Source organism: Kitasatospora sp. NBC_00070 (assembly GCF_045041205.1).
GTDB lineage: Bacteria > Actinomycetota > Actinomycetes > Streptomycetales > Streptomycetaceae > Kitasatospora.
Genome location: NZ_CP108247.1, coordinates 3,867,458 through 3,924,375 on the forward strand (window position 1 = coordinate 3,867,458; position 56,918 = coordinate 3,924,375).

The 56,918-nt window shown below is 72.1% G+C and carries 51 protein-coding genes and 3 tRNA genes (2 of these 54 running past the window's edge); 18 read left to right on the top strand and 36 right to left on the bottom strand.

Annotated elements, in window-relative coordinates; genetic code table 11:
• Together OHV05_RS17930 and pdhA are read right to left on the bottom strand one after the other, a co-directional pair.
• A protein-coding gene (locus tag OHV05_RS17930) for an alpha-ketoacid dehydrogenase subunit beta (RefSeq protein ID WP_405018587.1) crosses the window boundary here: on the bottom strand, positions 1-166 show its start. The gene continues 824 nt to the left of window position 1, outside the view; only the first 166 of its 990 coding nucleotides appear in the window; the start codon lies at positions 164-166; the stop codon falls past the left edge of the window.
• On the bottom strand, positions 163-1,302 hold the full coding sequence (gene pdhA, locus OHV05_RS17935) for a pyruvate dehydrogenase (acetyl-transferring) E1 component subunit alpha (RefSeq protein ID WP_405018588.1): 1,140 nt from the start codon (positions 1,300-1,302) through the stop codon (positions 163-165). The genes OHV05_RS17930 and pdhA overlap by 4 nt, the downstream gene beginning before the upstream one ends.
• Before the next feature lie 188 nt (positions 1,303-1,490).
• On the opposite strand from pdhA, the gene OHV05_RS17940 reads away from it, so the two are divergent.
• The gene (locus tag OHV05_RS17940) at positions 1,491-1,979 is read left to right on the top strand and encodes an Lrp/AsnC family transcriptional regulator (protein ID WP_405018589.1); all 489 of its coding nucleotides are present in this window, start codon (positions 1,491-1,493) and stop codon (positions 1,977-1,979) included.
• A 159-nt stretch (positions 1,980-2,138) separates the two neighbouring features.
• On the opposite strand, the gene OHV05_RS17945 is transcribed toward OHV05_RS17940, so the two are convergent.
• On the bottom strand, positions 2,139-2,681 hold the full coding sequence (locus OHV05_RS17945; RefSeq protein ID WP_405018590.1) for a DinB family protein: 543 nt from the start codon (positions 2,679-2,681) through the stop codon (positions 2,139-2,141).
• 25 nt (positions 2,682-2,706) lie between these two features.
• Positions 2,707-3,288: a TetR/AcrR family transcriptional regulator gene (locus OHV05_RS17950; RefSeq protein WP_405018591.1), complete on the bottom strand. Its 582-nt coding sequence runs from the start codon at positions 3,286-3,288 to the stop codon at positions 2,707-2,709.
• Positions 3,289-3,410: 122 nt separating this feature from the next.
• Between OHV05_RS17950 and paaN the strand changes: the two genes are divergently transcribed.
• Positions 3,411-5,111, top strand: coding sequence for a phenylacetic acid degradation protein PaaN (paaN, locus tag OHV05_RS17955; RefSeq protein WP_405018592.1), 1,701 nt, complete (start codon positions 3,411-3,413; stop codon positions 5,109-5,111).
• A 276-nt stretch (positions 5,112-5,387) separates the two neighbouring features.
• Here paaN and OHV05_RS17960 read toward each other — a convergent pair whose 3' ends face one another.
• Positions 5,388-6,605 carry a glycosyltransferase gene (locus tag OHV05_RS17960; RefSeq protein WP_405018593.1) on the bottom strand — a complete coding sequence of 406 codons (1,218 nt, stop codon included), beginning with the start codon at positions 6,603-6,605 and terminating at the stop codon, positions 5,388-5,390.
• 109 nt (positions 6,606-6,714) lie between these two features.
• On the opposite strand from OHV05_RS17960, the gene OHV05_RS17965 reads away from it, so the two are divergent.
• Entirely contained in the window at positions 6,715-8,187 is a 1,473-nt protein-coding gene (locus OHV05_RS17965) for an FAD-dependent monooxygenase (protein WP_405018594.1), read from the top strand.
• Here the strand turns inward: OHV05_RS17965 and OHV05_RS17970 are convergent.
• Positions 8,163-8,897 (bottom strand): TetR/AcrR family transcriptional regulator C-terminal domain-containing protein, encoded by a 735-nt coding sequence (locus OHV05_RS17970; protein ID WP_405018595.1) that lies wholly within the window; start codon positions 8,895-8,897, stop codon positions 8,163-8,165. The two genes, OHV05_RS17965 and OHV05_RS17970, sit on opposite strands and share 25 nt — an antisense overlap.
• 124 nt (positions 8,898-9,021) lie before the next feature.
• On the opposite strand from OHV05_RS17970, the gene OHV05_RS17975 reads away from it, so the two are divergent.
• Positions 9,022-10,515, top strand: coding sequence for an MFS transporter (locus tag OHV05_RS17975; protein ID WP_405018596.1), 1,494 nt, complete (start codon positions 9,022-9,024; stop codon positions 10,513-10,515).
• 51 nt (positions 10,516-10,566) lie between these two features.
• On the opposite strand, the gene OHV05_RS17980 is transcribed toward OHV05_RS17975, so the two are convergent.
• A complete protein-coding gene (locus OHV05_RS17980) occupies positions 10,567-11,112 on the bottom strand; it encodes a CGNR zinc finger domain-containing protein (protein ID WP_405018597.1) in 546 nt (181 codons plus the stop codon).
• 110 nt (positions 11,113-11,222) lie between these two features.
• On the opposite strand from OHV05_RS17980, the gene OHV05_RS17985 reads away from it, so the two are divergent.
• Genes OHV05_RS17985 through OHV05_RS17995 form a run of 3 tightly spaced genes read left to right on the top strand, consistent with a single transcriptional unit; the run spans position 11,223 to position 13,913 of the window.
• A complete protein-coding gene (locus tag OHV05_RS17985) occupies positions 11,223-11,660 on the top strand; it encodes a VOC family protein (RefSeq protein ID WP_405018598.1) in 438 nt (145 codons plus the stop codon).
• 26 nt (positions 11,661-11,686) lie between these two features.
• A complete protein-coding gene (locus OHV05_RS17990; RefSeq protein WP_405018599.1) occupies positions 11,687-12,562 on the top strand; it encodes a pyridoxamine 5'-phosphate oxidase family protein in 876 nt (291 codons plus the stop codon).
• Between the two features lie 43 nt (positions 12,563-12,605).
• Positions 12,606-13,913 carry a peptidoglycan-binding protein gene (locus tag OHV05_RS17995; protein WP_405018600.1) on the top strand — a complete coding sequence of 436 codons (1,308 nt, stop codon included), beginning with the start codon at positions 12,606-12,608 and terminating at the stop codon, positions 13,911-13,913.
• Positions 13,914-14,056: 143 nt separating this feature from the next.
• Here the strand turns inward: OHV05_RS17995 and OHV05_RS18000 are convergent, their stop codons facing one another.
• From OHV05_RS18000 to OHV05_RS18020, 5 genes are all read right to left on the bottom strand, one after another.
• Positions 14,057-14,734, bottom strand: a complete 678-nt coding sequence (locus tag OHV05_RS18000; RefSeq protein WP_405018601.1) for a TrmH family RNA methyltransferase — start codon at positions 14,732-14,734, stop codon at positions 14,057-14,059.
• Entirely contained in the window at positions 14,731-16,863 is a 2,133-nt protein-coding gene (locus OHV05_RS18005; protein WP_405018602.1) for an FUSC family protein, read from the bottom strand. Before OHV05_RS18005 ends, OHV05_RS18000 begins: the two co-directional genes overlap by 4 nt.
• Positions 16,864-16,873: 10 nt before the next feature.
• The gene (locus OHV05_RS18010) at positions 16,874-18,073 is read right to left on the bottom strand and encodes an HTTM domain-containing protein (protein ID WP_405018603.1); all 1,200 of its coding nucleotides are present in this window, start codon (positions 18,071-18,073) and stop codon (positions 16,874-16,876) included.
• A complete protein-coding gene (locus OHV05_RS18015) occupies positions 18,070-18,693 on the bottom strand; it encodes a DUF5819 family protein (RefSeq protein WP_405018604.1) in 624 nt (207 codons plus the stop codon). The genes OHV05_RS18010 and OHV05_RS18015 overlap by 4 nt, the downstream gene beginning before the upstream one ends.
• A gap of 62 nt (positions 18,694-18,755) precedes the next feature.
• Positions 18,756-19,916: a rhodanese-like domain-containing protein gene (locus OHV05_RS18020; protein WP_405018605.1), complete on the bottom strand. Its 1,161-nt coding sequence runs from the start codon at positions 19,914-19,916 to the stop codon at positions 18,756-18,758.
• Positions 19,917-20,134: 218 nt separating this feature from the next.
• On the opposite strand from OHV05_RS18020, the gene OHV05_RS18025 reads away from it, so the two are divergent.
• Entirely contained in the window at positions 20,135-22,801 is a 2,667-nt protein-coding gene (locus OHV05_RS18025) for a SpoIIE family protein phosphatase (protein ID WP_405018606.1), read from the top strand.
• Positions 22,802-22,817: 16 nt separating this feature from the next.
• On the opposite strand, the gene OHV05_RS18030 is transcribed toward OHV05_RS18025, so the two are convergent.
• Entirely contained in the window at positions 22,818-23,591 is a 774-nt protein-coding gene (locus OHV05_RS18030; RefSeq protein ID WP_405018607.1) for a hypothetical protein, read from the bottom strand.
• A gap of 197 nt (positions 23,592-23,788) precedes the next feature.
• Positions 23,789-25,606 carry a phosphatidylglycerol lysyltransferase domain-containing protein gene (locus OHV05_RS18035; RefSeq protein ID WP_405021487.1) on the bottom strand — a complete coding sequence of 606 codons (1,818 nt, stop codon included), beginning with the start codon at positions 25,604-25,606 and terminating at the stop codon, positions 23,789-23,791.
• A gap of 269 nt (positions 25,607-25,875) precedes the next feature.
• Between OHV05_RS18035 and OHV05_RS18040 the strand changes: the two genes are divergently transcribed.
• Together OHV05_RS18040 and OHV05_RS18045 are read left to right on the top strand one after the other, a co-directional pair.
• Positions 25,876-26,547 carry a response regulator gene (locus tag OHV05_RS18040; RefSeq protein WP_403040121.1) on the top strand — a complete coding sequence of 224 codons (672 nt, stop codon included), beginning with the start codon at positions 25,876-25,878 and terminating at the stop codon, positions 26,545-26,547.
• Positions 26,544-27,674, top strand: a complete 1,131-nt coding sequence (locus OHV05_RS18045) for a sensor histidine kinase (protein WP_405018608.1) — start codon at positions 26,544-26,546, stop codon at positions 27,672-27,674. Before OHV05_RS18040 ends, OHV05_RS18045 begins: the two co-directional genes overlap by 4 nt.
• A gap of 10 nt (positions 27,675-27,684) precedes the next feature.
• Here the strand turns inward: OHV05_RS18045 and OHV05_RS18050 are convergent, their stop codons facing one another.
• Together OHV05_RS18050 and OHV05_RS18055 are read right to left on the bottom strand one after the other, a co-directional pair.
• Entirely contained in the window at positions 27,685-29,436 is a 1,752-nt protein-coding gene (locus tag OHV05_RS18050; RefSeq protein WP_405018609.1) for a stealth family protein, read from the bottom strand.
• Between the two features lie 147 nt (positions 29,437-29,583).
• Positions 29,584-29,670 (bottom strand) — tRNA-Leu (locus OHV05_RS18055).
• A 373-nt stretch (positions 29,671-30,043) separates the two neighbouring features.
• Between OHV05_RS18055 and OHV05_RS18060 the strand changes: the two genes are divergently transcribed.
• The 6 genes from OHV05_RS18060 to pknB all read left to right on the top strand — a co-directional run bounded on the left by OHV05_RS18060 (position 30,044) and on the right by pknB (position 38,211).
• The gene (locus OHV05_RS18060) at positions 30,044-30,925 is read left to right on the top strand and encodes an FhaA domain-containing protein (protein WP_405018610.1); all 882 of its coding nucleotides are present in this window, start codon (positions 30,044-30,046) and stop codon (positions 30,923-30,925) included.
• 11 nt (positions 30,926-30,936) lie between these two features.
• A complete protein-coding gene (locus tag OHV05_RS18065) occupies positions 30,937-31,461 on the top strand; it encodes an FHA domain-containing protein (RefSeq protein WP_405018611.1) in 525 nt (174 codons plus the stop codon).
• A 50-nt stretch (positions 31,462-31,511) separates the two neighbouring features.
• Entirely contained in the window at positions 31,512-32,888 is a 1,377-nt protein-coding gene (locus tag OHV05_RS18070) for a PP2C family protein-serine/threonine phosphatase (protein WP_405018612.1), read from the top strand.
• A gap of 63 nt (positions 32,889-32,951) precedes the next feature.
• Positions 32,952-34,406 (top strand): FtsW/RodA/SpoVE family cell cycle protein, encoded by a 1,455-nt coding sequence (locus OHV05_RS18075; RefSeq protein WP_405021488.1) that lies wholly within the window; start codon positions 32,952-32,954, stop codon positions 34,404-34,406.
• Positions 34,403-35,866, top strand: a complete 1,464-nt coding sequence (locus OHV05_RS18080) for a peptidoglycan D,D-transpeptidase FtsI family protein (protein ID WP_405018613.1) — start codon at positions 34,403-34,405, stop codon at positions 35,864-35,866. Before OHV05_RS18075 ends, OHV05_RS18080 begins: the two co-directional genes overlap by 4 nt.
• Positions 35,867-36,153: 287 nt before the next feature.
• Positions 36,154-38,211 carry a Stk1 family PASTA domain-containing Ser/Thr kinase gene (gene pknB / locus OHV05_RS18085; RefSeq protein ID WP_405018614.1) on the top strand — a complete coding sequence of 686 codons (2,058 nt, stop codon included), beginning with the start codon at positions 36,154-36,156 and terminating at the stop codon, positions 38,209-38,211.
• Between the two features lie 64 nt (positions 38,212-38,275).
• Here the strand turns inward: pknB and OHV05_RS18090 are convergent, their stop codons facing one another.
• From OHV05_RS18090 to OHV05_RS18110, 5 genes are all read right to left on the bottom strand, one after another.
• Positions 38,276-39,013, bottom strand: a complete 738-nt coding sequence (locus OHV05_RS18090) for a class E sortase (RefSeq protein ID WP_405018615.1) — start codon at positions 39,011-39,013, stop codon at positions 38,276-38,278.
• 22 nt (positions 39,014-39,035) lie between these two features.
• Positions 39,036-39,983 (bottom strand): class E sortase, encoded by a 948-nt coding sequence (locus OHV05_RS18095; RefSeq protein ID WP_405018616.1) that lies wholly within the window; start codon positions 39,981-39,983, stop codon positions 39,036-39,038.
• 3 nt (positions 39,984-39,986) lie between these two features.
• Positions 39,987-40,649: an aminodeoxychorismate/anthranilate synthase component II gene (locus OHV05_RS18100; RefSeq protein ID WP_403040150.1), complete on the bottom strand. Its 663-nt coding sequence runs from the start codon at positions 40,647-40,649 to the stop codon at positions 39,987-39,989.
• Between the two features lie 55 nt (positions 40,650-40,704).
• On the bottom strand, positions 40,705-40,878 hold the full coding sequence (locus tag OHV05_RS18105; RefSeq protein ID WP_405018617.1) for a hypothetical protein: 174 nt from the start codon (positions 40,876-40,878) through the stop codon (positions 40,705-40,707).
• Positions 40,879-40,948: 70 nt separating this feature from the next.
• Positions 40,949-41,719, bottom strand: a complete 771-nt coding sequence (locus OHV05_RS18110; protein ID WP_405018618.1) for a DUF881 domain-containing protein — start codon at positions 41,717-41,719, stop codon at positions 40,949-40,951.
• Positions 41,720-41,919: 200 nt separating this feature from the next.
• Here OHV05_RS18110 and crgA point away from each other — a divergent pair, with 200 nt between their 5' ends.
• Entirely contained in the window at positions 41,920-42,174 is a 255-nt protein-coding gene (crgA, locus tag OHV05_RS18115; RefSeq protein ID WP_405018619.1) for a cell division protein CrgA, read from the top strand.
• 299 nt (positions 42,175-42,473) lie between these two features.
• Here crgA and OHV05_RS18120 read toward each other — a convergent pair whose 3' ends face one another.
• The gene (locus OHV05_RS18120) at positions 42,474-43,364 is read right to left on the bottom strand and encodes a rhomboid family intramembrane serine protease (RefSeq protein ID WP_405018620.1); all 891 of its coding nucleotides are present in this window, start codon (positions 43,362-43,364) and stop codon (positions 42,474-42,476) included.
• Between the two features lie 91 nt (positions 43,365-43,455).
• Positions 43,456-43,980 (bottom strand): peptidylprolyl isomerase, encoded by a 525-nt coding sequence (locus tag OHV05_RS18125; protein WP_405018621.1) that lies wholly within the window; start codon positions 43,978-43,980, stop codon positions 43,456-43,458.
• A 191-nt stretch (positions 43,981-44,171) separates the two neighbouring features.
• Between OHV05_RS18125 and OHV05_RS18130 the strand changes: the two genes are divergently transcribed.
• On the top strand, positions 44,172-44,972 hold the full coding sequence (locus OHV05_RS18130) for a DUF5324 family protein (RefSeq protein WP_405018622.1): 801 nt from the start codon (positions 44,172-44,174) through the stop codon (positions 44,970-44,972).
• Between the two features lie 68 nt (positions 44,973-45,040).
• Here the strand turns inward: OHV05_RS18130 and OHV05_RS18135 are convergent.
• From OHV05_RS18135 to dnaN, 13 genes are all read right to left on the bottom strand, one after another.
• Positions 45,041-45,113, bottom strand: a tRNA-Ala gene (locus OHV05_RS18135).
• Between the two features lie 129 nt (positions 45,114-45,242).
• A complete protein-coding gene (locus tag OHV05_RS18140) occupies positions 45,243-45,371 on the bottom strand; it encodes a DLW-39 family protein (protein WP_014137031.1) in 129 nt (42 codons plus the stop codon).
• A gap of 200 nt (positions 45,372-45,571) precedes the next feature.
• A complete protein-coding gene (locus OHV05_RS18145) occupies positions 45,572-45,865 on the bottom strand; it encodes a DUF6191 domain-containing protein (RefSeq protein WP_405021489.1) in 294 nt (97 codons plus the stop codon).
• Between the two features lie 94 nt (positions 45,866-45,959).
• Positions 45,960-46,406: a hypothetical protein gene (locus OHV05_RS18150; protein WP_405018623.1), complete on the bottom strand. Its 447-nt coding sequence runs from the start codon at positions 46,404-46,406 to the stop codon at positions 45,960-45,962.
• A gap of 91 nt (positions 46,407-46,497) precedes the next feature.
• Positions 46,498-46,571, bottom strand: a tRNA-Ile gene (locus OHV05_RS18155).
• 16 nt (positions 46,572-46,587) lie between these two features.
• On the bottom strand, positions 46,588-47,949 hold the full coding sequence (locus tag OHV05_RS18160; protein ID WP_405018624.1) for a class I SAM-dependent methyltransferase: 1,362 nt from the start codon (positions 47,947-47,949) through the stop codon (positions 46,588-46,590).
• Between the two features lie 213 nt (positions 47,950-48,162).
• Positions 48,163-48,759 carry a DUF3566 domain-containing protein gene (locus OHV05_RS18165; protein ID WP_405018625.1) on the bottom strand — a complete coding sequence of 199 codons (597 nt, stop codon included), beginning with the start codon at positions 48,757-48,759 and terminating at the stop codon, positions 48,163-48,165.
• Between the two features lie 309 nt (positions 48,760-49,068).
• Positions 49,069-51,669 (bottom strand): DNA gyrase subunit A, encoded by a 2,601-nt coding sequence (gene gyrA, locus OHV05_RS18170; protein WP_405018626.1) that lies wholly within the window; start codon positions 51,667-51,669, stop codon positions 49,069-49,071.
• Positions 51,670-51,717: 48 nt separating this feature from the next.
• A complete protein-coding gene (gyrB, locus tag OHV05_RS18175; protein ID WP_405018627.1) occupies positions 51,718-53,733 on the bottom strand; it encodes a DNA topoisomerase (ATP-hydrolyzing) subunit B in 2,016 nt (671 codons plus the stop codon).
• A gap of 274 nt (positions 53,734-54,007) precedes the next feature.
• A complete protein-coding gene (locus tag OHV05_RS18180; RefSeq protein ID WP_057228603.1) occupies positions 54,008-54,520 on the bottom strand; it encodes a DUF721 domain-containing protein in 513 nt (170 codons plus the stop codon).
• 67 nt (positions 54,521-54,587) lie between these two features.
• Positions 54,588-55,718: a DNA replication/repair protein RecF gene (recF, locus tag OHV05_RS18185; protein WP_405018628.1), complete on the bottom strand. Its 1,131-nt coding sequence runs from the start codon at positions 55,716-55,718 to the stop codon at positions 54,588-54,590.
• A 30-nt stretch (positions 55,719-55,748) separates the two neighbouring features.
• Complete coding sequence (gene gnd / locus OHV05_RS18190; protein ID WP_403040189.1) at positions 55,749-56,624, bottom strand: phosphogluconate dehydrogenase (NAD(+)-dependent, decarboxylating); 876 nt, start codon at positions 56,622-56,624, stop codon at positions 55,749-55,751.
• 135 nt (positions 56,625-56,759) lie between these two features.
• Positions 56,760-56,918, bottom strand: partial view of a DNA polymerase III subunit beta gene (gene dnaN, locus OHV05_RS18195; RefSeq protein WP_403040192.1) — the 3' portion only. Its footprint extends 972 nt past the window's final position; 159 of the gene's 1,131 nt are visible here — the last part of the coding sequence; its start codon lies off the right edge, out of view; it ends in the stop codon at positions 56,760-56,762.

Consider the following 56,918-nt stretch of genomic DNA (forward strand, 5'->3'; position numbering starts at 1 on the left):
GCTGCGGGCCGAACTCGGCGGTCAGGCCGTCGGTGATCCGGAAGACCCCGCCGAGCGCACCGACGTCCTCGCCCAGCACGTGCACCGACTCGTCGGCGCGCATCGCGTCCCGGAGGGCGGAGTTGAGCGCCTGCGCCATGCTGCGGGTCTCGACCGTGGTGCTCATCGGGCCTGCTCCTCCGCATCCAGCTCGGCGGTCAACTGGGCGGCCTGCTCGATCAGTTGCTGGGTGGGCTCGGCGTAGACGTGCGCGAAGAGCGACATCGGGTCCAGTTCGGGGTCGGTGTGGAACTCGGCGCGCATCCGGGCGGCCAGTGCCTCGGCCTCCTCGGTGGCCGAGGCGGCCAGCCGGTCGTCCAGCTGTCCGGCGGCCCTGAGGTGACGCTCCATCAGCAGGATCGGGTCGTGCTCGCGCCAGGCGGCGATCTCCTCGTCCTGCCGGTAGCGGGTCGCGTCGTCGGCGTTGGTGTGCGCCTCGATCCGGTAGGTCAGCGCCTCGACCAGGGTCGGACCGCCGCCGGACCTGGCCCGCTCGACCGCCTCGGTGAGCACCGCGTGCACGGCCACCGCGTCGTTCCCGTCCACCAGCCGGCCCGGCATGCCGTACCCGACCGCCTTGTGGGCGAGCGTCGGAGCGGCGGACTGCCGGGTGAGCGGGACGGAGATCGCGTAGCCGTTGTTCTGGACCAGGAAGACCACCGGGGCGTTCAGCACCGCGGCGAAGTTCAGCGCCTCGTGGAAGTCGCCCTCGCTGGTGCCGCCGTCGCCGAGCAGGGCGAGCGCGACGGTGTCCTCGCCGCGCAGCCGGGCGGCGTACGCCAGGCCGACCGCGTGCGGGGCCTGGGTGGCCAGCGGGGTGCAGAGCGGGGCGGTGCGGGTCGCCTTCGGGTCGTACCCGGTGTGCGCGTTGCCGCGCAGCAGGGTCAGCGCCTCCAGCGGGTCGACGCCCCGGGACACCACGGCCAGGGTGTCCCGGTAGCTCGGGAACAGCCAGTCGTCCTGACGGAGCGCCAGCGCGGCCGCCACCTGGCAGGCCTCCTGACCGGTGGACGCCGGGTAGACCGCGAGCCGGCCCTGCTTGGTCAGCGTGGTGGCCTGCTGGTTGTAGCGGCGTCCGACCACCAGCCGGCGGTAGAGCTCGGCGAGCAGCTCCGGATCCGCCTTCTCGGCGGCCGGGGTGCCGAGCACCCGGTACGGGGACTCGTCGGGGAGCAGCGGGGCGGGATCGGTCCGCGGGCCGGTGGCGTCGGGACGCCAGCCGGGCACGGGGGCGGCCAGGTGTCGATGATCGAGAACGGTCATCTCGGGCACCTCCAGAGGGTGGGGGAGGGTGCGACAGGGGCAGGTGATGCCGGTGGTGCACGAGGGGTGACATGGCTGGTCGCCGGAGCAGCTCCTCCCTACCGATTGTTCGGTTGTCTGTTCAATCTGGCCACAGCTGCGCCGGAGTGGTGGACAATCGGCCCGAGCGGCGGTCTATTGAAGACAGCATGTCCATTTCGGGAGGGTCGGGGGCCGTGTCCACTGAACAGACGTCCAGCCTGGATCGGGTCGACCGGTCGATCCTCCGGCTGCTCCAGCAGGACGGCCGGGCCTCGATCCGCTCGGTCGCCGAGCGCGTGCACGTCTCCCGGGCCAACGCCTACGCCCGGATCGCCCGGATGGTCGAGGACGGGATCATCCGGGGCTTCACCGCTCGGATAGACCACGAACGGGCCGGGCAGGGAGCCTCGGCGTACATCACCCTCAAGATCGTGCAGAACTCCTGGCGGACGGTCCGCGAGCAGCTGCTCGCCCTCCCGGGGGTGGCGCACATCGCGCTGGTCGGCGGGGAGTTCGACGTGCTGCTGCTGGTGCACACGGCCGACAACCACGCGTTGCGGGAGCTGGTGCTCGGCCAGATCCAGGGCATCCCTCAGGTCCTGGCGACCCAGACCCTGCTGGTCTTCGAAGAGACGGACCAGGTCCCTCCGGTCTAGGCAGGCGCTCGAGCATCCACGGTCAGGGGCTCGGGGAACTGCGAGGAGATCCGGCGCCGGGGTCACATGCGAAAGTGCCTGACCACCCACGCACAGATCACCTTGCACGAGGTCGGCGTCGCAGTTCCCCGAGCCCCTGATGGCTGATGCTCGGAGCGATCAGTAGCCCGTCGAACCGTCCAGGCGCTCGCGCAAAATGTCCGCGTGCCCGTTGTGCCGGGCGTACTCCGCGAGCATGTGGATCAGGATACGCCGGAGCGAGACCGGGTTCCCGGTGGCGCGGTGGGTGCCCGTGGCGTCCAGGTCGGCGGTGGCGGCCACGATCCGGCGGGAGTGGTCGCACTCGGTGCGCCAGACGGCGAGAGCTTCGGCCACGCTGCCGTCCAGCCGCTCGAAGTCCTGGTCCGGGTCCTCGTCGGAGTAGTACAGCATCGGGAGTTCCTCCCCCGCGAACTGCAGCCGGAACCACCAGCGCTCCACCCCGGCCAGGTGCCGGAGCAGGCCGTGCAGGCTGAGCGCGGAGGGCGGCACGGGGTGCGAGGAGAGCTCGGCGTCGGACAGCCCGGCACACTTGAGGGCCAGGGTCTCCCGGTGCCAGTCCAGGTAAGCGGTGAGCAGCTCGCGTTCGGTGCCGGTGAGCGGCAGCGGCTCGCGGTAGTCCTCGGCCATCGGCGGGGCGAAATGCGCAGGGATCTCGGTCATAACGGGAGTCTGTCAGCCGGCACTGTCAGGCCCGCAGACCGTCGAAGGCCAGGTGCACCACAGCCTCGGCGACACCGTCGGCGTGCTTGCCACCGGGCCGGTACCACTCCACGATCGAGTTGATCATGCCGAACAGCAGCCGGGTGGCCAGTCGCGGTTCGACGTCCGCCCGCAGCTCCCCCGCCTCGACGGCGGCCCGGAGCAGCTCGGCCACCTGGTGGTCGAAGTCCCGGCGGCGCTCCAGTGCCCACTGCTCGGTGGCGGTGTTGCCACGGACCCGGAGCAGCAGCGTGACGTAGGGCAGTTCGGTCAGCAGCACCTCGGCGGTGCGGCGGACCACGTGCTCCAGCCGGTCCACCGAGCGGCCGGTCAGCGCCTCGGGCTCGGCCAGGATGCCGAACAGCGCGTCCAGCGCCCGGCCGACGGCCAGCCGGAGCAGCTCCTCCTTGCCCCGGACATGGTGGTAGATCGAGGACTTGGAGATCCCGGCCGCCCGCGAGAGGTCCTCCATCGAGGTGCCGTCGTATCCGCGCTCGTTGAAGACCCCGACGGTGACGGCGAGCAGCGAGTCGACGGTGTAGGCGGTACGGGTGGAGTTCTCGGCCATGTGAACGAGTATGGCCGCCGCTTCCGGTCCGGGCGCCACCGGTCCCGGAAACTGCCCCATTGACCCGACCGATCGTTCGGTTACGCTGAGGGGTGACCAGTCCGCCCCAAAAGGAGCGCGTCATGACCGCAGCGGCCACCCACCCCGTCGTCGCCGAGCTGATCGAGCGTCACCAGCCCACTCTCACCCGCGCGGTGGAGGCCACCACGGCACGGGACTACTGGTCGCCGTACCCGGAGTTCCCGAAGGCGTACGGCGAGACCGGCCAGGCCGACGGCCAGGCCGCCTTCGACGCGGTGCTCGGCACCGTGTTCGCGCTGGCCGGGCAGCCCACCGACGGTGAGCTGGTCAGCGGCGAGTCCTCGCCGTACGGCATCGAACTCGGCGTCAGCTACCCGCACGCCGACGTGGACGCGCTGATCGGCGCACTCGAACTCGCCCGCCCCGGCTGGGCGGCGGCCGGCCCGACCGTCCGCGCGGCGGTCTGCCTGGAGATCCTGGCCCGGATCAACGCCCGCTCGCACGAGTTCGCGCACGCGGTGATGCACACCACCGGGCAGGCGTACGGGATGGCCTTCCAGGCCGGTGGCCCGCACGCGCAGGACCGCGGTCTGGAGGCGGTGGCGTACGCCTGGATCGAGCAGACCCGGCTGCCCGAGCAGGCGTCCTGGACCAAGCCCCAGGGCAAGCGGGACCCGCTCACCATGACCAAGGACTTCGTCCCGGTGCCGCGCGGCCTGGCCCTGCTGATCGGCTGCAACACCTTCCCGACCTGGAACGGCTACCCCGGCCTGTTCGCCTCGCTGGCCACCGGCAACCCGGTGCTGGTCAAGCCGCACCCCCGGGCCACCCTGCCGCTGGCGCTCACCGTGCAGGTCGCGCGCGAGGTGCTGACCGAGGCGGGCTTCGACCCCAACCTGGTCTGCCTGGCCGCCGAGCACGAGGGCTCCACCATCGCGCAGACACTGGCCGTGCGGCCCGAGGTGAAGCTGATCGACTACACCGGCTCGACCCAGTTCGGCGACTGGCTGGAGACCAACGCCAAGCAGGCGCAGGTCTACACCGAGAAGGCCGGGGTCAACTCGGTCGTCATCGACTCCACCGACAACTACCGGGGCATGCTGGCCAACCTGGCCTTCTCGCTCTCGCTCTACAGCGGCCAGATGTGCACCACCCCGCAGAACCTGCTGATCCCCCGCACCGGTGTCCGCACCGACGAGGGCGGCAAGTCGTACGACGAGGTGGTGGCCGACCTGGCCGCCGCGATCGAGGGCCTGCTCGCGGACGACGCCCGGGCCTCGGCCATCCTCGGGGCCGTGGTCAACCCCGGGGTGCTCGGCCGCACCGTCCGGGCCGCGGGTGGCGAGTACGGCGAACTCGCGCTGGCCCCGCGGGTGGTGACCTCGCCGGAGTTCCCGGCGGCGACGGTGCGGACGCCCGCGCTGGTCAAGGTGGACGCGGACAAGCCGGACGACCGGGCGGCGTTCCTGGGTGAGTGCTTCGGTCCGGTCTCGTTCGTGGTGGCGGTCGAATCCGCCGCCGCCGCAGTGGAGTTGCTGGGGCGGACGGTCCGCGAGCAGGGGGCGATGACCGCGGCCGGGTACACCGTGGACGAGGTGGTGGAGGCCGCGCTGGTGGCCACCTGCCTGGACGCCGGGGTCTCGCTCTCGCTCAACCTCACCGGCGGGGTGTACGCCAACCAGACGGCGGCCTTCTCCGACCTGCACGGCACCGGGGCGAACCCGGCGGCCAACGCGGCCTACTGCGACGCGGCGTTCGTGGCGAGCCGCTTCCGCACGATCGAGGTCCGCCGGCACAACTGAGCCCTTGGCAGACGGCCTGGCTGCACTGTCCAAGGGCTCGATGGCTGCACATTTTGCAGGCGCTCGGGCAGCTACGGTCAGGGGCTCGGGGAACTGCGAGGAGATCTGGCGTTCGGGTCACTGCGAAAGTGCCTGACCACCCACGCGACGATCACCTTGCCAGGGTCGGCGTCGCCCACGCGGCGGAGCCGCACATCAGCAGAGCCCCGAGCCCCTGACTTCCGAACCGTGTGCCGAAGCCCCTGGGTCCGTAGCGGGCTGAGCACCTGCCGAGAGCTAGCGGCGCCGGGGGTTGAAGACCCAGACCCGGAGGAGCAGGAAGCGGATCAGGGTGGCCAGGCCGTTGGCGGCCACCAGGGTGGTGAGTTCGGCGGCGTGGGAGCTGTCGGCGGGGAGCAGGGCGATGGCTCCGCTGCTCAGGGCCAGGCCGATCAGGAAGGCGATGCCGCCCTCGATCTGGTGCTTGAGGGCGTCCCGGGCGCCGGTCACGCCGAAGGTGAAGCGGCGGTTGGCGGCGGTGTTGGCCACGGCGGTGACGGCCAGGGCGAAGGCGTTCGCCCAGAAGGCGGGCACCAGGTGACGGGTGGTCAGGAAGAGCACCACGAAGGCCAGCGTGCTCAGGGTGCCGACCACGGCGAAGCCGGCGAGCTGCCGGCCGAGGCCGGGTGGGAGCTGGGCCTGCTGCACCCGGGTCGGCAGGTGGTCGACCCGGCCGCCACCGGTGAGGGTGCGGCGGGCCACCCGGGTCATGCCCTTGAGGTCGTCCAGGACGGTGCGGACGATGTCGACCCGGCTGTCCGGGTCGTCCACCCAGTCCACCGGGACTTCGTGGATCCGCAGGCCGGTCCGTTCGGCCAGCAGCAGCAGTTCGGTGTCGAAGAACCAGGCGTTGTCCTCGACCGAGCCGAGGAGTCGCTGCACCACCTCGGTCCTGGCCGCCTTGAACCCGCACTGGGCGTCGGAGAACTTGGCCGCCATGGTGGCCCGCAGCAGCACGTTGTACCCGCGCGAGATGAACTCCCGCTTCGGGCCCCGGACCACCGCCGAACCCCGGTGCAGGCGGCTGCCGATGGCCAGGTCGCTGTGGCCGGAGAGCAGCGGGGCGACCAGCGGCAGGAACGCCTCCAGGCCGGTGGAGAGGTCGACGTCCATGTACGCCACCACGTCGGCGTCGCTGTCGCCCCAGACCTGGCGCAGCGCCCGGCCCCGGCCCTTGAGCTCCAGGTGGACCACCTCGACCTGGGGGATCTCGGCGGCCAGCGCGGTGGCCACCGCCCAGGTGCCGTCGACACTCGCGTTGTCCGCGACGGTGATCCGGTACGGATAGGGGAAGGTCTCCGCCAGGTAGGCGTGCAGCCGGCGGACGCACCGCTCGACCGTGTGCTCCTCGTTGTGGACCGGGACGACCACCTCGACGAGTTTCGTCCTGGTCGGACGTTCGTCGGCAGGGGGCGGGCCGACCACGGTCGTGCCCCGGGGTGCGAGCTCTGTCATGCCAGTGAGATTCACAGCGTCTGATGGGGCAGCGATGATGGAAGGCTGAGAGGGAGCTTAGAAGGCTCAGGTGCTGAGCCGAACGCTGGTCCGATCAACGGGAGATGGCATGTCCGACAATCAGCTGGCCTCCGATGTGGTGATCGTCGGCGCGGGCCCGACCGGGCTCCTGCTGGCCGGTGACCTGGCCGTCGCGGGGCTGCGGGTGACCGTGCTGGAGAAGCGCGGTGCCGAGTCCAACCTGACCCGGGCCTTCGCCGTGCACGCCCGCACGCTCGAACAGCTGGACGCCCGGGGGCTGGCCGACGACCTGATCGCCACCGGGACGCCGCTGGCCGAGCTGCGGCTGTTCGGGAACCTCAAGGTGGAGCTGGGCAAGCTGCCCAGCCGGTTCCCGTTCGTGCTGATCACCCCCCAGTACCACGTCGAACGACTGCTCCAGGAGCGGGCTGTGAAGGCCGGTGCGGTGCTGGTCCGGGGCGCGGAGGTGACCGGGCTGCGGCAGGACGCCCGGGGCGTCGAGCTGGAGACCAGGAGCGGCGAGACCTACCGGGCCGGCTACGCGGTCGGCACCGACGGCGTCCGCAGCGCGGTGCGCGACCTGCTGGGGCTGCCGTACCCCGGGGAGTCGGTGGTGAGTTCGGTGCTGCTGGCCGACGTCCGGCTGGAGCACCCGCCCACCGACACCCTGGCGGTCGCCGCCGGGGAGAACGGCTTCGCCTTCCTGGTGCCGTTCGGCGACGGCTGGTACCGGGTGATCGCCTGGGACCGGACCCGCCAACTCCCGGACGGTGCACCGGTGGAGCTCGCCGAGATCAGCCGGATCGCCCGGGACGCCTTCGGGGTCGACCACGGCCTGCACGACGCCCGCTGGGTGTCCCGGTTCCACAGCGACGAGCGCCAGGTGCCCAACTACCGTTCCGGTCGGGTCTTCCTGGCCGGGGACGCCGCGCACTGCCACTCCCCGGCGGGCGGGCAGGGCATGAACACCGGGCTGCAGGACGCCGCCAACCTGAGCTGGAAGCTGGTCGGCGCGGTCCGGGGCTGGGCCCCCGACGCCCTGTTGGACACCTACCAGACGGAGCGTCACCCGGTCGGCCGGGCGGCCGTCCGCAGCTCCGGCGCCCTGGTCCGGCTGGCGCTGGCCAACTCGGTGCCGACCCGGCTGCTGCGCTCCACCCTGGTCTCGGCGGCCGGCCTGCTGGGCCCGCTGAGCGAGCTGGGCGCCCGGCAGGTCTCCGGGGTGGCCGTCCAGTACCCCGCCCCGAAGGAGGCCCACCACCTGGTCGGCCGCCGGATCCCCGACCTGCGGCTCGCCGTGGACGAGCCCGGTGCACCGACCCGGCTGTACGAGGCGCTCCGGGCCGGAAAGGCGGTGCTGGTCTCCAACGACGACCAGCAGCCGCTGCTGGAGCCGTGGCAGGACCGGGTGGTGGCCGCCGCCCCGGCCTCCCCGCACGGCAAGCTCCGCGACACCGTGCTGCTGGTCCGCCCCGACGGCCACGCGGCCTGGGCCGGGGTCGACCCGAGCCGGGCCGAGATCCGCCGTGCCCTCGGTCAGCTGCTCGGGCCCGAGGTCTGAGGGAGCCTCAGCGCCAGCCCGTCCAGGACCACTTCGAGCCCGTAGGCGAACTTCGTCTCGCGGATCTCGACCGGGTCGGGAGCCGTGGCCGGGTCGTACGTGGCGCCCAGGTGCTCGTGGCCGGCCGCGGCCTCCTGGGCGGCCGGCATCAGCCGGGCGATGAAGGCGGCCTCGGTCTCACCCGAGCGGGCGACCGTGGTGAGCCAGGCCGCCTCGGTGGTGCTCATGCCGATGACGTAGCAGAGCACGGTGTCGATCGCCCGGGGCGGCTCGGGGAAGCCGATCGCGGTGAACAGCGCGGCCAGCCGCTCGGAGAAGGCCATCAGGTTGGGGCCGAGGTAGGCGAGCCCGGCCTCCCCGAGGACCGAGGGCAGCCAGGGGTGGCGCAGCGCCGTCGCGCGGAACGAGCCGGCCGCCGCGGTGACGTCGGCCCGCCAGTCCGTCCCGCCCGCGGGCGGGACGGTGATCTCGGCGACCACCTCGTCCACCGCCAGCTCCATCAGCTCGTCCTTGGTGGCGACGTGCCGGTAGAGCGAGGTCGCGCCCGCGTTCAGCCGGGCGCCCAGCTTGCGCATGCTCAGGGCGTCGATGCCGTCCGCGTCCAGCATCGCGATCGCCTCCCGGACGATCGCCGCCTGGCTGAGCCCGGGCTGTTCGGCCGGGCGCCGCCGGGTCCACACGGACGGGGTGGGGTTCGTCTTGGCTGCCATCTCACTCCTCGGTGCGTACAGCGTTCGCATCCAGCGTACACATCAAGGGGATTGCGCACACTGTACGCAGCTGCGTACAGTGTTCTCACCGAGGGAACAGTGTGCGCAGCCGAAAGGGCCGACCATGGAAACCCGTAACCCCCACCGCTGGTGGATCCTGATCGTGCTGTGCCTCAGCACGCTGGTCCTGGTGATCGACAGCATGGCGCTGACCGTGGCGGTGCCCTCGATGACCGCCGATCTGGGCGCCGACGCCCAGGACATCCAGTGGATCCTGGACTCCTACATCCTGGTCTTCGCCGGGCTGCTGCTCACCTCCGGCAGCCTGGGCGACCGGTTCGGCCGCCGGAAGGTGATGATCGTCGGCCTGCTGCTGTTCGGCCTGGCCTCGCTGGCCGCGGCCTTCTGCGACAGCCCCGGCGAGGTGATCGCGGCCCGGATCACGATGGGTGTCGGCGGTGCGCTGATCATGCCCTCGACGCTGTCGATCCTGATCACCGTCTTCGACGAGGACGAGCGCGGCAAGGCGATGGCGGCCTGGGGTTCGGTCTCGATGCTCGGCCTGGTCGGCAGCCCGGTGCTCGGCGGCGTGCTGATCGACCACTTCTCCTGGCACTCGATCTTCTTCCTGAACGTGCCGGTCGTCGCCCTGGCCGTGCTGGCCGGCCTGCTCCTGATGCCGGAGTCCAAGGGCCCGTGGCAGAAGCCCGACCCGCTGGGCGCCGTGCTCTCCGCCGCCGGCATGACCGCGCTGATCTGGTGGATCATCGAGATCCCGCAGCACGGCGCCTTCGCGGGCCGCTCGCTGGTCACCCTGGTGGTCGCGGTGCTCGCCCTCGGCGGGTTCGTGCTCTGGGAGAACGTCAGCTCGGCGCCGATGGTCCCGCTGGCCCTGTTCAAGCACCGCAACTTCAGCGGCGGCTCGCTCTCGCTGACGCTCGTTCAGATCGGCAACGGCGGCCTGCTGCTGGTGCTCACCCAGTACCTGCAGTTCGTGCTGGGCTACTCCCCGGTCGAGGCCGGCCTGGCGTTCGTCCCGCTGGCCGTCGCCGCGCTGATCGGCAACGGGGCCGGCGCCGGGCTGGCCGCGAAGATCGGCAACCGCCTGCTGATCCTGGTCGGCATGCTGGTGATGGCCGCCTCCTTCGTCCTGCTGGCGACCGTCACCGCGAGCACCGGCTTCGCCGTCCCGGCCGTCGCCCTCGGCCTGCTCGGCCTCGGTGCGGGCCTGGCCATGCCGGCCGCGGTCGGCGCGCTGATGGACACCATCCCGCAGGAGAAGGCGGGCGTCGGCTCGGCGCTGAACGACACCATCCAGCAGGCCGGCACCGCGCTCGGCATCGCGATCCTCGGCTCGCTGCTGACCAGCGGGTACGCCGCCGCGATGCCCGCCGACGCCCCTGCGGTGGCCAAGCAGTCGATCGCCGGCGCCCTGGCCGTCGCCCAGGGCGACACCCGCCTGGTCGACGCGGCCCGGGCGGCCTTCACCAGCTCGATGTCGACCACCTTCACCATCGGCGCGATCGGTGTGCTGGCGGCGGCCCTGCTGGCCACCCTGGTGATGCGCGACCGCAAGCCCGCCGACGCCCCCGCCCCGGAGGCCGAGCTCGCCGCCTGACCCCGACCGCGGAAGGCCCGGACCCCCGCGGGAGTCCGGGCCTTCCGGCGTCTAGCGGGCGGTCTTCTCGTAGTGGCGGGCCGCCTTGGCGCGGTTGCCACAGACGGCCATCGAACACCAGCGACGGCGGCCGTTCTGCGAGGTGTCGAAGAAGTGCAGGATGCAGTTCTCGTGCGCGCAGCGCTTGATGCGGTGGGCGCCCTGCCGGAGCAGGGCCAGGTAGTCGTCGGCGGCGAGCCAGGCGGCCAGCCATCCGGGGGAGTCGACCTCGACCGTCTCGACGGGGCCGGCGGCGGTGAGGGTGCGCCGGAGCCGGCCGTGGGCCAGGACGTCGTTCAGGGCGCCCAGGTCCGGGGTGCGCTGCTCCTCGGCCGCGCGGACCAGGTCGGCCAGCGCGTCGCGGGCGGCCGACGTGGCGGCCAGACCGGCGTCGTCCGCCGGGCAGCGCTCGGCCAGGCCGGCCGAGGAGAGCCAGATCCGGTAGCCGTCCTGCCTGGTCAGCAGGTCCTGGACGGTGCCGCCGTTCCACCGCGTGTTGAGCAGGTCGAGCGAGAGCGGCTCGCCGATCAAGGGGCGCGGGTCACGGGGGTCAGCCATGGCGCCGAGTCTACTTCTAACCGGTTCTCCGAGCAGTAGTGGTTGACGCCTCGAATCTCTAACCTCTACAGTCCTTGATAAGGGTTAGATACTTCACCAGGGGAGCTGTCATGCAGACTGGCCACGTCGGGCTCAACGTCACCGATGTCACCCGTTCCGTCGCCTTCTACCGGGAGGCGTTCGGCCTGGACCTGGCCGGCGAAGGGACCGGGACGGACCGTCGCTTCGCCTTCCTGGCCCTGGACGGCAAACTGCTGCTGACGCTCTGGGAGCAGAGCAGGACGGGCTTCGACACCGGCACCGCCGGCCTGCACCACCTCTCCTTCCAGGTCGATTCGCTGGACGAGGTGCGTGCCGCCGAGGAGCGGCTGCGCGCGCTGGGCGCCGAGTTCGCGTACGACGGCGTAGTCCCGCACGGCGAGGGCGCGGGGTCCGGTGGGATCTTCTTCGCCGACCCCGACGGCATCCGGCTGGAGATCTACGCCCCGGCCGGTCTCGAAGGCACGCCCGCCCCGGTCGCGGCCGCGCCGACCTGCGGATTCTTCTAGGCCGGCGGAGCGGGAGGCGAAGCACGATGACGATCGAGACCTTCCACCAGGGCGAACGGGCGGTGCAGGCCCGGGCCGGGGTGCAGGAGCGCGCGGACCACGTCGGCCGGGGCATCGGCGCGGTCGTCCCGGCCGTGGCCGCACGGTTCCTGAGTGAGCGTCGGACCCTGGTGGTCGGTGCCGCCGACCAGGACGGACGGGTCTGGGCGAGCATGCTCAGCGGGCCCGCCGGCTTCCTGGCGGCGGACGGGAGCACCCTCGCGGTGGCCGCCCGCCCCGTCCCCGGCGACCCGCTGGCGGCCGTGCTGGCGGCACCGGCCGAGGTCGGCACCATCGCACTGGACCCGGCCGGCCGTCGGCGGATGCGGCTGAACGGCCGCTCGGTCCCGGACGGCCGGGGCGGGCTGGTGATCACCGCCGAGCAGGTGTACGCCAACTGCCCGAAGTACATCCAGCGGCGGCACCCGCTGGACGCCCCGGCCACGCCGGAACTGCTCGGCTCGGGCACCCGGCTGAGCACCCGCCAGCAGCTCGCGGCGACCACCAGCGACACCTTCTTCGTCGCCACCGCGGACGCGGACGGCCGGGTGGACGCCTCGCACCGGGGCGGGCACCCGGGCTTCCTCGCCGTGCACGGCCCCGAGCTGCTGAGCTGGCCGGACTACCCGGGCAACAACATGTTCATGACCCTGGGCAACATGGAGCTGAACCCCGCCGCCGGGCTGCTGCTGCCCGACTGGGAGACCGGCGGCGCCCTGCTGGTCTCCGGCCGGGCCGAACCGGACGCCGAGCGCACGGTGTGGTTCACCGTCGAGCGGGTGGTCGAGCTGGCCCACGCCGCCCCGTTGAGCTGGACCGAGCCCGAGTACTCCCCCGCCAATCCGCCGATTTCGTGGAGATAAATCCTATTTGTGACCTTTCCTGCTGATACAGCGGCAGCTCACGGTGGAACAGATCTCCTCCAGCACACCCGAGGAGAGGCAGGGTCAGACCGTGCTGATCGAGTTCACCGAGATAGAACCGGACCGGAGTTGCACCTGCGCGGGCTGCTCGGCCCGGCGGCTGGCCCGGATGCACGGGGCCGGTCCGGCCGACGGCGGCCACCGTTCGGCGCACGGCGCCCGCCGGGCCGCCGTCCTGTTCGCCGCCGTCGGCACCGTGCTGGGCGGCGGCGCGGCCGCCGGGGCCACCGGGGCCACGCCGGCCCCCCAGCCGAGCGGCAGCGCCACCGGCTCCACCCCGCAGGGCGAGGTCAGTCCACTGTTCGGACGGCAGGCCGAGCAGGCGCCCCGGCTGCGTTCGGTCGGCACCACCACCCGCACCGAGATCCTGGCCCGGGCCCAGCGCTGGGTGGACCAGCAGGTCCCGTACAGCATGAGCAGCTACTGGTCCGACGGCTACCGGCAGGACTGCTCCGGCTTCGTCTCGATGGCCTGGGGCCTGGGCAGCAGTCAGACCACCTGGACCCTGCCGGACTTCGCGACCCGGATCGGCCGCAGCGAGCTCCAACCCGGCGACGCCCTGATCTACAACAACCCGGCCAACCCCGGTGCGGGCTCGCACACCGTCATCTTCGGCGGCTGGACCAACGCGGCGCAGACCCAGTACACGGCGTACGAGCAGACCCGGCCGGGCACCCGGAAGCGGGCCACCCCGTACGCGTACTGGAGCAACTCCGCCTCCTACGTCGCCTACCGCTACCGGGGGCTGGACGGTCCCCGGGCGGACGACTTCCCCGGGGCGGACAAGTTCGGGCCCGGCCAGTCCAACCGCTACGTGCAGCAGCTCGGCGAGATGCTGGTCAAGCGCGGGGCCGGCCGGTTCTACGGCGAGGGCCCCGACCCCACCTGGGGCGAGCCGGACCGGCGGGCGACCGAGGCGTTCCAGCTGGCCCAGGGCTGGCGCGGGTCCGAGGCGGACGGCCTGCCGGGCAAGGACACCTGGGACTACCTGGTGAACGGCAAGGGGCGGGACATCCCCGCCGCAGCGCCGCCGCCGCCGCCCGCCGGTGGGGTGCCGCCGTATCCCGGGGCCGACGCGTTCGGGCCGGGGCGGTCGAACGAGTCGATCAGTCTGCTGGGCCGGCAGCTGGTGCAGAAGGGCTTCGGCCGGCACTACACCGAAGGGCCGGGACCGTCCTGGTCCGAGAGCGACCGGCTCAACGTCGCCGACTTCCAGACCGCCCAGGGCTGGACCGGCAGCGAAGCGGACGGCCTACCCGGCCCGCACACCTGGCGTTTGCTGTTCAACTGACCCCTAGTTGCACTGTCCAGGGGCTCGGGGAACTGCGACGCCGACCCTCGCAAGGTGATCGCCGCGTAGCTGGTCAGGCACCTTCGCAGTGACCCCGACGCCAGACCTCCTCGCAGTTCCCCGAGCCCCTGGTGGCTGACGTCTCAGCTCTGCGCAGCGTGCGTCCTGATCCAGCTGTGCATGGCGATGGCGGCGGCCGCCCCCGCGTTGATGGAGCGGGTGGAGCCGTACTGGGCGATGGAGCAGACGGCGGTGGCGTGGGCCCAGGCTTCCTCGGTGAGGCCCGGGCCCTCCTGGCCGAAGAGCAGGATGCAGCGGGCGGGCAGCGGGAAGGTCTCGATCGGGACGGCGCCGGGGAGGTTGTCGATGCCGATGATCGGGAGGTCGTGGGCGGCGGCGAAGGCGGCCAGGGTGGCGACCGAGTCGTGGTGCCGGACGTGCTGGTAGCGGTCGGTGACCATGGCGCCGCGCCGGTTCCAGCGGCGGCGGCCGACGATGTGCACCTCGGCGGTGAGGAAGGCGTTGGCGGTCCGGACGACGGAGCCGATGTTGAAGTCGTGCTGCCAGTTCTCCACCGCGACGTGGAAGCCGTGCCGCCGGGTGTCCAGGTCGGCGACGATCGCCTCCCGGGTCCAGTAGCGGTACCGGTCGGTGACGTTGCGTCGGTCGCCGTGGGCGAGCAGCTCCGGGTCGTACTGCGGGCCGGCCGGCCAGGGTTCGGGGTGCGGGCCGACCCCGATCTCGCGGTCGTCGCCACCGGAGGGGGCGAAGGCGTCGTCGTACTGTTCGCCCGCGTGCGGGGTACCGATGCTGCTGCTCACGCCCCCGAGGGTACGGGGCGCTTGGCACGGGTGGCCTTCTCGAGGTCGGTCAGGGCGGAGAGCAGCAGCCGGGAGCCGGCCCGGGCCACCTCGACCCGGTCGGTGGCGGGCAGACCGGCGAGCTGCTCGTCCCACTTGCGGTGGGCGGCCCGCAGACCGCCGAGGTCGACCGGGTCGCCGACCAGCAGGGCGGCGGCGGCGATCGCGGTGGCGTCCCTGAGCTCCTCGGCGAACTCGGTGGCGCCGGGCACCGGGTCGGCGTCCTCCGGCGGCAGGTGAGCCTCCATCAGGACGGCGCTGCGACCGAGCAGTCCGATCGCGGCACGGGCCCGGTCGATCTGTTTGCGGGACAGCTCGGGCAGGTGCGAGTCGTGCCGGACCGGCTCGGCGTCGGCCCGTTCGATCGCCTGGAGCAGCTCGGAGCGGGCCTCCCTGGAGTCCAGCAGGGCGGTCCGGACGGTCCGGTGCTCGGAGCCCGCGGGGTCGCCGAAGACCGTCAGCACCGAGCCGGCGTACCGGCCGGCGGCGGCCAGCCACTCCGCCAGCCGTTCGGCCAGCCGGGCGGTCTGCCAGGTGGGGAAGAGGGCGTAGGCGAGCAGCGCGATCGAGCCGCCGAGCAGGGTCAGGGTGATCCGTTCGGCGGCGGTCTGCAGCGGGTTGCCCGGTTGCAGGCCGAGCAGGAAGACCACGTAACTGGAGACGCAGGCGGTCATCACCGCGTAGCCCGTACGGAGCGTCAGATAGGCGCCGCCCATGAAGGCCACCGCCAGCGCGGCGGACAGCCACTGGCCGGGGTGGAACAGCTGGACCACGGCGGTGCTGACCGCGACGCCGACCACGGTGCCGGCCAGCCGGGCCACGCCCCGGCTGTAGGTCTGGGCGAAGTCGGGGCGCATCACCATGGCGGCGGTGAGCGGGGCCCAGTAGCCGTGGTGCAGGTGCAGCAGTTTGGCGGCCAGGTAGGCGGCGGTGACCACGCAGGACAGCCGGACGGCGTGCTGGAAGACCGCCGAGCGCGGCTGGAGCTGGCGGCGGACGGCCAGCGCGGCGACCGGGAGCAGCCGGAACAGCGAGGGCCGGTGCAGTCCGGGCCCGATCACCGGGCTGCTGACGGTGTCCTGGTCGTGCTTGTCCAGGGTGTCGACGGCCTTGCGGAGCAGGCTGGTCAGCCGGCGGGCGGAGCGGCGGGCGGCGCCGGTGAGCACGCTGCGGCCGTCCTCGGCGTCCCGGCTCTCCCGGCCGACCATGGTGAGCGCGGGGGTGGACTTGGGCAGCCGGAGCGGATCGCCGGAGCGGATCGCCCGGGCCAGCGCGTCCATCGCCTCGGCGGCGGCGGCCAGCACCTCCCGGGCCCGGTCCCGTGCGGGGCCCTCGGCGGGGGCGCCGACCTTGGGGTCGGCGAGTGCGGCGAGGGTCGGGCGGACGCGTTCGGCGATACCGCGCAGTCCCTTGAGCTCGCCCGGGCGGTGCCTGGCCTGCCAGGGGGTCAGCGCGGCGGCCTGCCTGGCCAGGATGAACGGGGCCGGGTCGACGTGGGCGACCGGGTCCTGCCGCAGCCTGCGGGCGTAGTCGGCGAGTTCGGCGTAGGTGTCGGCGAGGGCGTCCCGCTGGGCCCGCCAGCTCTCGATCGGCCAGAGCGTGACCACCAGCGCCTGGGTGCCGCCGCCGAGCGCGCAGAGCAGACCGTGCCCCAGTGCGGTGGGCACGCTGACGGGCAGTTGGACCACCACCAGCATCACCGAGACGGTGGTGCTGGCGACCACGCCGCCGCTCGGGCCGATCGACCAGGCCAGCCCGGCGGCGAAGGCCCAGACCGCGAGCAGCACCGGGAAGGCGCCGGGGACGCCGACCGCGAGGTAGCCGCAGAAGGTGCTGACGCCCAGTCCGATCCCCGCCGCGACGGCCAGCGAGGCGCGCGGCCGGAAGCTGCGCTGGAAGGTCGCGGTGCCCGCGATGAAGGCGCCCATCGCGGCGGAGGTGGCCGGTCCAGGACCGGCCAGCGCCAGGGTGGGGAACACCACCAGCGCGGCGGCGACCGCCCCGCGCAGCGCGCGCTTCGGGTTGGAGAGCGTCCGGTCCACCTTCAACCCGGCGCGCACGCTGTCACGCAGGGCCGCAAACCAGGACATACGGCACAGCTTAGACGCTGCGGGCCCCCGGACCCCGGACCCGGCGCTCGACCCACAGCAGGACGGCGGTCGGCAGGAAGACCGCGTCGGCCGCGACCATCGCCAGCGAGAAGAACGGCAGGCCGAGCAGGACCGCGATCGCCAGGTGCTCGGTGATCATCATGGCCAGCAGGACGTTCTTCAGCCGCCGGTTGAACAGCGTGAACGGGAAGGCGACCTGGATGATCACCGTGCCGTAGCTGAACAGGAAGACCACCAGCAGGCTGGAGCCGACCAGCCCGGAGAGCCAGGGCCAGGGCGTGAAGTAGTCCAGGTGCAGCGGGTAGTGCAGCGCGGTGCCGTCCTGCCAGCGCGAGCCCTGCACCTTGTACCAGCCGGCCGTGGCGTAGATCAGCACCACCTGGACCGCGATCACCAGCATCGCGCAGTTGTGCAGCATGGTGGCCAGCGCGTCCAGCACCGCGCGCGGCTCGCCGTCCGGGCGCCACCGGTTGACGGACCACCAGAGCCCGGCCACCAGCCAGAGCAGCCAGGGCCAGGACGGCGGCCCGGCCGCGAGCCCGGCACCGAGCAGCAGCCAGAGCCAGACCGCGCCGCCGTCCCGGCCGCGCCGGGCGTCCAGCGACCAGACCCGGGCGCACCTGGTGAGCACCAAGTAGACCGCCATCAGGTGGATCACATTGTCGCCGCCGTCGCCGACGAAGACGTTCCGGTTCTGCAGCGAGAGCACGGTGACCAGGAAGACCGCGCCGCTGGCCCTGGTCCGCCAGCCGAGCGTGAAGAGCACGGCGGCCAGGATCGCCAGGTGGTAGACCAGCTCGAACCAGAGCCGCCCCTGGAACCAGGGCAGCACGGTGAAGGCGTGGTTCTCCGCCAGCAGCCGGTCGGCCAGCTCCGCCGACCAGGGCGAGCGGTCGCCGTACAGCACCCGGCGGTTGGGCCACTCCCGGATCAGGTAGGCCGCCCAGGCCAGCCCGAAGCCGATCCGGGCCACCGCCGCCTGGTACGGGGCGAGCGGGCGGCCGGTGAAGGTGGTGAAGGCGGTGCGCAGCCGGTCCGAACGGCGGGCCCGGAGGGCGAGCCGCTGCGGGGAGCGCTGCCGGGGGACGGCGTCGAGGAGCTGACGTTCCGTCTGCTCCGGGGGGCTCTGCTCCGCGGCGTCCTGCTGCGGGCTGTCATGCTGCGGGGTGTCGTACGCCGGGGTGCTCACCACAGCCCCCGCAGGTCGGCCTCGCCCACCGGCCACCAGGGCAGCTCGCGGTACTTCGGCGCGGTGTCCACCTGCTCCCGGCTCCACGCGGGCGGGGCCAGCTCGGCCGTCCCGACCCGCAGTTGGACCTGGAACAACCGCAGGCCCGGCTCGGCCGGCCCGAGCCGCTGGAGCGCCGTCCGCTTCAGGTACTGCTCGGCCAGCACGGCCCGGGAGCCGGTGCCCTGCTGCTCGGTGTGGGTGGAGTCGTAGAAGTCCCAGGCCCGGCGCAGCAGGTTCTGGTCCACGTGACTGGGGGCCGGGTTGCCGCGGACCGCCGCGATGTCACCCGCCGTCAGACCGGCCCACTCCCGGGTGGTGACCGTGCCGTCGGCGGCGATGGTCTGCACCCGGGCGTCCACCGTCACGTTCTGCTGGAGCGGGTTGGGCGCGAACAGCCGCCAGTTCTGCTCGAACTCCGGATAGACCACCGCGTCCAGCTCGGCCCGGTACTCCTGGGAGAGCGCATTGGACGGCGCCGAGTGCAGGAACAGCGCGGCCAGGAACAGGGCGGTGCCGCCGAGCAGCACCGCCCCGGTGGCACAGAGCACCACCAGCGCCGGGGTGGACCAGGTACGCACGGCCGGATCTCCCCTCGGGCTGCGGTGTGCCCGGTCATCCTGCCTTACGGGGGCGGGCGCTACTAGAGAACGAAGGCGTCCCGGCCGTCGCTGCTCACCATCGGGCGGCCGGCCGCCTCCCAGGCGAACATCCCGCCGTCCACGTTGACCGCCTCGCGGCCCTGCGCGACCAGGTACTGCACCACCTGGGCGGACCGGCCGCCGACCCGGCAGAGCACGTACAGCTTCTCGTCCGGCAGCTCCTCGATCCGGGCGATCACCTCGCCGATCGGGATGTGCAGGGCGCCGTCGACGTGCCCGGCGTCCCACTCGTCCTGCTCGCGGACGTCGAGCAGCGGGGCTTCGGCGGGCACCGAGGCGGCGTCGGTGGTGGGGAGCTGCTGGGCGAACATCGTCTGGGTCTCCTGTGTCCGTTGGTGGTCAACGCCATTGTCGCCCGGCCCGGCCAGCAACCGCTCCAACTCGGCCTGCTTGGCCGCGGCCTGGCCGAGCAACTGGTCGGCCAGCTCTTCCAGCAGGCGGTCGGGCTCCTGCGGGGCCAGCCGGAGCAGCTCGCCCATCGGGGTGTTCTCCAGCCGGACCTGCTCGGTGGCCAGCCGGCCGATCTTGCCGGTCAGCCACTCCAGCCGCTGGTTCAGCCAGTCCGGCCGGTCCGGCGCCTCGGGGGCGGGGGCGGCCTCCGGCGCGGTGGACCACTCCTCGGTCAGCTCGGCCAGCGCCTTGGCGTCCCCGTGCGCGTACGCCTCGTTGACCCGGGCGATGAAGGCCACCCGGCGCTCCTGCTCGGCTGGGTCGGTGGTGAGGTCCGGGTGCGCCCGGCGGGCCAGCTCGCGGTAGAGCCGCTGCGCCTCCTTGCCGGGGCGGACCCGGCGGGGCGGCTCGGGCTCGGTGGCCGGCTCGGTCGGCAGACTGTCGAACAGCGCGTCCAGGTCCGGGAGTTCGTCCACCCGCTGCCTGGCCTCGGCCGCCCGGCGGAGGTCCTCGGGCGCACCCGTCCGGGCCGCCACGGTCTCCGCGACCAGCGCGTCCAGCTCGTCCAGCCGCGCGTACAGCGGGCCGAGCAGCTGGTGGTGGATCAGCGCGAAGTTGTCGATCTCGACCCGCAGGGTCTCGACGTCCACCTCCAGGGTCAGCCAGGCCAGCTCGGCCGCCGCCACCCGCTCCTCGAGCTGCCACCGCTCCTGATCCGCCCACTGGACGGGGCTGCTGCTCTCCGCGCTCACCTGCTGTGCCTCCGTCCGGGGGATACGGCCTGTCACCCTACCGGGGCGCCGCCGGACGAACCGGTGGTACGAGGGGGCGCACGGAGGGTGACACGCAACTGATACTTACGAATCTCCCCGTTTCGCTTTCAGTGCCGCCCCCCGCCGTGCTTCGCTGGAGGGTGCAGCGGGACCGGATCAGACAGGAAGCGGCGGCCAGGCGGGAGCAGACCCAATTCATGGTGGACCAGCCAGATTCCCCACCGTCGGCCGATCAGCCGGCCGTCGTCACCCTGGTGCGACTGGCCGTGGTGCTGATCGATCCGGACGGTCGGATCACGTACTGGAGCAGGGCCGCCGAGGAGTTGTTCGGTCACCGGGCCGAGGTGGCCTTCGGGCGGACGGCCTCCGGGCTGCTGCCCGCCGTCGAGCCCCGGTCGGAGGGCCCCGGGAGGGCGGCCGGCCCCGGGCGTCGCTGCGACGCGCTGGACACCCTGGACGACCTGACCCAGACCGGCGGCGTCCCGTGGGCCGGGGCGATGGCCGTGGTGGACCGCGAGGAGCGGCTGCGCGACGTGTTCTGGTGGGCCTACCCGCTGACCGAGCCGACCGGGCGCGGGCTGCTCGCGCTGGCCGCCGACGCCCGCCCGCTGCGGGCCGGCGGCCCCCGGATCGCGCTCGGCAGCCGGCAGTTCCCGTACGTCCCCTCCCCCGGCCCGGTCGGCGGCCTGCACCGGCTCCGCCCCGACCTCACCCCGGCCGGGCAGGGCGACACCGGGCCGCTGGCCGCGCTGCTGCCCACCTGCTCCGAGGACCGCCGGCGCCGCCTGCTCGGCCAGCTCGGGGCGGCCGGCCTGCCGGCCCTCTGGGTGGACGCCTCCACCCGGCTCCCGGTGCAGCCGTACGAGCCGACCGGCACCGCCAGGGCCGCTGCCACCGGCCTGGGCCGCCGGTACCCGACCGCGCAGCAGCGCGCCGCCCAGCCCCGGGCCGGCCGACGCCCGGCCGAACCGCAGCGCCCCGCCCCCGACGGCTCGCTCCAGCTGCTGGCCAGCGGCGCCGGATCGGTCCCCGCCCCGCGTGACCCGAGCTCCATGTCGTCCGTCGGACCCACCCCGGGAGGCCCCGCCATCGAGTCAGCAGCCGACCGTTCCAGGAGCAACGGCCACGGCGGACGGGCCCACCCGCCCGTCCCGTCCCGTCCGACCGCCGCCTCGCCCGACGTCGAGCTGCTGACCAGCAGCCCGGCCGGGGAGCAGCTCGCGCTGCTCAGCGAGGTCGGCAACCGGGTCGGCACCACGCTGGACCTCGACACCACCGCGCGCGAGCTGTGCGAGGTGCTGGTCCCGAGCATCGCCGACTTCGCCTGCGTCGACCTGCGGGACGGCCTGATCTCCGACTCGGTGCTGCCGATCAACCGGCCCTCCGACACCACCATGCTGCGCCGGGTGGCCCGGTCCTTCAACGCCACCGTGGGCCAGTGGGAGCACGTGCTGGAGGAGGGCGCGCTGCTGGCGATGCCCCGCTCCACCCCGCCGGGCCTGGCCCTGCAGGAGAACCAGCCGGTGCTGGTCCCGGTGGTCAACCCGGACGTGGCGGTGGACTACGCGGCCTCGCTCGGCAGCCCGGAGCTGGTGCCGGTGGTGACCGGCCGGTCGATGCTGGTGCTGCCGCTGTCCGCCCGGGGCACCGTGCTCGGCATCCTCAAGCTGCTCCGGCTGCCCGACCGGGCCCCGTTCGACCACGCCGACGCGGCCACCCTGCGCGAGCTGGCGGCCCGGGCCGCGCTCTCGCTGGACAACGCCCGGCTGCACCGGATGGAGGCGAAGACCGCCACCATCCTGCAGCGCTCGATGATCCCGACCCGCCCGCCGAAGATCCCCGGCGTGCAGATCGCCCACCGCTACCTGCCGGGCGACCAGAAGGCCGAGGTCGGCGGCGACTGGTTCGACGCGATCCAGCTGCCCGGCAGTCGGGTCGCCCTGGTGGTCGGCGACGTGATGGGCCACGGCCTGCTCTCGGCGGCCGCGATGGGCCGGTTCCGCACCGCGATGCAGACCCTGGCCGCGCTCGACCTGCCGCCGGGCCAGCTGCTGCGGCACCTGGACAACCTGGCCCACAAGCTCGGCGACGACCACCTGGCCACCTGCCTGTACGTGGTCTACGACCCGATCAACCGGACCTGCGAGCTGGCCAGCGCCGGGCACGTGCCACCGGTGCTGGTGCACCCGGACGGCACCGGTGAGCTGCTGGAGATCCCGTCCGGCGCGCCGATCGGGGTCGGCGGGGTGCCGTTCGTCTCGAAGAAGATCGACGTCTCGGACGGCTCGATGCTGGTGCTCTGCACCGACGGCCTGGTGGAGGTCAGGGGCGGCGACATAGGAGCCGGCCTGGCCGCCCTCTGCGGCAACCTGATCGACCCGAAGCAGAGCCCCGAGGAGGCCTGCGACGTGGTGCTGGAGCGCCTGCACTCGGAGGACCGGCAGGACGACATCGCCCTGCTGGTGGCCCGTTTCGACGGGGTCGCGCCGACCGACGTGCAGACCTGGGAGCTGGCGGTGGACGAGACCGAGGTCCGCCGGGCCAGGCAGCTGGTCCGCGAGCAGCTGGCCGCCTGGCAGCTCACCGCGCTGACCGACACCGTCGAGCTGCTGGTCAGCGAGCTGGTGACGAACGCCGTCCGGGTGGCCAGGGACCACGTCCAGCTCCAGCTGATCCGGGTGGACAAGCTGCTGGTCGAGGTCAGCGACGACAACCACAACCTGCCGTCGCTGGAGCCGTCCGAGGAGCTGGACGAGAACGGCCGGGGCCTCAACCTGGTGAGCAAGCTGGCCGAGAAGTGGGGCACCGCCCGGAAGGCGGTCGGCAAGGTGGTCTGGTTCGAGCTGGCGCTGCCGAGGAGCTGAGCCGGGGGCCGGGAGGTCAGGAGACCATGACCCGGGACGGGGCGGCTGCGGCAGCAGCAGCGGCCGCCCGGCGGCGCCGGGCCTCGGTGGCGACCGAGGTGGCGGCACCGACCACCGCCAGCACCCGCGGCCAGAAGTCGCCGAACACCTCGACCGCGGCCGCCAGCAGCACGGCGGTGAGCAGCGCCACCACGTGCTCCAGCCCGGCCAGGTTGGGCAGCACGACCGCCTCGGCGACCATCAGCGCGCCCACCAGCCCGGCCGTCCACCAGGCCCGGCAGCGGATCGCGACCACGATCGCCAGCGCGACCACCGCGGCGGACGGGCCGGTGTCCCGGACGTGGGCCACCGAGGCGGGGAAGCCGAACAGGTGGTCCGGGCCGATCGCCACCCCGACCCGGGCGAACAGCGTGCCCGCCAGCGTGCAGGCGTAGGCCACCACCAGGGTCAGCCGGCGGCCGAGCACCAGCTCGGCCAGGCCGAAGACCAGGAAGACCTGCACCAGCGCGCCCCAGACCGGCAGGTCGAGCGCGGGGACGTACAGCGAGAGCGGGGTGCGCAGCAGCGAGACGTCCAGCGGGAGACCGGCCTTGACCACACCCACGTGGGTGACGAAGCGCTCCCCGCCGGGCAGGTGCTGGACGATGCTGAACAGCAGCACCAGCAGGGTGGCGGTGGTGGCCAGCGGGACGGCGGCGAACCGTTTGCGCGCGATCTCCGACCTGACGGTGGAGAACATCGCGCCCCACTCGGCCGCGGCGGCCCGCCTGAGCACTCCGTGCTGCGTCACTGCTGTCCCCGTTCTCACTCCCACATTTCCCGCACACCCATTAATGCGTGGTGTCCTACATCAACAGTAGGTATCCGATAAACGGGCCGCATCAGCTCCTGAGCCGAAGCCAGGTCATCCTCCAGGGGGACAGAACCCTGAATTCATCCCCCGGTCGGCAGGTAGCGGCGGGAAGTCCTCCGCCCCCCGGCGGAGGACTATCCCTCCCCGCCGCGTTCCGGGACCGGCAGGACGGCCTCTGCCACCGAATCGGCGGTGGGCCGGGCGTGCCGACGGCGGAACAGGGCGGGAAGACTGGGCGCGGTGATGAAACCCTCGGCCCTGGCACTGGCGATGCCGATGCGCGGAATCTCGCTGCTCTTCTCGAAGAGCAGATAACGCGGCTCCCAGATCGGCCGGTACTTGGCGTTGGCCCGATAGAGGGACTCGATCTGCCACCAGCGCGAGAAGAAGCCGAGAACCGAGCGCCACAGGCGCAGCACCGGCCCCGCGCCGAGCTTCGATCCGCGCTCGAAGACCGACCGGAACATCGCGAAGTTCAGCGAGACCCGTTCGAGGTCGACCTCCTTGGCGCGCTGGAGGAGTTCGATCACCATGAACTCCATCAGGCCGTTCTCGGTGTCCCGCTCGCGGCGCATCAGGTCCAGCGACAGCCCGTTCGCCCCCCACGGCACGAAGCTCAGCAGGGCGCGCAGCTCGCCGTCCGCGTCGTGGCACTCCAGCATCACGCAGCGGCCGTCGTCCGGGTCGCCGAGGCGGCCGAGCGCCATCGAGAAGCCGCGCTCGGTGGCGCCGTCCCGCCAGTGGTCGGCCTTGTGGACCAGCTCGGCCATCTCGGCCTCGGGGATGTCCTCGTGCCGGCGGACCCGCACGGTGTACCCGGCGCGCTTGACCCGGTTGTACGCCTGGCGGACCACCCGCATGGCGCGGCCGTCCAGCGAGAACTCGTCCAGCTCGACGATCGCCTCGTCACCGAGTTCGAGCGCGTCCAGGCCGTGCCGGGCGTAGATCACGCCGGCGTCCTCGGAGGCGCCCATCACGGCCGGGACCCAGGCGTGCTCCCTGGCCTCGGACAGCCAGGCGTCGATCGCGCCGGGCCACGCCTCCGGGTCGCCGATCGGGTCGCCGGAGGCCAGCGAGACGCCGCCGAGCACCCGGTAGGCGACGGCCGCCTTGCCGCTCGGCGAGAAGACCACCGCCTTGTCCCGGCGGAGCGCGAAGTAGCCGAGCGAGTCGCGCTCGCCCTGCTTCTCCAGCAGCTCCCGCAGCTGCAGCTCGTCCTGCGGGGTCAGCAGCTCCTGGCCGCGCGGCGAGCGGAACGCCACGTACATCACCAGCAGGAAGAGCACCGCGCTCATCAGGTTGATCGACCCGTTCACCCAGGTGGGTACGGAGATCACGCTGGAGGCGTGCTCGGTCGGCTGGAGCGTGATCATCCGGGCGATCGAGTAGCCGAACCGGTCACCGAAGCCGGCCCCGGTGATCGTGTTGGTCATCCCGACCAGCAGCGCGCCGATCCCGCCGCCCAGCAGCAGACCGCCGGCGAAGGCCGCCACCGCCGCCTTCGGGTTGGAGCGGTCGCCCTTGGAGGTGAACTCCCGGCGCCCGACCAGCAGGGCCAGGAAGAACAGCCCGGTGAGCACGGTGGAGAAGTAGTTGAACGGATGGTGGTTGAACCGGACGTTGTCCTCCGTCCAGACCATCGCGGTCAGGTACAGCAGGAAGAACAGCCCGGAGACCACCGTGTTGAAGATCCACGCGGCCCGCTTCCGCCGCCGCATCGCCACCGCCAGCAGCAGCGAGAGCACCGCCGAGGTCAACCCGGCGGTCATCAGGTAGGGGGTGAAGAACTCGCCCTCGTTGTGCGTCTGCACCTGGTCCCGGAACGGGACGGCGAGCACCGCCACCAGATTCAGCAGGGCCAGCAGGCGCAGGTACCAGACGGTGGCCCGGGCGGCTCTGGGCCGCCAGCGGGCCAGCAGCCGGGCGGCCGCCCCGGGGCGCTCGTCGGCGATGGCGGTCGGAGGCTCCGGCTTCACGGTGGGGGACACAGCTCAATTCCAAACGATCAGTTGTGGGGGCGCATCCGCACGAGACCGCCGACGGGCGGCTTCACCGCATTCCCATGGTTGCTCACCACGGATGAGAATTACGTGAACCAGGTAGCGGATTCGGTCCCCCGCCGATCGGCGGGGGTGCTCTCCCACCGGTTGCCGTCCCACCCGCTCCGACCTGCCCCTAGGCTCAGAAGACCGAGCACCCGCACCACCCCGAGGGAGAGACCATGACGGCGATCCGCGTCCTGATCGTGGACGACGAGATCCTGGTCCGCTCCGGCCTGGGCCTGATCGTCGGGTCGGCCCCCGACCTGGAGGTGGTGGGCGACTGCTCGGGTGCGTCGGCGGAGGAGAAGGTCACCCTGCTGCGTCCGCACGTGGTGCTGCTCGACATCCGGATGCCCGACCTGGACGGCATCTCGGTGCTGCGCCGGCTGCGCGCCCTGCCGCACCCCCCGGCGGTGGCCATGCTGACCACCTTCGACACCGACGAGTACATCGGCACCGCGCTGCGCGCCGGGGCGGCCGGCTTCATGCTCAAGGACACCGCCCCCGAGCAGCTGGTGCACGCCGTCCGGGTGCTCGCGGCCGGCGGCAGCGTGCTCTCGCCGACCGTGACCCGCACCGTGATCAGCGGCTACGTGGACGGCGGCGGCCCGGACGCCGAGGCGGCGGCGCTGACCCGTGGGCTGACCGGCCGGGAGCTGGACGTGCTGGCGCTGCTCGGCGAGGGCCTGTCGAACGCCGAGATCGCCGACCGGCTGTTCCTCGGCACCGGCACCGTCAAGGACCACATCAGCGCCATCCTCGGGAAGCTCGGTGCCGCCAACCGGGTGCAGGCCGCGGTGCTGGCCAACCGGGCGGGGCTGGTCCGGACCCCGCCCGAGCCGAGGGCATGAGAGCCGCCGCCAGGGCCCGGCTGACCGCGCCCTGGCCGATGCTGCTGCTGCCGCTGCTGCTGGCCGCCATGGACGCCGCGCTGGTCGCCAGGAACTCCTCCTGGTGGGAGCTGACCCTCTCCGGGCTGGCCACCGGGGCGCTGCTGCTGCGCCGCCGCTTCCCGCTGCTGACCCTGCTGCTGGTGCTGCCCGGCACCTTCGTGAACTACATCTGGATCGCCCCGATCACCGCGGTCTACTCGGTCGCCGCATACCGCCCCGGACTGCGCGTCACCACCCTCAGCGCCAGCGTCTTCGCGCTGGTCGAGTTCTTCCACTGGCCGCTGGAGGACCACCCGCTGGCGCTGGACCAGGACAACGCGCTGTACGCCATCCAGTGCGTGATGCTCGGCGCCGGGCCCGCCGCGCTCGGCCTGCTGGCCAGGACCCGGACCGAACTGGCGGCCCGGCTGGACGAACTGACCGAGGGTCGGCAGCGGGAGAACCGGCTGCTCGCCGACCGGGTGCTGAGCACCGAGCGGGCCCGGCTGGCGCGGGAGATGCACGACGTGGTCTCGCACCAGGTCAGCCTGATCAGCATCCAGGCCGGCGCGCTCCAGGTGAGCACCGCCGACCCGGCCGCCAAGGCCACCGCACGGACCATCAGGGAGCTGTCGGTCCGCACCCTGGAGGAGCTGCGGCAGATGGTCGGGGTGCTGCGCGCGGCCGGGGTCCGGGGCACCGATCCGCTCGCCCCGCAGCCCCGGCTGGCCGACCTGCCCCGGCTGATCGAGAACAGCGGACTGACCGTCACCAGCAGCCTGGCGAGCGGGGACCGGCCCTGGCCGGAGGCGGTCGAACGGGCCGCCTTCCGGACCGTCCAGGAGGCGCTCACCAACATCAGCAAGCACGCGCCCGGCGCCGCCGTGGCGGTCCGGCTCACCGCCCGGGGCACCCGCCTGCTGGTCGAGGTCAGGAACGGCCCGCCGACCCGGCCGGCCGACACCGCCGAGGCCCTGCCCGGCGGCGGCCACGGCCTGGTCGGGCTGCGCGAGCGGGCGGTCCTGCTGGGCGGCGGCCTGGTCGCGGAGCCGACCCCGGAGGGCGGCTTCCTGGTCCGGGCCGAGCTGCCCGCGGCGGGGGAGTAGCGCCGGGGCCTCAGGCCCCACCGGGGGCGGGCAGCTCGTACGGGGAGGGCACCGGGAAGTAGTCACGGAGGAACCCGGCCAGCACCCGGCCCTGCTCCTCCGCCGGGATCTCCCGGCCGTCCCCGTCGGCCAGACAGAACGTGTCGGCCCAACGGGACGTCAGCAGCTCCGCCAGCCGGCCGAGCTGGTCGGGCTGGTCGGTCCCCGCGTAGAAGTGCTCCAGCCGGGCGTCCACCGCGTGCCCGGTGGCGTGTGCGGCGTACAGCGCCAGGGTGACCGGGGGCAGGTCGGCGGCGCTCCGGAACACCGACCCTGCGGTCTCCGCCAGACCGGCGGCGAACCGCTCGGCGGACTCGGCGAGCAGCCGGCGGGAGAGCGGGTGCGGCGAGTGGCTGAGGATCTGCGGATAGGTCCGGCCGAAGGCCGCCAGCAGCGCGGCCCGGGCGTTCTTCTGGGCCGCCGCGTAGACGCTGTCCTCCTCGGTCCGGTCGCCGGGCGGGACCGTCCGGTCGTTCCGGAGGATCCGGGGCAGGCCGCTGCCCAGGAAGAAGGACTGCGGCTGGACCGGGCGGCCGAGGAAGAGGTCGTCGTTGAAGTAGAGGAAGTGCTCGGCCAGACCGGGTATCCGGTGCAGCTGGGTCTCGATGGCATGCGAGTTGAAGACCGGCAGCACCGCCGGGTCGGCGAACAGCTCGCGGTGCGGCACCACGGTGATCCCGGGGTGGGCGGTGTCCAGCCACGGCGGCACCTGGTCGTCGGTGACCAGGAAGACCTGCCGGATCCAGGGCGCGTAGGAGGCGATCGACCGCAGGCAGTACCGGAGTTCGCCCCGGTTGCGGTAGCGGTGCTCGGCGGCGTCCAGCGGGAGGTCCGGGCCCGCCGCGGCCAGCGCCTCGGCCCGGCGGTGCCGCCAGTGGCGGTCGCCGTCGTCCACCCAGGTGATCACCGCGTCGACCGGGAAGTCGATGTCCCCCGGGAAGGTGCCGGCCAGCGACCCGAGCACCGGGACGTCCCGGCCCGCGATCCGCACCGGGCCCGAGGTCTCCATCGAGGGCAGCCACCAGCCGTACGGTGTCTCGGCGATCGCGGCGACCACGCCGGTGCCCTCGGCGCCCGGGTCCCAGAACTCCAGGTCGCAGCCGTGGTCGGCGCCGTAGTACAGGGTCCGGCCGGTGGTCACGGTGGGGCGGAACACCCGCAGGCCCTTCACCCGCTCGATCTCCGGCTCCCCCGGCTCCCCCGGCCCGGACGGCTCGGCCGGGTCCGCAGGCTCGGGCACGGCCTCGACGGCGGCCACCGCCGCCGCCAGGCCGTCGGCCAGGGTCAGGCCCAACTCCTTGCCGTGACCGAGCAGTTCGAAGTAGACCGGCCGGTCGGCGCAGGCTTCGGCGAAGGCGTCCAGGACGGCCCCGCGGTCACCCGGCCGGATCGCCAGCCGGTGCCGGTAGCCCGGGTCCGGCACCATGGCGTACCCGATCCCCGCCCCATCGAGCACCCCGGCCACCTCGGCCAGCCCGGCGTCGCGGGCCTGCCAGGAGAGCAGGTCGTCCCGGATCCCGGCCAGCAGGCCGGCGTGCCGGACCAGGCCGGGATGCATGGCGAGCAGCCGTCGTTCGGTCAGCGCGACCGGATCGGGAGCCGGCTCGGCCGACGGGTCGCCACCGGGGCACCGGCGGCCCGCCGCGACCACCCGGACGGGCAGGCGGCACAGCCGGCGCACCAGGCGCCGCGCGGCACGGCCGGCCAGGACAGCAGCGGGCATCGGAACTCCAGAGAGCGGGAGGCAGCAGGATGCCACCGCGATCTGGGAGGAAGCTGAGGACGTTCACAACCGGCGTTCACAACCCGGGCGGTGAACCCGGGCGGAACAACAAGAAAGGGTGCCTCTCTTTCGAGAGGCACCCTTTGCTGGTGCGCGAGGGGGGAGTTGAACCCCCACGCCCTTTCGGGCACTGGAACCTGAATCCAGCGCGTCTGCCTATTCCGCCACCCGCGCATGGGTGTCGCCGTAAGTTCTTCCGGCTTGCTCGACCTGAGTCTCGCTGGCCTTCCGTCCGGCTGCCTTGCGGCTGCCCCTTCCGACGTGGAAAACATTAGCACGACCTGCGGGTGCACTACGAATCCCTTCCTCCCGCGGTCCGCAACCGGAGCGCGGCAGTCGGCCGAGCACCGCAGCCGGGGGCCGGTCGGGTGCAGGCGAACGGGTGAGCGAGGGGTGAGCGAGGGCCGCTCCGGGTAGCCCTGGCTTGCGCCCCGCCGTGCCCGGGGAACCGTACGGATGGCCCGGGCGTGGATACGATCAGCACGGAAGTACCGCTGACGGACCCGAACAGCGGCCGGATCGAACGCCCTAGGAAGGGGGTGCCCCAGTGGGAGTACTGAAGAAGTTCGAGCAGCGACTCGAAGGTCTCGTGAACGGCACCTTCGCCAAGGTGTTCAAGTCCGAGGTGCAGCCCGTGGAGATCGCGGGCGCGCTCCAGCGCGAGTGCGACAACAACGCCACGATCTGGAACCGCGACCGCACCGTGGTGCCGAACGACTTCATCGTCGAGCTCAGCCCGCACGACCACGAGCGGCTCAGCCCCTACTCGGGCCAGCTCGGCACCGAGCTGGCCGGGATGGTGCGCGAGTACGCCGAGGCGCAGCGCTACAGCTTCATGGGGCCGCTCCAGGTCAGCCTGGAGAAGGCCGACGACCTGGACACCGGGCTCTACCGGGTGCGCAGCCGCACGCTGGCCGCCGAGCAGCCGGCCGCGCCGTACGGCGGCCCGCCCGCGGCCGTCCCCGGCGCGCCGCCCGGGTACGACCGTCCGCCGACGCCGCCGGCCCCCGGCGCACCGTGGCAGCAGCCGGGCGCCGCGGCCCCGTACGCGCCGCCGCCGCCCGTCGCGCCCCCTTCGATGCCTCCGACGCCCCCTCAGGCGGGCGGCAACGTCCGGCCGTTCCCCGGGGCGGGCCACAGCGGCGCCGCCACCCGGCGCTGGATCGAGGTCAACGGGCAGCGGCACCAGATCACCGGGAACGCCTGCGTGCTCGGCCGCTCCACCGAGGCCGACGTGCGGATCGACGACCCAGGGGTCTCCCGCAAGCACGCCGAGATCCGGCCGGGCACGCCCGCGATGGTGCTCGACCTCGGCTCGACCAACGGCATCGTGGTGGACGGACAGCACACCCAGCGCGCTACGCTCCGCGACGGCTCACGGATCGTCCTGGGCAGCACCACCATCGTCTACCGACAGGTCGAAGGGTAGAGCGGGCGGTTATGTCAGAACTGACCTTGACGGTCATGCGGCTGGGTTTCCTGGCCGTGTTGTGGCTGTTCGTCATCGTTGCCGTGCAGGTGATCCGCAGTGATCTGTTCGGCACCAAGGTGAACCAGCGCACCGCCCGCCGCCCGGCTGCTCCGGCGGCCGCCGGTGCGGGCCAGGGTGGGGCCGCCAGGCCGCCCCAGCAGGCGTCCGGGCCACCCACCCAGGGTGGCCGCCGTCGTGGCGGCCCGACCCAACTCGTGGTCGTGCAGGGCTCGTTGGCCGGGACGACGGTCGCCCTCCAGGGGCAGACCATCACCCTGGGCCGGGCCCACGACTCCACGATCGTGCTGGACGACGACTACGCGTCCTCCCGTCATGCCAGGATCTACCCGGATCAGACTGGGCAGTGGACGGTCGAGGATCTAGGCTCCACCAACGGCACCTATCTGGACCGGCAGCGGCTCACCACGCCGACGCCGCTCCAGCCGGGCATGCCGATCCGAATCGGCAGGACCGTCATCGAACTGCGGAAGTAGCGGCGCATGAGGGACAGCACACCGTCCACCCGAAGGAGGGCCCGGACCGCATGAGTCTCGTGCTGCGCTTCGCCGCCGGATCCCACAAGGGGCTGATCCGGGAGGGGAACGAGGACTCCGGCTACGCCGGCCCGCGGCTGTTGGCGGTCGCCGACGGCATGGGCGGGGCGGCGGCCGGCGAGGTCGCCTCCTCCGAGGTGCTCGGTTCGATCGTCCGGCTGGACGAGGACGTGCCCGGCGCCGACCTGCTCACCCTGCTGAACGACGCGGTGCACGGCGCCAACGAGCGGCTGCGTCAGATGGTCGACGAGGACCCGCAGCTGGAGGGCATGGGCTGCACCCTGACCGCGATGCTGTGGACCGGTCAGCGGATGGGCCTGGTGCACATCGGCGACTCCCGCGCGTACCTGCTGCGGGACGGTTCGCTCAGCCAGATCACCCAGGACCACACCTGGGTGCAGCGGCTGGTGGACGAGGGCCGGATCACCCCGGAGGAGGCCGAGACCCACCCGCAGCGCTCCCTGCTGATGCGCGCGCTGGACGGCCGCGGCCAGGTCGAGCCCGACCTGTCGATCCGTGAGGTCCGGGCCGGCGACCGCTACCTGATCTGTTCCGACGGCCTGTCGGGGCCGGTCAGCCACCAGACCCTGGAGGAGACGCTCGGGAGCTTCTACTCCCCCGAGCAGACCGTCCAGGAGCTGATCCAGCTGGCGCTGCGCGGCGGCGGCCCGGACAACATCACCTGCGTGGTGGCGGACGTGCTCGACGTCGGCGCCACCGACCTGCTCAGCGGCGGCCTGGCCGACGTCCCGGTGGTGGTGGGCGCGGTGGCCGACACCCCGCCGTCCGCCACCGACCAGGCGATCCTGAACACCCCGGCCGGCCGCGCGGCCGGCCTGGGCCGGCCGGCCGCCCCGCAGGGCGCCTTCGGCCCGGCCGACGGCTACCAGTCCGGCTTCGGCCCCGCCGAGGGCTACGCCGGGCAGCAGGACTACGACGAGTTCGAGGAGGAGCCGCGCCGCAAGCGCCGCTGGCTCAAGCTCTCGGTCGCCCTGCTGGTGCTGGTCGGGCTGCTCGGCGGCGCCGGGTACTTCGGCTGGCGCTGGACCCAGAGCCAGTACTACGTGGGCGCGGACGGCGACTCGGTCGCGGTCTACCGCGGGATCAACCAGAACCTGGCCGGGCTCGACCTCTCCTCGGTCTACCGTCAGCACGGCGAGGTCGAGCTCAAGTTCCTGCCCGCCTACCAGCGGACCCAGGTCACCAAGACCATCCAGGCCACCAGCCTGACCGACGCCGAGGACCAGGTGAAGCAGCTGGGCGAGCAGGTGGCCGTCTGCAAGAAGGTGGCCGCCACGCCGCCCGGCACCGCACCGACCCTGAACGAGCAGGAACAGAAGCTGGCCACCTCCTGCCCGACCCAGTAGCGACACCGACCTCCAGCTGGTCCCACGCCGTCGGGGAGCGGCCGTCACGTGAGCACCTTTGACCTGAGCAGTAGTCAGACCGGTGGTGAGGAACCACGCCGAAGGCGTCGGGAGAACACCACCATCACCCCCCAGGGCGCCCCCAACCGCCGCAACACCGAGCTGGTGCTGCTGGCCTTCGCGGTGGTGGTGCCGATGCTGGCGTACGCCAACGTCGGGCTGGCGATGGACGGCAAGCTGCCGTCCGGCATGCTCGGCTACGGCCTCGGCATGGGCGTGCTCGCCCTGGTCGCGCACCTGGTGCTGCGCCGGTTCGCGCCGTACGCGGACCCGCTGCTGCTGCCGCTGGCGACGCTGCTGAACGGCCTCGGGCTGGTGATGATCTGGCGGCTCGACAAGGCCGGCAGCCTGCTCAGGAACAACTTCCCGGCGGCCTCGAACCAGTTGATGTGGTCGGGGCTCGGGGTGGCGCTGTTCATCGGCGTGGTGATCGTGCTCAAGGACCACCGGATCCTCCAGCGCTACACCTACATCTCGATGGTGCTGGCCCTGGTGCTGCTGGCGGCCCCGGCCTTCTTCCCGAGCCGGGCCGAGGACTTCGGCGCCAAGATCTGGATCCGGTTCGGCTCCTTCTCGATCCAGCCGGGCGAGTTCGCCAAGATCATCCTGACCGTGTTCTTCGCCGGCTACCTGATGGTCAAGCGGGACGCGCTGGCGCTGGCCAGCCGCCGCTTCATGGGGATGTACCTGCCGCGCGGGCGCGACCTGGGGCCGATCATCGTGGTCTGGCTGCTGTCGATCATGATCCTGGTGTTCGAGACCGACCTCGGCACCTCCTTCCTGTTCTTCGGCCTGTTCGTGGTGATGCTCTACGTCGCCACCGAGCGGACCAGCTGGATCGTCTTCGGCCTGCTGATGTCGATCAGCGGCGCGGCCCTGGTGGCCACCTCCGAACCGCACGTGAAGACCCGGATCGACGCCTGGCTGGACCCGATGGCCGCGTTCGCCCCGTCCCCGCCGAAGGGGGCCACCGAGCAGATCGGCCAGACCCTGATGGCCTTCGGCTCCGGCGGCACCACCGGCACCGGGCTCGGCCAGGGCCGGTCCTGGCTGATCCAGTTCGCCGCCAAGAGCGACTTCATCCTCGGCTCGTTCGGCGAGGAGCTCGGGCTGACCGGGCTGATGGCGATCTTCCTGCTCTACGGCCTGATCGTGCAGCGCGGCCTGCGCACCGCGATCGCGGCCCGCGACCCGTTCGGCAAGCTGCTCGCGGTCGGCCTGTCCTCCGCCTTCGCGCTCCAGGTCTTCGTGGTGGCCGGCGGCGTCACCGGGCTGATCCCGCTGACCGGTATGACCATGCCCTTCCTGGCCCAGGGCGGTTCCTCACTGGTCGCCAACTGGGCCCTGGTCGCCATCCTGCTGAAGATCAGCGACAGCGCCCGCCGGCCGGCCGCCGAACCGGCCCCCACCACCGCCGTGGACGGCGCGACCGAACAGACCCGGGGAGCCCTCGCGTGAACAAGCCGATCCGACGGGTCTCGATCTTCTGCCTGGTCCTGGTGCTGGCCCTGCTGGTCCGGGTCAACTGGGTGCAGGGCGTCCAGGCCGAGGCGTGGGCGGGCAACTCGCACAACGACCGGAACAAGTACGACCGGTACGCCTACCCGCGCGGCAACATCATCGCGGCGGGCGGCCAACCGGTCACCAAGTCCGAGTTCGTCAACGGGTACCGCTACAAGTACAAGCGCTCCTGGGTGGACGGCCCGCTGTGGGCCCCGGTCACCGGCTACTCCTCACAGGCCTTCGGCACCAGCCAGCTGGAGTCGCTCTCCGACGGCATCCTGTCCGGCTCCGACTCCCGGCTGTTCTTCCGGAACACCCTGGACATGCTGACCGGCAAGGAGAAGCAGGGCGGCGACGTGGTCACCACCCTGAACGCCAAGGCGCAGAAGGCGGCGTACGACGCGCTCGGCGCGAAGAAGGGCGCGGCGGTCGCGATCGACCCGCGCACCGGGGCGATCCTGGCGCTGGTCTCCACGCCGTCCTACGACCCGGGCCGCTTCGCGGGCACCGGCCCGGAGGACGCCAAGGCGTGGAAGGAGCTCGAGGCCGACCCGAACAAGCCGATGCTCAACCGGGCACTGCGCGAGACCTACCCGCCCGGTTCGACCTTCAAGCTGGTCACCGCGGCGGCCGCGTTCGAGAACGGCCGCTACCAGAACATCGGGGACGTCACCGACACCCCGCAGCACTACGTGCTGCCGAACACCAACGTCGAGCTGAAGAACGCCTCGGACGACGAGCCGTGCGCCAACGCGACCGTCAAGGTCGCGATGGACTACTCCTGCAACACCGTCTTCGGCAAGATCGGCGCCGATCTGGGCGGCGAGAAGATGCGCACCCAGGCCGAGCGGTTCGGCTTCAACAACCCCGGCATCAACGTCCCGATCCGGGCCTCGGAGTCGTTCTTCCCCGCCAAGTCCAGCGCCGACGGCACCGCGATGGACTCGATCGGCCAGCACGACACCCGGGCCACCCCGCTGCAGATGGCGATGGTCGCCGCGGCGATCGCCAACGACGGCCGGCTGATGACCCCGTACCTGGTGGACGAGGAGCGGGCGTCGAACCTCACCACCATCTCCAAGCACACCGAGCGGCAGCTCAGCCAGGCGGTCAGCCCGGCCACCGCGCAGAAGCTCCAGCAGCTGATGGAGAGCGTGGTGCAGAACGGCACCGGCACGAAGGCCCAGATCGACGGCCTGAAGGTGGGCGGCAAGACCGGCACCGCGCAGCACGGCGAGAACAACGCCGGGCTGCCGTTCGCCTGGTTCATGTCCTACGCCAAGGCGCCCGACGGCCGGCAGGTCGCGGTCGCGGTGGTGGTCGAGGACGGCTCCAGCGAGCGGGACCAGATCAGCGGCGGCGGGCTGGCGGCACCGATCGCCAAGGCCCTGATGAAGGCGGCCCTGGACCGGTAGGCCCGCTCCCCGGATCACACCGGATTCCGTACCGACCCGGTCGGTCCTTTGTCACAATGGGACCCGCCCGGTCGGTACCGGTCCGGTCTCAGCCTGCGGGCTGTTCCGGCTCCCTCAGGTCGGGCGGGTAGCGTATCCGCAAACAGCGGGTCCGCCCACCGCCGTGCACGGCTCCGGCCGTGGGGCCGACGTCACAGAACCGAGGTGACGGCGGAAGCGTCCAACACAACGTGCGGGGACCACCTACGTCACATCCTCACCAGCCGGTGGGGGAGAGGGTCGGAACTATGGAAGAGCCTCGTCGCCTCGGCGGCAGGTACGAGCTCGGCGGCGTCCTCGGACGCGGCGGCATGGCCGAGGTCTACCTCGCCCATGACACCCGGCTCGGCCGCTCCGTCGCCGTGAAGACGCTCCGCGCCGACATGGCCCGCGACCCGTCGTTCCAGGCCCGGTTCCGCCGCGAGGCCCAGTCCGCGGCCTCCCTGAACCACCCCGCGATCGTCGCCGTGTACGACACCGGCGAGGACTACATCGACGGGATCTCCATCCCCTACATCGTGATGGAGTACGTCGAGGGGTCCACGCTCCGCGAGCTGCTGCACTCCGGGCGGCGGCTGCTGCCCGAGCGCGCGCTCGAGATGACCATCGGCATCCTGCAGGCGCTGGAGTACTCGCACCGCGCCAACATCGTGCACCGCGACATCAAGCCCGCCAACGTGATGCTGACCCGGCAGGGCAACGTCAAGGTGATGGACTTCGGCATCGCCCGGGCGATGGGCGACGCCGGGATGACGATGACGCAGACCTCGGCCGTCATCGGCACCGCCCAGTACCTCTCCCCGGAGCAGGCCAAGGGCGAGACCGTGGACGCCCGGTCCGACATCTACTCGGCCGGCTGCCTGCTCTACGAGCTGCTCGCCGTACGCCCACCGTTCGTCGGCGACTCCCCGGTCGCGGTCGCCTACCAGCACGTCCGCGAGGAGGCCCTGCCCCCCTCGACGTACGACCCCGAGCTGCGCCCCGAGATCGACGCGATCGTGCTCAAGGCGCTCACCAAGGACCGGGACTACCGGTACCAGAGCGCCGACGAGATGCGCGACGACATCGAGCGCTTCCTCGACGGCCTCCCGGTCGCCGCCGCCCAGCAGGCCGCCGCCTACGGCGCCGCCGGGTACGGCTACGACCAGCAGGGCTACCCGAACGCCCAGCACGACCCGTACGGCCAGACCAACCTGCTGCCCCAGCAGGGCGGCGCCGGCCCGACCACCATGCTGCCGCAGGTCGGCTCCCCGCAGCCGGGCTACGGCTACCAGGACGACGGCTACGGCAACGGCGGGAACGGGAACGGCGGCTACGACGACCACGACCGCGGCCGCCGCGGCAACCAGCCGAAGAAGAGCAACAACACCTCCTGGGTGATCCTGGCGATCGCGGCGGTGCTGGTGCTGGTCGGCGCCTACTTCGTGGTGGACGCGATGACCAAGGGCGGTGGCGGCACCGGCAGCAAGGTGGCCGCCCCGCAGCTGGTCACGCTCACCCTGGACGAGGCCAAGGCCAAGGCCAAGAACGTCAACGAGAAGCTCCAGGTCGTGGCCGGCGCGGAGATCGCCTGCCCGGACGCCACCGTGAAGAAGGGTCAGGTCTGCACCCAGGACCCGGTCCCCAACACCCAGATCGCCGCCGACACCCAGATCAAGGTCCAGCTGTCCAGCGGTCCGGCCCAGGCCGACCTGCCCGACGTGACCGGGAACGCCCTCGCGCAGGCGCAGGAGAAGCTGACCAAGGCCGGGTTCACCGTCAAGACCACCTACGAGGCGAACGACACCGTCGCCCCGGACAAGGTGATCTCGCAGAACCCGCCGGCCGGCAAGGCCGAGCCCGGCTCCGCCGTCACCCTGGTCGTCTCGCAGGGCCAGGCCAAGGTCAACGTCCCCGGCGTGGTCGGCCAGACCGAGGACGCCGCCCGGCAGGCGCTGGAGGGCGCGGGCTTCCAGGTGGAGGTCAAGTCCGCCACCACCGCGGACCAGTCCAAGGTCGGCCAGGTCTCCGGTCAGGACCCGAAGGCCAACAGCAAGGTCGCCCCCGGCTCCAAGGTGACGCTGACGGTCTACAAGATGCAGGACAAGGTCACCGTGCCGCCGCTGCAGAACCAGACGGTGAAGGACGCGATCAAGCAGCTGGAGGCGCTCGGCCTCCGCTACACCTTCATCGCCGGCCCGCAGGACCTGACCGCCGTCGTGCAGAGCTCGCTGCCCCCGGCCGGGACCCAGGTGGACCCCAACACCCAGGTCGGCCTGGTCACCCGGGCTGCGGACAAGAGCAGCCCGCCCGCGACCGGTCACTGACCCCGCGTCACCTCGGAGGGGGCCGCCCGGTGGGCGGCCCCCTCCGGCGTTCCCGCGCCCCGGCTCAGCGCAGCTCGGCCGGCGGGGTCCGCTTCGCGTCCACCGGGTCCACCCGGACCAGCGAGGCCCAGACCGCCATCCGGTAGCGGGAGGTGTAGACGGGGGTGCAGGTGGTCAGGGTCAGGTAGCGGCCCGGACCGGTGTACGGGGAGCCCTTGGGCACGGGGGCGATGATGCCGGTGTCGTACTTGGAGGTCTGCGGGAGGCTGCCGTCGACCCGGTAGACGTACCACTGGTCCCGGGTCTCGACCACGACGGCGTCGCCCGGGACGACCTTGTCCAGGTCGTGGAAGCGCGCGCCGTGCCCGTCCCGGTGGGCCGCCAGGGTGAAGTTGCCCTGGGCGTCCCAGGGCATCGCGGAGCGGTACGGGCCTTCGTAGACCCCGGCCACGCCCTCGTTGAGGACGGCCGGGTCGGTGCCCATCCGGATCAGCGTCTGGTCGCCCCGGCCGAGGGCGGGGACGTGCAGGAAGCCGAGGCCGTCGCCGGCCGCGTAGACCGGCGGGGCGGCGGCCGCCGGGGCCCCGGGCACGGCCGGGGCCGACCAGGTGTCCCGCAGCCGGTCGCCGGCGGTGTCCGCCTGACGGTCCGCCACCACGCCGGTCCACCAGAGCGAGTAGCCGACGAACAGGGCCAGCATCAGCCCGGCGGTGATCAGCAGCTCGCCGACCACGCCCAGGACGGCCGCGCCCCGGCCGCGCCGCCGGGGCGCTGGTGCGGGGCCGTTCAGCTGGATCTGCACTGCGCGCCCCTCCGTCGGCCGGTCAGCCGTTCAGTGCGGCGGGCTGTCCCTGGCTCCTCGGTCGTTCCTCCACCATCTTGCCAAAGACGATCAGTCTTCCCCGGGCACTGAACTCCGGCGTGCATGTCGTGAGGGTGATGTAGCGGCCCGCCTCCTTGAACGGCGAACCCTTCGGCACCGGCTGGATCACCGTGACGTTCGACGGCGGGGTCTCCGGGATGCCGCCCGCGACCTGGTAGGTGAAGTACGAGGTCGCGGTCTCCACCACGATCTGGTCCCCCGGCACCAACTGCCCGATCTTCCGGAACGGCTGACCGTGCGTCGTGCGGTGCGCGGCGATCGCGAAGTTGCCGGCCTTGTCGGCCGGCATCGCGGTGCCGGTGTAGTGGCCGACCAGACCCTTGTCGAGCACCTGCTGCTTGAGCGTGCCCTCGGCGATCGGGTACTTCAGGCCGAGCTTGGGGATGTACAGGATCGCGAAGCCCTGCCCCGGCTCGAAGGCGGCCGGCGGCGGCACGCTCGCGCCCGGCGCCGGGGTCACGGGCGGGCTCTGCAGCGCCTGGCTCCACTGCTGCTCCAGTTGGCTGCGGGTGCCGTCGGCGGCCGCGTCGGCCTGCACGTTGGTCCACCACAGCTGGTACGAGACGAACAGCAGCATCACCAGTCCGAGCGTGATGAACAGCTCGCCGAGCACCCGGGCCGCCACCACCCGGCGGCGCTCCTTGGGCCGGGGGACGGCCGCACCCGCCCGGCCGGCCGCCCGGCGGCGGCCGCTGCCCGAGCTCAGCGCGGTGCGGCGGCGGTCGGCCCGCCGCCCCGGCGGGGGCAGCACGGCGGACGGCACCACCCGCAGCTGCATGGTCCGGTCGTCCGTCCAGGGCTGGTCCTCGACCGGCTCGTAGACCCCCCAGTCACCCGCTCCGCCCGCCGGATCGCCCTGCGCGCGCCCCTCCGGGCGTACCGCCGTCACGGCTCAGCCCCGGCCGATCACCGGGGCGAGGCCGGCCGACCGGCCGACCGCCTCCGGGTATCCGCACTCGGCCAGCCAGTTGGCCAGCATCCGGTGCCCGCCCTCGGTGAGCACCGACTCCGGGTGGAACTGCACGCCCTCGACCGGGAGGTCGCGGTGCCGCAGGCCCATGATGACGCCGCTGGCGGTCTCCGCGGTGACCGCCAGCTCGGCGGGCACCGTGCCGGGCTCGACCGCGAGCGAGTGGTAGCGGGTGGCGGTCAGCGGCGAGGGCAGCCCGGCGAACACCCCGCCGTCCCGGTGGGTGACCGGCGAGACCTTGCCGTGCAGCAGCTCGGGCGCCCGGCCGACCACGGCCCCGTACGCCACCGCGATCGACTGCAGGCCCAGGCAGACGCCGAACAGCGGCAGCCCGATCCGGGCGCAGTGGTGCACCATCTCGATGCACACCCCGGCCTCCTCGGGCGCCCCGGGACCGGGGGAGAGCAGCACCCCGTCGAAGCCCAGCGCGCCCGCCCGGCGGACCGCGTGATCCACCGTCACCTCGTCGTTGCGGACCACCTCGCAGGTGGCACCGAGCTGGTAGAGGTACTGGACCAGGTTGAAGACGAAGCTGTCGTAGTTGTCGACCACGAGAATCCGGGGCGGGTTGCCTGCGGCGGTCATCGGTGCGCTACTCCTGGGCTGGTACTGGTCGGGCGGGTGGGGCGGGGAGCACGGCTCAGCCGACGCCGCTGCCCTCGTCCACCGTGACGTCGCCGAAGGGGAGCAACGGTTCCGCCCACGGGAAGACGAACTGGAACAGGACGTAGACCACTCCGAGCGCCAGCAGCAGCGCGAGCACCGCGCGGACGAGTGCGTTCCCCGGCAGGTGCCGCCAGATCCAGCCGTACATGGTGCTCCTCGGAGTTCGGGTCGGGGTCAAGAGTAGACGGCGGCCCCCGCCGGGCAGGTGCGCTGTGCCCTTACTGACCGGAAGCCGTGCGCAGGTCGACCGTTCCGGTGTATCCGGGCACCGCGAGCTCGTTGCTCTCCTGGAGCTTCCAGCCGAGGCCGTACGCGTCGACGTACTGGAGGTAGTTGGCGATGGTCGGGTCGGCGTTCACCGCGGCCTTCAGCCTGTCGGTCCGCCCGACCGCCTTGATCACGTACGGCGGGGAGTAGACCCGGCCCTGCAGCAGCAGGGTGTTGCCGACGCAGCGGACCGCGCTGGTGGAGATCAGCCGCTGGTCCATCACCTGGATGCCCTCGGCGCCGCCCCGCCAGAGCGCGTTCACCACGGCCTGGATGTCCTGCTGGTGGATCACCAGGTCGTTGACGCCGGGGGCCGGGATGCCGGGCAGCTTGGCGGTGGCGTTCGGGGGCGCGTCGTTGAGCGTGACGGTCAGCCCGGGGCCCTGCAGCGCCTGCAGACCGGCCTCCTGCTGGAGCACGGCCAGCCGGTCGGCCTCGGCGGGGCTCTGTCCCCGGCCCTTGGCCAGCGCGTCCACCTGCCCCTGCAGGTCGCTGAGCTCGGCCTGGGCCTGCTGGTTCTGGGTGCTCCGCTGGCGTATCACGTCGCTGAGTCTGAGCAGCGAGTTGTCGGTGCGCAGATCGGTGCCGCGGGCGGTGTCCGCACTGATGTAGAACAGCAGACCGGCGAGTGCGAACACGGTGCAGGTCAGGGCACGTCCGACAATTCGGGTGCGCGGAGCCCGTTCGGGCCCCGAACGGGAGGGAATCGTGGAATTCGGCACCGTACCCTTATCTCCTTACGACCCGGCGAGCCACTACGCTAACGGACGCCGGTGGCATGTGCGGAGCACCGGTCCGGTTCGCGCTGCGGGTTTTCGGCCCGTGGACACCGGACCGACCGTTTCCGTACTGCCCGGTCCCCACAGCCGCCCGCCCCCGCTGCACCCTGCGCGGTCACAGCGCATCGACAGGAGAACCCCTCGTGCCGAAGTCTCGACTCCGCAAGAAGTCCGACTACACCCCGCCGCCGTCGGGCACGACAGCGGTGAAGATCAGTTCCGGTCGCGGCTGGGTGGCACCCCTGATGCTCGCACTGTTCCTGGTCGGGCTGGTCTGGATCGTCACCTACTACGTGACGAGCGGCAGCTGGCCGATCCAGGACTGGGGCAACTGGAACATCCTGGCCGGCTTCGGCTTCATCGCGGCCGGCTTCGGCGTCTCCACGCAGTGGAAGTGACGCTCTCCCGCTGAGCACCTCACGAAGCACCGCTCCGGTCACCCGGGGCGGTGCTTCGGCGTGCCCGGAACCGGCGCTTCCGGTGATCGGACCATCGGGTTGTCCACACGGTTATCCACACTGGGGAAAAGTCGACCCACCCTGTGGATAACTTTTTCGTTCGAGCTCCGCAGCTTTCTCCGAATTCCGGCCGAATGAGCAGCTAGACGCGCGTAGACCGTGGCCCTAGCAGTTCGCACTGACATCGACCGTGCGGACCCCGGTAGTGACTGTGGACAAACACCGCCCGGCCTCGGGGATCACCCGTTCAGACGGGCCGTCTGCAGCACCACGATCAGCACCGTCGCCGCCAGCACCCCGGCCACCGTGAGGCCCTGCACCAGGCCGCGCCTGGCCTGCGGGGCGTACATCAGCCCCACCCCCGTGACCGCCCCCGCGACCAGCCCGCCGAGGTGCGCGCGCCAGTCGATCACGCTGCTCAGCGAGAAGGTGATCACCAGGTTGAAGACCAGCAGCGCGATCACCGGCCCGAGCGGCACCCGGCTCACCCGGTACAGCACCGCAGTGGCGCCGAGCAGTCCGAAGATCGCACCGGAGGCACCGACCGAGTTCAGCCGCTCCCCCGCGAACAGGTACGAGAAGGCGCCGCCCATCAGCCCGGAGACCACGTACAGGCCGGTGAACCGCAGCCGCCCGAGCACCCGCTCCAGCTGGGGGCCCAGCACCCAGAGCGACACCATGTTCATCACCAGGTGCGCCACCCCGCCGTGCACGAACATCGCCGTCACCAGCCGGTACCACTGCTCCGGACCGGCGGCCACCCCGTAGGTCTCGAACCAGTGCGGCGGCGCCGCGCTCTGCAGCGCCAGGGTGTCCCACCACTCCGGCCGGACGTACTCGGTCAGCACGAAGACCAGCAGGTTGAGCCCGATCAGCGTCTTGGTGACCAGCGCCCCGTCCGCCACCGGCAGCCCGCCGAACCTGGTCCTGGCCCGCCGGACCTCCCGGTGACCGCCCTGGACGCACTCCGGGCACTGGAAGCCCACCGAGGCGCTCACCATGCACTCCGGGCAGATCGGCCGCCCACAGCGCCCGCAGGCCACCCCGGTCTCCCGCTCGGGGTGCCGGTAGCAGCCGGGCAACTGGTGGCCGCCCTCGGCACCCGTCCTGGCCGACTCGTCCGGAAGCATCCGCGGTTCCCCTCCCTCACACGACTGGTCCCGGTGGCTCCACCGCGCCGCGGGGCACCACCGGGACCGTAAGGCTACTGCCGACGGATCGTCAGCCGCGGGTGATCTCGACCGACTCGATCACGATGTCCTCGACCGGGCGGTCGGCGCGGCCGGTCGGACCCTCGGAGATCTCCTGCACGAGCTTCTGGCTGGCCGCGTCGGTGACCTGGCCGAAGATGGTGTGCTTGCCGGTGAGCCAGGTGGTCGGCGCGACCGTGATGAAGAACTGGGAGCCGTTGGTGCCCGGGCCGGCGTTGGCCATCGCCAGCAGGTACGGCTTGGTGAACGCCAGGTCGGGGTGGAACTCGTCCGCGAACTTGTAGCCCGGGCCGCCGGTGCCGGTGCCCAGCGGGTCGCCGCCCTGGAGCATGAAGTCCTTGATCACGCGGTGGAACACGGTGCCGTTGTAGAGCGGCGCGTTCGACGGCTTGCCGGTGCGCGGGTCGACCCACTCCCGGGTGCCCTCGGCGAGCTCGACGAAGTTGGCCACCGTCTTCGGCGCGTGGTTCGGGAAGAGCTCGACCACGATGTCGCCGCGGTTGGTCTTCAGGGTCGCGATCAGGTCCTGGGCCACGGTGTGCCTTCCTAGTCTCTCTGGGTCAACTGGCCTTCGATCATCCCACGACCGGTCCGCCGGCCGGGGCCGAGCAGTGGTTTCGACACCCGCTTCCGGAGCAACCCGGCGTGCCGTGGGACAAACGGACATGCATGATCTCCAATCAGGTGGAAATGTGCATACAGGACGCCATCGAGGAGGAGAAGCTCGTGACCCGCTTGGACTCAGCCCGCGACACCGCCGACAAGGCCAGGGACACCCTCGCGCCCTATGCCGCCACCGCCAAGGAGACCGCCCAGCACTACGCGGCCGTGATGGACGACGCCAGGCTCCGCCTCGGCCCCAAGGTCCAGGCGGCCGGGAGCCAGGCGAGGACGGGCGCCGGCCAGGCCGCCCAGGCCGCCAGGGTCCAGTACGTCAAGCACCTCGCACCGCAGCTGGAGCACGCCTTCGGCTCGCTGCCGCCGCACACCCAGCAGAGCACCCTGAAGGCCGTGCACCGGGCCCAGGAGGCCGCGCTGGCCGCCAAGCTCTCCGCCACCCGGGCGGCCGACCAGGCCCGGGTCACCGTGTTCCCCCGGGTCACCGAGGCGGTCGAGCAGGCGAAGGCCGGCATCACCCCGGTCGCCCAGGAGGCCCAGCTCCGCGGCGCCGCCGCGTTCACCGCGCTGCAGGGCCACGTCAGCGCCACCGAGATCGGCGAGCTGGCGGCCAGGAACGCCAAGAAGGAGCAGCGGCACGGCTGGGCCACCGGCCTGGCCGTCACCGGCGCGCTGGCGATCGCCTCCGGGCTGGTCGCCTGGCAGTGGTGGCGCAGCCGCAGCACCCCGCAGTGGCTGGTCGAGCCGCCGGCCGAGCAGGCCCCCGAATCCCAGCTGAACGGCTCGGGCCCGGTCGGCACCGGCGCCACCGCCGCGTCCACCCCGACCCCGACCCCGCCCGGCGCCGAGCCCGAGGACCCCGACCACGAGGACCGGCCGAAGCCGCACGACCCGCGCAAGCCGCACTGACCCGCCGCGAGAACGCGGTACGGCCGCTGACCTGATCCCAGGTCAGCGGCCGTACCGTCACCACGCTGTGGAGCTTAGGAGACTCGAACTCCTGACATCTGCCTTGCAAAGGCAGCGCTCTACCAACTGAGCTAAAGCCCCGTGGTCGCCGTGCTGCGCACCAGCGTACCCGCTCCCCCCGGCTGTTCCGCAAAACACCCCGGCCGGAACGGACTTCGGGTCGGCCCCGGCCGAAGGGCCGGGACCGACCCGTGAAGGTCGTCGGTCGGGTCAGCGACCGGCCGGGACCGGGTCGGTGGCCTCGGTCCAGAGGTCCTGCTCGGCGCGGTCCGCCTGGACCTGCCGGTAGACAAAGAAGCCGCCGAGGGCGACCAGGGCGACCAGGAGAAGCTTCTTCACCGCGGGGACCTCGTCCTTCTTGCTGTGGATGGGCCCAGAAACCGCGGACCCTCGGTATGTACGAGCACGAACCGGCGACCGGCAAGCAGACCGCCCTGCGGCCGATGATACACATCGGTAACCACTTCCCGAGAGGTCACCGCGACCGGTCAACCGCCCGACCGGCACCCGGGATTGACGGTACGCCCCCGGTCGTACGACTAGCGGCTCGGCAGCCGCAGCACCGCCCGGCCGCCGTCCAGATCCACCGGCCCGAGCGGCGGGGCGCCGTCGCCCTCCTCGTCCCGCAGCATCAACGTGGTCTTGCGCTGCTCCAGTTCGTGCTGCTTGCCGGCCGCGAACTGCGCGTGCAGCTGCTCGAAACCGGTCGCCGAGATCTGTCCCTCCCGCCCCGTCCCGCGCCACGGCACCCACTTGGCCCGCCCGGCCCGCAGCGCCAGTTGGTCCAGGAAGGCCACCAGCACCAGCGCACAGACCAGCCCCGGCAGGCTCATCGCCCAGAAGATCGCCACACCACTCACCCCAAGCTCGGCAGATCCCCATCCTCCGGCCCCGCCCCCACAAACGCCAGAGGGCGCCCCCGGAGCACTAGCGGATCTGCTCGCAGGGCGGCCGGTTCGGCATCGACACGTACTGCCCCGCCTCCTCGGCGCCGCCGACGCCCAGGATCGACAGGCCGTGCCTGCCACCCGTGCCGTACCCCAGGTCGGTGAGCCTGCGGCAGAGTGCGAGCGATTCCGCGCGGGTGGTGCCCTCCGTCACGTGGACGGTCATCGACCGGCCCTCGACCACGGTCCCGTCCGCCAGTGGCGGCGCGACGAGCAGGTCGCCGTCGGCGACGTGCGGCAGGCAGCGGACGTCCTCCGGCAGGCCCTCGGTGGAGCCGCCCAGCCAGCTGCTGGTGGGCTTCGGCGACGCGCACACCGTCGGGGCCGGCGCCGCCCCGGGCGGTGCGGACCCGCCCCCCGACCCGGCCGAACAACCGGTCACCAGCAATCCGGCCAGCACCACGCCCGCCACTGCGGCCTTCGTCACACCAATCCCTCCCCCGGGATCACTGCCACCATCCGTGCAACAACCAAACAGAGCGGCCCGGATGACGAATCATCCGGGCCGCTCTCGCAGGTGGGCCTAACAGGACTTGAACCTGTGGCCTCTTCCTTATCAGGGAAGCGCTCTAACCGTCTGAGCTATAGGCCCTTGCCGCACTGAAAGATTAGCGGACCGACGGCCGATCTCCCAAATCCGTATCGGCGGGTCCCAGCTCAGGGGGTGCGGCGAGCCACTGGGAGCGGGTGGCGGGCAGCCGGCTGGCGCCCCCCGGGGCGGTGCGGACGGCGAGGATCTGGTTGACCCCGATCCGGTTCTGCTCGAAGGCCAGGGCGCAGGCGGCCATGTACAGCCGCCAGACCCGGGCCCGGCCGGCGCCGACCAGGCGGACCGCCTCCGGCCAGTGCGCCTCCAGGTTGGCGACCCACTCGCGGAGGGTGAGGGCGTAGTGCTCGCGCAGCGACTCGAGGTCGCGGACCTCGAAGCCCGCGTCCTCCAGGGCGCCGACCGTGCTGCCGACCGGGGAGAGCTCGCCGTCCGGGAAGACGTAGTGGTCGATGAACGGGCTCGGGCTGTACGGGATGCCGGGCAGGTCGGGGCGGCGGGCGATCTGGTGGTTCAGCAGCCGCCCGCCGGGGGCCAGCAGTTCGTACAGCCGGCTCGCGTAGACCTGGTACTGGACGGCACCGACGTGCTCGGCCATGCCGACGCTGGAGATCGCGTCGAACGGGCCGTCGGAGATCTCCCGGTAGTCCTGCAGGCGGATCTCGATCCGGTCGCCCAGCCCGGCCTGCTCGACCCGCTGCCGGGCCAGCGCGACCTGCTCGGCCGAGATCGAGACACCGACCGCCCGGACGCCGTAGTGCTCGGCCGCGTGCAGCAGCAGCGAGCCCCAGCCGCAGCCGACGTCCAGCAGGCGCATCCCGGGCCGCAGGCCGAGCTTGCGGCAGATCAGGTCCAGCTTGGCCGTCTGGGCGTCCTCCAGGCTCTTCGCGGCCGGCTCCCAGTAGGCGCAGGAGTAGACCATCGAGGAGCCCAGCACCAGGCCGTAGAACTCGTTGCCGACGTCGTAGTGGTGGCTGATCGCGGCCCGGTCGCGGCCCCGGCTGTGCGCGCTGCCGCCGCCGAGCCTGGCCTCCTCCGGCGGGGGAGTGGGCCGGGGGCCGATCGCGCCGGCCCGGACCGCCAGCCCGAGCAGCCGACGGCCGACCGGACCGACCACGTCCCGGGGCCCGACCCGGAGCGCAAGGATCTCCGGCCGCTCGGCGAACTCCGCGGCCCGGGCCAGCACTTCGTACAGATCGGCGTCCGGCGCGAGGTCCAGGTCACCGGAGACGTACGCCCGGACCAGGCCGAGCTCGCCGGGATGCCAGATCAGGTGCCGCAGCGCCCGGCGGTTGCGCAGCACCACCAGCGGGCCGTCGGCGGGGCCGGCCTCGCTGCCGTCCCAGAGCCGGATCCGGAGCGGGATCCGGGCCCCGAGCAAGTCCTCGACCGCCCCGAGCAGTTGTGTTGCGAGCTGTGCCATGCCACGCCTCCGACCGCTGAATCGCCTCTCTGTCGGCCCCCGCCTCCCGGACAGCCAACACAGCCCGGCCCGCCGCCCACCGTGCGGCACGCCGGGACCGGACGGCGATCACCCGAATGCAGCGGGCCCCGAAGGCTGGAACAGCCTTCGGGGCCCGCTGATTCCGGTTCCCGAACAGGGGACCGAAGGTGGCTCAAAACAACCGACGGAGCGTCAGTCCTCTTCCGCCAGGGTGAGCTCGATGCCGCCGGTGAAGCCGGCCGCGGTGTTGTAGATGAAGGCCGAGAGGGTGGCCAGCGCGGTCATCAGCACCACGTCCACCACCGCGATCAGGGTGGTGAACATCATCACCTTGCCGAAGCCGACGTAGTCCATCAGGTCGACGGACCCGGTGGAGTCGTTGCCGGTGACCTCCTTCAACGTGCTCGCCAGCGAGTCGAAGACCCCGAGCGCGTCCAGCGTCATCCAGAGCACCGCGGTGGCCACGATGACGACCACGCCGACGGCCAGCGACAGCAGGAAGCTGACCTTCATCACCGACCAGGGGTCGGCCTTGGTCACCCGCAGCCGGGCCTTGCGGACCCGGCCGACCGGCGCCGCCGGGCCGGGACGGCGCGCCGCAGCACCCGCACCCGCCGCCGGAGCGGCCGGCCCGGGCGGGCCCGTCCGGGTGCCCCGGGGCGGCGTGGGCTGCCCCTTGGTGTACGTGGTCGGCGTCGAGAAGCCGGCCGGGGCCGGCTGCTGCGCGGGCGGCTGCGAGGCCGAGCCGTACCCACCACCGCCACCGGGACCGGCGGCGACCGGCGGCATCAACGAGGTCGAGGCGGCGGAGTCACCCCCTACCGGAGGTGCACCGGCCGGGCGCGGCGGCACCCCGGGCAGTCCACCGGTCGCGCCGCCGGCTCCACCGTACGAACCGCCGCCCGGCAGTCCGCCCCCGGTACCGCCCGCAGCACCCGTGGCTCCACTCACCCTGGTCCTCCCGCAACTCACCCAGCAGGTCGGGTGGTCACCGGCCTGCTCGTTTCACCTGCTCCAGCGCCCGGCCGGATTGCCCGGTACTGGTCAGTGGCCGGTGCCCGTCCACGAGGGTCGGGCACCGGCCACCAGGGCTCGCGATCAGGCCTGTTCGGCCACGTCGTCAGCCGTGGTCACACCGTCTGCGGCCTCGGAGGTGTCGGGGGCAGTGCCCTCCTCCTCCAGGACCTCCTCATCGTCCGCCTCCGCGTTGCGGGCCATGCCCACCACCGCGTCGCGCTTTCCGAGGTTGATCAGTTGGACGCCCATCGTGTCACGTCCGGTTTCACGAACTCCGGAAACCCTGGTCCGGATGACACCACCCGAGAGGGTGATCGCCATGATCTCGTCGGTCTCCTCGACCACCAGGGCCCCGACCAGCGAACCCCGACCCTCGACGATCTTCGCCGCCTTGGTGCCGAAACCGCCCCGGCCCTGGACACGGTACTCGTCCACGCCGGTGCGCTTCGCGTACCCACCGTCGGTGGCGGTGAAGACGAAGGTGCCGGGCCGGACCACGTTCATCGAGAGCAGCTCGTCGTCCTCGCGGAACGCCATGCCCTTCACCCCGGAGGTGGCCCGGCTCATCGGCCGGAGCGCCTCGTCGGTCGCGGTGAACCGGATCGACTGGGCCTTCCTCGACACCAGCAGCAGGTCGTCGTCGGCGGAGACCAGCTCGGCGCCGATCAGCTCGTCGTCCCGGCCGTCCTCGATCTCCCGCAGGTTGATCGCGATCAGACCGCCGGAGCGCGGCGAGTCGTAGTCCTTCAGCGGGGTCTTCTTCACCAGACCGCCCCGGGTGGCCAGCACCAGGTAGGGCTTGTCCTCGTAGGTGCGGACCGCCATCACCTGGGTGATGTGCTCCTCCGGCTGGAAGGCCAGCAGGTTGGCCACGTGCTGGCCGCGGGCGTCCCGGCCGGCGTCCGGCAGCTCGTAGCCCTTGGCCCGGTAGACCCGGCCCTTGTTGGTGAAGAACAGGATCCAGTTGTGCGTGGTGGTCACGAAGAAGTGGTCGACGAGGTCGTCCTGCTTCAGCTGCGCACCCCGGACGCCCTTGCCGCCGCGCTTCTGCGAGCGGTAGAGGTCCGAGCGGGTGCGCTTGACGTAGCCGCCCCGGGTGATCGTGACGACGATGTCCTCTTCGGCGATCAGGTCCTCGACCGACATGTCGCCGTCGAACGGGATCAGCGTGGAACGCCGCTCGTCGCCGTACTTCTCGACGATCGCGGTCAGCTCCTCGGAGATGATCTCGCGCTGGCGGGACGGCGAGGCCAGGATCGCATTGTACTCGTTGATCTTGGCCTGCAGCTCGTCGTGCTCGCTCTGGATGCGCGCGCTCTCCAGCGCGGCCAGCCTGCGCAGCTGCATCTCCAGGATCGCGTTGGCCTGCAGCTCGTCGATGTCGAGCAGGCCCATCAGGCCGCTGCGGGCCGCGTCCGCACTGTCCGAGGCCCGGATCAGCGCGATCACCGCGTCGATCTGGTCCAGCGCCTTGAGCAGGGCGCGCAGGATGTGCGCGCGCTCCTCGGCCTTGCGCAGCCGGAAGGTGGTCCGGCGGACGATGACCTCGACCTGGTGGTTGACCCAGTGCCGGATGAAGGCGTCCAGCGACAGCGTGCGCGGCACCCCGTCGACCAGGGCCAGCATGTTGGCACCGAAGTTGGTCTGCAGGTCGGTGTGCTTGTAGAGGTTGTTCAGCACCACCTTGGCGACCGCGTCGCGCTTGAGCACGACCACCAGGCGCTGGCCCGTCCGGCTGGAGGACTCGTCCCGGACGTCGGCGATGCCGGCCACCCGGCCGTCCTTCACCAGGTCGGCGATCTTCAGCGCCAGGTTGTCCGGGTTCACCTGGTACGGCAGCTCGGTGATCACCAGGCACTGCCGGCCCTGGATCTCCTCGACCTCCACCACCGCGCGCATGGTGATCGAGCCGCGGCCGGTCCGGTACGCGTCCTCGATGCCCCGGCGGCCGACGATCAGCGCACCGGTCGGGAAGTCCGGCGCCTTGATCCGCTCGATCAGCGCCTCCAGCAGCTCCTCGTTGGAGGCGTCCGGGTGCTCCAGCGCCCAGAGCGCGCCGGAGGCGACCTCGCGGAGGTTGTGCGGCGGGATGTTGGTGGCCATGCCGACCGCGATGCCGGTGGCACCGTTGATCAACAGGTTGGGGATGCGGGCCGGCAGGACGGTCGGCTCCTGCGAGCGGCCGTCGTAGTTGGCGGCGAAGTCGACGGTCTCCTCGTCGATGTCCCGCATCATCTCCATGGCCAGCGGCATCATCTTGCACTCGGTGTACCGCATCGCGGCGGCCGGGTCGTTGCCCGGGGAACCGAAGTTGCCGTTGCCGTCCACCAGCGGCATCCGCAGCGACCAGGGCTGCGCCAGCCGGACCACGGTGTCGTAGATCGAGGTGTCGCCGTGCGGGTGGTAGTTGCCCATCACGTCGCCGACCACGCGGGCGCACTTGTAGTAGCCCTTCTCGGGCCGGTAGCCGCCGTCGTACATCGCGTAGAGCACCCGGCGGTGCACCGGCTTGAGGCCGTCGCGCACCTCGGGCAGCGCCCGGCTGACGATCACGCTCATCGCGTAGTCGAGGTACGAGCGCTGCATCTCGGTCTCGAGCTCGATCGGCTCGACCCGGGACACGAAGGTGTCGGTGGAGAGAGTGTCCGGCTGCTCGCCGTCAGGACGGTTTTCGTCGACCACTGCTGGTCAGTTTCCTTTCACGCGGACTGGAGGTGTGCTGAGGGTGCGTCACACGTCCAGGAAGCGGACGTCCTTGGCGTTGCGCTGGATGAAGGACCGGCGGGCCTCGACGTCCTCGCCCATCAGGACCGAGAACAGGTCGTCGGCCCGGGCCGCGTCCTCCAGGGTGATCTGCTGGAGCAGCCGGTGCGCCTGGTCCATGGTGGTGATCCGGAGCTCCTCGGCGTTCATCTCACCGAGACCCTTGAACCGCTGGATGGCGTCGTCCTTGGGCAGCCGGCGCCCGGCGGCGACCCCGGCCGAGATCACCGCGTCGCGCTCCCGGTCCGAGTACACGTACTCGAAGTCGTCCTTGCCCCACTTGATCTTGTACAGCGGCGGCATCGCCAGGTAGACGTAGCCGCCCTCGACCAGCGGACGCATGAAGCGGAACAGCAGGGTGAGCAGCAGGGTGCGGATGTGCTGCCCGTCGACGTCGGCGTCCGCCATCAGGACGATCTTGTGATAGCGGAGCTTCGACTCGTCGTAGTCCTCCATGATCCCGCAGCCGAAGGCCGAGATCAGCGCCTGGACCTCGGTGTTCTGCAGCACCTTGTCGATCCGGGCCTTCTCGACGTTCAGGATCTTGCCGCGGATCGGCAGGATGGCCTGCACCCTCGGGTCACGGCCCTGCTTGGCCGAGCCGCCGGCCGAGTCGCCCTCGACGATGAAGATCTCGCACTCGGCCGGGTCCTTGGACTGGCAGTCGCTCAGCTTGCCCGGCAGCGAGGCCGACTCCAGCAGACCCTTGCGGCGGGTCAGGTCGCGCGCCTTGCGGGCGGCGACCCGGGCGGTGGCCGCCTGGATCGACTTGCGGATGATGTCCGAGGCCTCGGTGGGGTTGCGGTCCAGCCAGTCGTTCAGCTGCTCGTGCACCACCCGCTGGACGAAGGTCTTGACCTCGGTGTTGCCCAGCTTGTCCTTGGTCTGGCCCTCGAACTGCGGCTCGCCGAGCTTGACCGAGATGATCGCGGTCAGACCCTCGCGGATGTCCTCGCCGGAGAGGTTGTCGTCCTTCTCCCGGAGCAGCTTCTTGTCCCGCGCGTAGCGGTTCACCAGGCCGGTCAGCGCGGCCCGGAAGCCCTCCTCGTGGGTACCGCCGCCGTGCGTGTGGATGGTGTTCGCGAAGGAGTAGACGCTCTCCGTGTAGGAGGTGTTCCACTGCATCGCGATCTCCACCGAGATCGTCTTCTCCTTGTCCTCCGCCTCGAAGTCGATCACCGAGGGGTGGATGACGTCGCCCTTGCGGGAGTTCAGGTGGGTGACGAAGTCGGCGATGCCGCCGTCGTAGCGGTACGTGATGGTGAGCGGCTTGCCCTCGTCGTCCGCGTGCTCCGGGCGCTCGTCGGTCAGCGAGATCGACAGGCCCTTGTTCAGGAAGGCCATCTCCTGGAACCGGCGGGAGAGCGTCTCGAAGGAGTAGACCGTGGTCTCGAAGATCTCCGAGTCGGCCCAGAAGGTCACCGTGGTGCCCGTCCGGTCGACGTCCTCGTGCTTGGCCAGCGGCGCGGTCGGGACACCCGACTTGTACTCCTGCGTCCAGCGGGCGCCCTCGGTGAGGATCTCCACCGCGAGGCGGGTGGAGAGCGCGTTCACCACCGAGATGCCGACGCCGTGCAGACCGCCGGAGACGGCGTAGCCGCCCCCGCCGAACTTGCCGCCCGCGTGCAGGACCGTCAGCACGACCTCGACGGCCGGCTTGTCCTGGCCCGGCATGATGCCGACCGGGATACCACGGCCGTTGTCGGTGACCCGGACGCCGCCGTCGGCCAGGATCGTCACGTCGATGGTGTCGGCGTGCCCCGCCAGCGCCTCGTCGACGGAGTTGTCCACGATCTCCTGCACCAGGTGGTGCAGACCGCGCTCACCGGTCGAGCCGATGTACATGCCCGGGCGCTTGCGAACGGCGTCGAGGCCCTCCAGGACCTGGATCGCGTTGGCGTCGTACGCCCCACGGGCGTCGACGGGCACGGACGCCTGGTCGGTCGGGTCTGGGGTCTGGCTGGAGTTGCCGGAATCGGCCACGAAGCGCCCTCTCTGGCACAGCGCGGGCCGCAGACCTGCCCATCGGGCGGGCGAGCCTGCGACCACGGCGTTTCGACTCGGTTGCTACGCGCAACAGTGTTTGGCTCTCAGTCTACCGGTAGGACTGACATAGATGGCCGTTTGGCAGCCTCAGAAGGCAGATGAGCCGCCCTGAATACCCTCGGGACATGTCCCGATACTCGCCAGGGGGGCTCAGAGCGCTCAAAAGGGCCGTCAGCGGTTCCGGAGGATCAGCTTCCCTTCGGCACCGGGGCTACCCCCAGGTGTCGCCCGGCCCCTTGCTCCCCGGGGCCCGCAGCCGGCCGTACCCGCGCTGCGGCGCGGCCGGCCCCAGCACCTTGATCACCTTGACCGTGCCGTGCCCCAGCTCGTGGTTCAGCCTGGCCACCAACTGACGCGCCAGCAGCCTGAGTTGGGTGGCCCACGCGGTGGAGTCGCACTGCACGGTGAGCACCGCCTCGGCCTCCGCGTACTCCTTCGGCACACAGTGCGCCGCGATGTCCGGACCGACGATCTGCGGCCAGCGGCCCATCACCCCGCCCACTGCGGCCGGCGCCTCCCAGCCCCGCTCGGTGATCAGCCTGGTCAGGGCCGCCCCCAGCGGCACCGGATCGCGGCCGTCCGCGCGCGCCCCGCTGCGCAGTCCGTGCCGCTTCGCCTCGCGCTTCTCCCTGACCTGCTCGCCCCGCTGCCTGGCCTGCTCCTTCGCCGCGCGCAGCGCGACCCGGGCCAGGTCCACGCCCGAGAGCTCCGGTGTCTCGCCCATGGCGGCACTCCTTTTCCCCAGGCTGTGGATGAAGTTTCCAGAGTACGGCCTCGGGACGACGGCGCCCCTACGGGTCCAGACGGGTCACCGTGCCGTCGGCCACCGCGTAGCGGGCACCGGCCAGCGCCTTCGGCACGTCCTCCGGGACGGCGGCGGTGACCAGCACCTGTTCCCCCCCGGCCACCAGTTCGGCCAGCCGGTCCCGGCGGCGGGCGTCCAGCTCGGCGAAGACGTCGTCCAGGATCAGCACCGGCTCGCCGCCGTCCGCCTTCAGCAGCTCGTACGAGGCCAGCCGGAGCGCCAGCGCGTACGACCAGGACTCCCCGTGGCTGGCGTAGCCCTTGGCGGGCAGCGGGCCGAGCCGCAGGCCCAGTTCGTCGCGGTGCGGGCCGACCAGGGTCAGGCCGCGGGCCACCTCCTGCGGGTGGGCCTGCCGGAGGGCCTCCAGCAGTTGCTGCTCGGCCTCCTCCCGGCTGCCCGGCAGCGCGCCCTCGAAGGAGCTGCGGTACTCCAGCACGGTCTCCCCGCCGCCGGGGGCCAGTTGCTCGTACGCCTGCGCCACCAGCGGCTGCAGGGCGGCCACCAGCTGGAGCCGAAAGGCCGTCAACTCGGCGCCGGCCCGGGCCAGATGGCCGTCCCAGATCTCCAGCGTGGAGAGGTCGGCGCCCTTGCCGCCGCCCCGGCGGGCCTGGGCGGCGGTCTTCAGCAGGGCGTTGCGCTGCTTGAGCACCCGCTCGTAGTCCTGCCGGACCCCGGCCAGCCTGGGGGCACGGGCGGTCAGCAGCTCGTCCAGGAAGCGGCGGCGCTCACCCGGGTCGCCCTTCACCAGAGCCAGGTCCTCGGGAGCGAACAGCACCGTCCTGAGCAGGCCGAGCACGTCCCGGGGACGGACGTTGTCGGATCGGTTGATCCGGGCCCGGTTGGCCTTGCCCGCGGTGATCTCCAGCTCGACCAGGGTCGACCGGCCGTCCCGCAGGATGCTGGTGCGGACCACCGCCCGCTCGGCACCGAGCCGGATCAGCGGGGCGTCGGTGGCCACCCGGTGGCTGCCCAGGGTGGCCACGTAGCCGATCGCCTCGACCAGGTTGGTCTTGCCCTGGCCGTTCGGGCCCACGAAGGCCGTCACGCCGGGGTCGAGGGGCACCTCGGCCCCGGCGTACGAACGGAAGTCGGCGAGCGACAGGTGCGCGACATGCATGGGGGTGAACTGCGCTCGCCTTCTGGTGAGTTACTTGGACTCGACCGCGTGGCCGCCGAACTGGTTCCGGAGCGCGGCGATCATCTTCATCTGCGGGGAGTCGTCCTGCCGGGAGGCGAACCGGGCGAACAGCGAGGCGGTGATCGCGGGCAGCGGCACCGCGTGGTCGATCGCGGCCTCGACCGTCCAGCGGCCCTCACCCGAGTCGGCGGCCCAGCCCTTGAGCTTGGCCAGGTGCTCGTCGTCGTCCAGCGCCCGGACGGCCAGGTCGAGCAGCCAGGAGCGGATCACGGTGCCCTCCTGCCAGCTGCGGAAGACCTCGCGCACGTCGGTGACCTCGGGGGCCGCCTCCAGCAGCTCCCAGCCCTCGGCGAAGGCCTGCATCATCGCGTACTCGATGCCGTTGTGGACCATCTTGGCGAAGTGGCCCGCGCCGACCTTGCCCGCGTGCACCGCGCCGAAGTCGCCCTCGGGCTTGAGCGCGTCGAAGACCGGCTGCACCTTGGCCACGTCGGCGGCCTCGCCGCCGAACATCAGCGCGTAGCCGTTCTCCAGGCCCCAGACACCGCCGGAGACGCCGCAGTCGACGAAGCCGATGCCCTTGGTGGCCAGCGCCTCGGCGTGCTTGACGTCGTCCGTCCAGCGCGAGTTGCCGCCGTCGACCACCACGTCACCGGGGGAGAGCAGCTCGGCCAGCTGGTCCACGGTGTCCTGGGTCGGGCCGCCGGCCGGGACCATCACCCAGACCACGCGCGGGGCCTGGAGCTTGCTGACGAGCTCCTCGAGGCTGTCCACGTCGGCGAGTTCCGGGTTGCGGTCGAAACCGATGACGGTGTGCCCTGCGCGGCGGATGCGCTCGCGCATGTTGCCGCCCATCTTGCCGAGACCGATGAGGCCGAGCTCCATGACAAGTCCTTACCTGTGGTGACGTGCCTGACGGCGGCGCCGTTGCCGCACAGGCTGAGCCTACGCCGGGAACCAGCGCGGCCTCCCCTGACCGCGGCCGGTCGGGGGAGGCCGTCCACAGCCTGTGGAGGCCGGTCAGCCGGAGAGCCGGACCGGCATGATCAGGTACTGGTACGCCTCGTCTGCCTCGGCATCCACCGCCGGACGACCGCTCAGCAGGGCCGGCTTGGTGGCGGTGGTGAAGCTCAGCTGTGCGTACGCGGAGTCGATGGCCTTGAGGCCCTCCTCCAGGTA

Bases quoted from the DNA above. Each gene is read 5' to 3' on its own strand.
- pdhA (WP_405018588.1), bottom strand. From the start codon at position 1,302: ATGACCGTTCTCGATCATCGACACCTGGCCGCCCCCGTGCCCGGCTGG.
- OHV05_RS17940 (WP_405018589.1), top strand. From the start codon at position 1,491: ATGTCCATTTCGGGAGGGTCGGGGGCCGTGTCCACTGAACAGACGTCC.
- OHV05_RS17945 (WP_405018590.1), bottom strand. From the start codon at position 2,681: ATGACCGAGATCCCTGCGCATTTCGCCCCGCCGATGGCCGAGGACTAC.
- OHV05_RS17950 (WP_405018591.1), bottom strand. From the start codon at position 3,288: ATGGCCGAGAACTCCACCCGTACCGCCTACACCGTCGACTCGCTGCTC.
- paaN (WP_405018592.1), top strand. From the start codon at position 3,411: ATGACCGCAGCGGCCACCCACCCCGTCGTCGCCGAGCTGATCGAGCGT.
- OHV05_RS17960 (WP_405018593.1), bottom strand. From the start codon at position 6,605: ATGACAGAGCTCGCACCCCGGGGCACGACCGTGGTCGGCCCGCCCCCT.
- OHV05_RS17965 (WP_405018594.1), top strand. From the start codon at position 6,715: ATGTCCGACAATCAGCTGGCCTCCGATGTGGTGATCGTCGGCGCGGGC.
- OHV05_RS17970 (WP_405018595.1), bottom strand. From the start codon at position 8,897: ATGGCAGCCAAGACGAACCCCACCCCGTCCGTGTGGACCCGGCGGCGC.
- OHV05_RS17975 (WP_405018596.1), top strand. From the start codon at position 9,022: ATGGAAACCCGTAACCCCCACCGCTGGTGGATCCTGATCGTGCTGTGC.
- OHV05_RS17980 (WP_405018597.1), bottom strand. From the start codon at position 11,112: ATGGCTGACCCCCGTGACCCGCGCCCCTTGATCGGCGAGCCGCTCTCG.
- OHV05_RS17985 (WP_405018598.1), top strand. From the start codon at position 11,223: ATGCAGACTGGCCACGTCGGGCTCAACGTCACCGATGTCACCCGTTCC.
- OHV05_RS17990 (WP_405018599.1), top strand. From the start codon at position 11,687: ATGACGATCGAGACCTTCCACCAGGGCGAACGGGCGGTGCAGGCCCGG.
- OHV05_RS18005 (WP_405018602.1), bottom strand. From the start codon at position 16,863: ATGTCCTGGTTTGCGGCCCTGCGTGACAGCGTGCGCGCCGGGTTGAAG.
- OHV05_RS18025 (WP_405018606.1), top strand. From the start codon at position 20,135: ATGGTGGACCAGCCAGATTCCCCACCGTCGGCCGATCAGCCGGCCGTC.
- OHV05_RS18040 (WP_403040121.1), top strand. From the start codon at position 25,876: ATGACGGCGATCCGCGTCCTGATCGTGGACGACGAGATCCTGGTCCGC.
- OHV05_RS18045 (WP_405018608.1), top strand. From the start codon at position 26,544: ATGAGAGCCGCCGCCAGGGCCCGGCTGACCGCGCCCTGGCCGATGCTG.
- OHV05_RS18050 (WP_405018609.1), bottom strand. From the start codon at position 29,436: ATGCCCGCTGCTGTCCTGGCCGGCCGTGCCGCGCGGCGCCTGGTGCGC.
- OHV05_RS18065 (WP_405018611.1), top strand. From the start codon at position 30,937: ATGTCAGAACTGACCTTGACGGTCATGCGGCTGGGTTTCCTGGCCGTG.
- OHV05_RS18070 (WP_405018612.1), top strand. From the start codon at position 31,512: ATGAGTCTCGTGCTGCGCTTCGCCGCCGGATCCCACAAGGGGCTGATC.
- pknB (WP_405018614.1), top strand. From the start codon at position 36,154: ATGGAAGAGCCTCGTCGCCTCGGCGGCAGGTACGAGCTCGGCGGCGTC.
- OHV05_RS18100 (WP_403040150.1), bottom strand. From the start codon at position 40,649: ATGACCGCCGCAGGCAACCCGCCCCGGATTCTCGTGGTCGACAACTAC.
- OHV05_RS18105 (WP_405018617.1), bottom strand. From the start codon at position 40,878: ATGTACGGCTGGATCTGGCGGCACCTGCCGGGGAACGCACTCGTCCGC.
- OHV05_RS18120 (WP_405018620.1), bottom strand. From the start codon at position 43,364: ATGCTTCCGGACGAGTCGGCCAGGACGGGTGCCGAGGGCGGCCACCAG.
- OHV05_RS18145 (WP_405021489.1), bottom strand. From the start codon at position 45,865: ATGAGCCTGCCGGGGCTGGTCTGTGCGCTGGTGCTGGTGGCCTTCCTG.
- OHV05_RS18160 (WP_405018624.1), bottom strand. From the start codon at position 47,949: ATGGCACAGCTCGCAACACAACTGCTCGGGGCGGTCGAGGACTTGCTC.
- OHV05_RS18165 (WP_405018625.1), bottom strand. From the start codon at position 48,759: ATGCCGCCGGTCGCCGCCGGTCCCGGTGGCGGTGGTGGGTACGGCTCG.
- OHV05_RS18180 (WP_057228603.1), bottom strand. From the start codon at position 54,520: ATGGGCGAGACACCGGAGCTCTCGGGCGTGGACCTGGCCCGGGTCGCG.
- recF (WP_405018628.1), bottom strand. From the start codon at position 55,718: ATGCATGTCGCGCACCTGTCGCTCGCCGACTTCCGTTCGTACGCCGGG.
- gnd (WP_403040189.1), bottom strand. From the start codon at position 56,624: ATGGAGCTCGGCCTCATCGGTCTCGGCAAGATGGGCGGCAACATGCGC.